Source organism: Streptomyces sp. NBC_01775 (assembly GCF_035917675.1).
Lineage (GTDB): Bacteria > Actinomycetota > Actinomycetes > Streptomycetales > Streptomycetaceae > Streptomyces.
The window spans coordinates 2,380,093-2,435,276 of sequence record NZ_CP109104.1; the positions used below are offsets into that span (position 1 = coordinate 2,380,093).

Below are 55,184 nucleotides of genomic sequence, written 5' to 3' on the forward strand. Positions count from 1 at the left end.
GCGGGCCAGCCGCTGGCGGAGGCCTTCGCCGTCGCCGCGGGGAACCCCCAGGTGCTGGCCGTCGGCGTCAACTGCTGCGCCGCCGACGAGGTCGGCCCCGCGCTGGAGACCGCCGCACGGGCGTGCCCGGGTACGCCGCTCGTCGCCTACCCCAACAGCGGCGAGGGCTGGGACGCCCGCCGCGCCGCATGGACGGGCGCGCGCACCTTCGCCCCCTCCCTCGCGCGCGAATGGACCGCCCGTGGGGCGCGGCTGGTGGGCGGCTGCTGCCGGGTGGGGCCGGGCGCCATCGCCGCGCTGGGTGAGACGCTGGGCCGCGCCGGGTGAGACGCTGGGAAGGGCCCAGCCGTAGGTGATTCTCCACCCGGGCGCATCCGGGACCGCGTTCCGCACGCGGGGCCCGGGCCGCTCCGTCAGGATGTGCGCATGGGATTCCACGTCGACTCCGAGACCGGGCGGCTGCGGCGCGTCATCGTGCACCGGCCGGGGCTCGAACTGAAGAGACTCACCCCCACCAACAAGGACGACCTCCTCTTCGACGACGTGCTGTGGGTGCGGCGGGCGCGGCACGAGCACGACGCGTTCGCCGACACACTGCGCGAACTCGGCGTCGAGGTGCACCTGTTCGCCGACCTGCTGGCCGGGGCACTGGACATCCCCACGGCCCGCTCACTCGTCCTCGACCGGGTCTTCGACGAGAAGGAGTACGGCCCCCTCGCTACGGACCATCTGCGGGCCTCCTTCGACCAGTTGCCCACCGTCGAGCTGACCGAGGCGCTGATCGGGGGGATGACCAAGCGGGAGTTCCTGGAGCGCTGCGCCGAGCCGGCCTCGGTGCGCTTCCATGTGATGGATCTGGACGACTTCCTGCTGGCTCCGCTGCCGAACCACATCTTCACCCGCGACACCTCCGCGTGGGTCTACGACGGGGTCTCGATCAACGCGATGCGCTGGCCGGCGCGGCAGCGCGAGACCGTGCACTTCGAGGCGATCTACCGCCACCACCCGCTGTTCGCGGGCCCCGAGCCGGGCACGGGCTTTCACACCTGGTCGGAGGGGCAGTCGGCCTATCCGTCCACCATCGAGGGCGGCGACGTACTCGTCATCGGGAACGGCGCCGTGCTGATCGGGATGAGCGAGCGGACGACTCCGCAGGCCGTGGAGATGCTGGCGCGCGGGCTGTTCGCACAGGGCTCGGCCCGCACGATCGTGGCGCTGGACATGCCCAAGCGCCGGGCCTTCATGCACCTGGACACGGTCATGACGATGGTCGACCAGGAGACGTTCACGCAGTACGAGGGCCTCGGCATGCTGCGCTCGTACACCATCGAGCCGGGCTCGGCCGCGACCGAGCTGAAGGTCACCGACCACGCGCCCGACCACATGCACCGCGCCATCGCCGCCGCGCTGGGCCTGGACCGGATCAGGGTGCTGACCCCGACCCAGGACGTGCACGCGGCCGAGCGCGAGCAGTGGGACGACGGCTGCAACGTCCTGGCGGTCGAGCCGGGGGTGGTGCTGGCGTACGAGCGGAACGTGACGACCAACACCCATCTGCGCAAGCAGGGCATCGAGGTGCTGGAGATCCCGGGCAGCGAGCTGGGGCGCGGGCGCGGCGGCCCGCGCTGCATGAGCTGCCCGGTCGAGCGGGACGCGGCAGCGGGCGTGGCCGAGGGTGCGTTTTGAAAGTGCTGGTCACAGCCCCTCGCTGACTGCTGCGACCAGCACGGTCGCCTCGTAGCGGACGGCGGGTTTGTCGTATCTCGTGGCGACGGCGCGGTGGCGCTTGAGGCGATTGATTCCGCACTACACCGCGTGGCGCTCTTTGTCGTCGGCCGTGCCGAACTTCGGCGGCCGGCCACCGCGGGAACCGCGCTTCTTGCGGTTGGCGATCTGGTCGCAGAGCTTCGGCTACCCGCTGTCGATCCCCGGGCCCCTCGTCGTCGGCGCCCTCTGTCAACACAACGGCGGCTGGCAGGTGCCGCTCCTGGCCATCATGGTGCTGACGCTCGCGCAGGTCGGGCCCGGCCTGGCGGCGCTCACCGCGGCGCAGTGACCCGCGTCACTCGGAATCCGTCTTGACCTCAACCGCACTTGAAGTTTCAGGCTTGCCGCGCAGTACCTGCTCGCCTGACGTCCCGGTGCGGTCCGTCACCGGGGGAGAACACCCCTCACAAGGAGTTCGAGTTGACTGACAGCAACATCATTCTGGTCATCGGCGCGACCGGGAATCAGGGCGGTGCCACCGCACGCGAGTTGGTCTCCCGCGGCCACACGGTTCACGCGCTGGTACGCGACCCCGGCAAGGCCGAGGCCCGTCAGTTCGAGGACCTGGGCGTGGTACTCGTCAAGGGCGACATGGACGACGAGGAGTCGCTGCGCCGGGCCATGGAGGGCGTGCACGGCGTGTTCAGCGTGCAGCCGCTCGGGTGGGACCCGGAGGCGCTCACCGCGGAGGTGCGGCAGGGCAAGGCCGTGGCGGACGCCGCCCGGGCGGCCGGGGTGGCCCACCTGGTGTACAGCTCCGTGGGCGGCGCCGAACGGAACACCGGGATCGACCACTTCGAAACCAAGGCCGAGATCGAGCGGCACATCCTCGGCCTCGGACTGCCGGCCACCGTCCTACGCCCGGTGTTCTTCATGAACAACCTGCTGCACTACGCCGAGGCCGAGGGCGAGCGGCTGCTGGCGCTCCCCGCGAAGCCGGAGAAGCCGATTCAGCTGATCGCCAGTGACGACATCGGATTCTTCGCCGCGACCGTCTTCGACGAGCCGGACACCTATCTCGGCAGGCAGATCGAACTGGCCGGTGACGAGATCACCTTCCCGGAGATCGCGAAGATCTACGAGCGGGTCACCGGGGTCCCGACCCGCTTCGAGCCGCAGCCCATCGAGGACCGCATGTTCGAATGGTTCGCGGAGGACGGCTACCAGGCGGACATCCTGGCCCTGCGGAAGGTGCACCCCGGCCTGCTGACCTTCGAGGAGTACCTGACCCGGCGGCTGTCCCCCGCGGGCCAGGCCTGAGAGGAACCAACCAGTGCGAGCAGCAGCGACGTCCTCCTTCGGGCCTCCGGAGACGCTCCGGCTGAACGAGGTGGCGGAACCGCTCGTGGGCACCGGCCAGGTCCGGGTCCAGGTCCGGGTCGCGGGCGTGCAGCCCGTCGACTGCAAGGTGCGCGCGGGTGCGACGCCGTTCGCCCGGTCCGTGACGTTCCCGCTGATCCCCGGCAACGAGTTCGCCGGAGTGGTCGACAGCGTCGGTGAGGGCGTCACGGAGTTCTCCGCGGGGGACGAGGTGCTGGGCTTCGGCCTGTTCGGCTGCTACGCGGAGTACGTTGTCGTTCCCGCCGACCAGATCGTGTCCAGGCCGCCGAGCATGCCGTGGGAGGTCGCGGGCGGTTTCCCCGGCAACGGCCAGGGTGCACACATGGCGCTGCGCGAGATGAGGGTCTGCCCCGGGGACACGGTGCTGATCAACGCCGCGGCAGGAGCACTCGGGACCTTCGCGGTCCAGCTGGCTCGGGCGTGGGGCGCAGAGAAGGTGATCGGCACCGCCAGTGAGGCCAACCACGACTATCTGCGCGCGCTCGGCGCCGTTCCCGTCACGTATGGCGAGGGACTCGCCCAGCGGATCCGCGCCCTGGTCCCCGAAGGGGTGGACGCCGCCCTCGACGCGGCGGGCGAGGAAGCGCTGCGCGCCTCGGTGGAGGTGACCAAGGACAAGGGCCGGGTCGTCACCATGGTGTCCTTCGCGGCGGCCCAGGAGCTGGGACTGCGGGACTGGAGCGCCACGCGCTCAGCTGCCCGGCTCACGGAGCTGGTGAAGCTGTACGAGGAGGGAGCGCTGACCCTCCACATCCGCGCTGCCTATCCGCTGGAACGGGCCGCCGAAGCGCACCGCGATGTCGGCAGTGGCCACGGCCGGGGCAAGGTGGTGATCACGGTCGGCTGACCGGCCGGCCCGCGGAGGTGTGGGGGGGAGAGCTGAGGTCCGCTCTCCCCCCCACACCTGCGTGCCGTTTCCGCCGGACCGCGGATCGGGGACCGCGGGAGGACCGGGCATCGAGTGGGCTTCCAGCCGGATTGCCGTCGCAGCCTGACCAGCGAGGGCGTCACTCCGAGGCGTAGTACAGCCGGAGGAACTCGTCCATCGCCGCGTCGACGCCGACGCGGTCACCGGTGGCGAGCAGGTCGAGCAGCAGACCGCGGACGGTGGCGAGCCCCAGTCTCGCGCGGTTCCGGGCCACGACAGGGTCTGCCCCCGCGGCGACCTCGGCGGCCACGAGCGGTTCCAGCCAGTCCGACACGAGCCCTTCCAAAATCGGGACAGCCTCGGGGCGGCCCCGCAGCGCGCGCCCGTATATCTCGAAGAAGAGCCGCTCCTGGCCGGCCAGCCGAGGGTCCGTCAGCTGCTGCCAGAGGAGCCGCGCGACATCGGCGGGCGAGAGACCGGGTGTCAGGCGGAGCCGGGACAGCAGATCGCGCTGGCGCCGCTCCGACGCCCGAACGATCTCGACGAGCAGCTGTTCCTTGGAGCCGAAGTAGTGGATCAGCATGCGATGACTGACATCGATCGCGGCGCCAAGGCGGCGCAGGCTCAGGTCCGCGATGCCGTATGCCGCGACGTGGTCGACGGCCGCGTCCACCAGTTGAGCGCGCCGGTCCCCGTCCGCGCCGTGCGCGGCCTCGCCCTCGGGATGCATGTCGTCCGTATCCACCACGCCGCGAGTGTACCAATCGGTACATGATCTATGTACCGTGTGGTACATGAAACCTGTCACCGTTTCGATCGACGTTCCGCACACGCCCGAGCAGGTCTATGACTTCCTCGATGTCATGGCTCACCACGAGCGGTTCACGAACCACTATCTGACCGACTGGCGCTACAGCGGCCCCGGCCGCGGCACAGGATCGTGCGCCACGGTCACCGCCGCGCTGGGTGGCACGAAGACCGACGTCACCATCGAGGTCGTCGAGGCCGACGCGCCGCGGCGCATCGTCGAACGGAACGTCAGCGCGGCCGGCCGACGCCTGGCCCACGGCACTTACACCATCGAACCCCTGCCGACCGGTGGGAGCCGCGTCTCCTTCACGTACGCCTGGGTGCTCGCCCCTCTCGCCGACCGCCTACTGGCGCCCGTCGTCCGGGCCACGATGCAGCGCGCCAACCACACGGTCATGCGCCGCCTGGCCACCGAGTTGACTCGCCACGTGTCCACTGCCGGATCCTGACGTCGATCCATGCGGGGTCTACTGCCCGGCCCAGGCCCCGAGGTCCCCGGCGTTGCTGCTCGCCCGCTATGACCTCAGCAAGGACGCGTCCACGGGGACGGTGGTGATCTTCGGCAATGTCCACCGGCACGGCGGCGAGTGCAAGTTCCGCGCCGTCGGCCCGTCAGGACTGCGAGGCATCGTTCCAGACCTCGAAGTCAGTGTTTCGTCAAGCCAGGTACAGCGCGGGGGAGACCCGCACAAAGCGATTGGGTAGCCAGTACTTCTGAAAACGTTCGGCTGGTCGTTCGCGGTCACCGCGCTCGGCCTGGTCGCCGCGGTGTTCTACGGCGGGTGGACCGGCTTCGGGATCGTGGCGATCCTGTCCATCCTCGAGATATCGGTTTCCTTCGACAACGCCGTGGTCAACGCCGGGATCCTGAAGAAGATGAATGCCTTCTGGCAGAAGATCTTCCTCACCGTCGGCATCCTGATCGCGGTCTTCGGCATGCGCCTGGTCTTCCCGGTCGTGATCGTCGCCATCAGCGCCAAGATCGGTCCGATCGAAGCGGTACGGCTCGCGCTCGACGACAAGGACAAGTACCAGCAGCTGGTGACCGACGCCCACCCGTCGATCGCCGCCTTCGGCGGCATGTTCCTGTTGATGATCTTCCTCGACTTCGTCTTCGAGGACCGGGAGATCAAGTGGCTCGGCCGGCTGGAGCGTCCGCTCGCCAAGCTGGGCAAGGTCGACATGCTCTCCGTCTGCATCGCGCTCATCGTGCTGCTCGTCTCCGCGATGGCCTTCGCCACCAACGCCCACCAGCACGGCGGCATCCATGTGGACAAGTCGGAGACCGTCCTGACCGCCGGCATCGCGGGCTTGATCACCTACCTGGTCGTCGGCGGTCTCTCCGGCTACTTCGAGAACAAGCTCGAGGAAGAGGAGGAACGCGAGCACGAGGCCGAGGAAGAGGCCAAGAGGAGCGGCAAGAAGGTTCCGGCGGTCGTGATGGCCGGCAAGGCCGCGTTCTTCATGTTCCTCTACCTGGAGGTCCTGGACGCGTCCTTCTCCTTCGACGGCGTCATCGGCGCCTTCGCGATCACCAACGACATCGTCCTGATGGCGCTCGGCCTCGCCATCGGCGCGATGTACGTCCGCTCGCTGACGGTCTACCTGGTCCGCCAGGGCACCCTCGAGACTACGTCTGCCTGGAGCACGGCGCGCACTACGCGATCGGCGCCCTCGCCGTGATCCTGCTCGTCACCATCCAGCACGAGATCCACGAGGTCATCACGGGTCTCGTCGGCGTCGCCCTGATCGCCTGGTCCTTCTCCTCCTCGGTCCGGCGCAACCGCAGGCTGGCGGCGGCCGAGGGAAAGGGCACGGGGTCCAACGAGAAGGCCGAGGTCTCCTCCGGCGTCTGAGCCAGCCGGATCGCCGGCGCGGGCCGCAGGGCAGACGGGGCTTGAAGACACTCCCTAGCGCCCCTCCGGCAAGCTGTGCCCGGTCACGACACCGGGACGGATCCTCGGAAGGGGCCGCCTCCCACGTGACGCACATCACCCGTCAGGGAAAACCGGAGCCGCCCCTCGCCCGTCTGTGGGGTGTGAGACGAGGAAACGGAGCGGCGGCGCCCGACGAGGAGCGACTCGTCCGCCGAGTGGCGAAGGGCGACCGCGCCGCGTTCGAGGAGCTGTACCGGCGCACGTCGCCATGGCTGGCCGTACGGCTGCGGCGGCGCTGTGCCGACGAGCAGATCGTCGCCGAGGTCATGCAGGACACCTACCTGGCGGTGTGGCGCGCCGCGGGCGCGTTCGCGGGCGCCTCGGTCGGCGGCTCGGCCGTGGGCTGGATGTGGACGATCGCGGCGCGCCGCCTCGTCGACGCCTTCCGCAGCCGCGCCCGGCACGCGCAGCCGCCCGTGGCCGCTCTCCCCGGGGCCACCGTCCCCGCGGCCGAGGACGAGGCCATGGCGGCGACGGTGGGCGGCGACGTCGGCGACGCGCTGGGGCGGCTCGCGCCGGAGCTGCGTGACGTCCTGCAAGCCATGGTGCTGGACGGGCTGACCGTCCGGGAGACGGCGGTTCTCTTCGGGCTGCCCGAAGGGACCGTCAAGACACGCGCCCGCCGGGCGCGCCTCGCGATGAGGGAGGCCCTGTCATGAGCGGGGAACACGCGCCCGACCGGCTGCTGGCCCGCTACGCGCGGGGGGACACCGGCGTCGCCGCCGACGAACTGTGGGCGCTGGAGGCCCACCTGGAGAGGTGCGCACCGTGCCGGGAGAAGCTGGCGACGGCGGTCGACACGGAAGCACCCGAGGTGCGCGCGCTGCTGGAGGGCGTCCGCACCGGCCTCGGACCGCTGCTGGACGGCCCGGCGCCGACGCCCCCGAGCTCCCGCCGGCGGGAGCGGCTGCGCGGCTGGGCGACGCCCGTGATGGTGCCGTGGCTGTGCACGACGGTCCTCGTCGTGCTCGCCGCCACGCTCCTGGACGTGCTCTCCGGCCCGTCCGAGGTGCCGCTCGTGCTCCTGTTCGCGCCCGTGCTGCCGGTCTTCGGCGTCGCCGCGGCGTGGACGCGCGGGCTCGATCCGGCGTGGGAGCTGACCGCGGCCACCCCGCGCGCGGGGCTGCCGCTGGTGCTGCGGCGCACGGCGGCCGTGTTGTGTGCGGTCATCCCTCCGCTGCTGCTCGCCGGGTGGCTGACCGGGACGGCCCTCGCCCAGTGGCTGCTGCCCTGTCTGGCCTTCACGACCGCGTCGCTGGCACTGGGCGGATTCATCGGGGTCACCCGTGCCGCCGTCGGGCTGGTCACGGCCTGGGCGGGCGTCATCGTCGCGCCGACCCTCGCCCTGGGCCGCCTGTCCTTCGCGCTGGGCCCCGACTGGCCGGCCGTCTGGGGCGCCGTGAGCGCCCTGGGAGCCGTCGTCGTGGTCGTGCGCAAAAGCGCCTTCACCCGCGTCGGCGCGCACCGCTGACCTGGTGCCCCACCGCTGAACCTGGCACCACACACCGCTGATCCGGCGGCACACACCCCTGACCTGGTGTGCGCACGCCGCTGAACCGATCCGAGGAGAGTCCAAGTGATCACCGCGACAAGCGCGGCCGACCTCGCCCCGACGACCTACGCCTTCGAGGTCGAAGCCCGGGACCTGCGGGTCCGGGCCGGGCGGACGACAGCCGTCGACGGAATGGACCTGTCCCTGGGCACCGGTGTGCACGGGTTGCTTGGGCCCAACGGCGCCGGGAAGACGACCCTCATCAGGGCGCTGGCCACCGTGCTGGCCCCCTCCGGCGGGACGCTCGAACTGCTCGGGACCCCCTCGGGCGCTTACGGTCCGCAGCGCGAGGTGCGCCGCAGGGTCGGCTACCTGCCGCAGGACTTCGGGTACTACCGGCGCTTCACCGTGCGGGAGTTCGTCGAGTACATGGCGTGGCTCAAGGAGGTGCCGCGCGCGGAGGTACCGGGCGCGGTGCAGCGCGCCGTCGAGCGGGTGGGGCTCGCGGACCGGGCCGACGACCGTCTCAAGACGCTGTCCGGCGGCATGGTGCGGCGGGCCGGGATCGCGCAGGCGATCGTCAACGACCCGCGCCTCGTCCTGCTCGACGAACCGACCGTCGGCCTCGACCCGGCGCAGCGCCTGCGCTTCCGTGAACTGCTCCAGGAGATGGGCACGGAGAGCTGCGTGGTCGTCTCCACGCACCTCGTCGAGGACGTCGCCGCCGCCTGCACGGACGTGATCTTGATGAACAGCGGGAAGCTGGTCTTCCAGGGCACCCCGGACAAGCTCGCCGCCGCGGGCCAGGGAGGGGCAGCCGGGGACAGCCCCATCGAGCGCGGCTACACCGCGCTGCTCTCGGGCGTCCCGGCGGAGCGGGGGACCTGGTGAACGGGCGCGTCCTCCGTATCGAACTGCGCCGCTCGGCGGCCCCGTGGGCGGCCCTGCTGACGCTGCTGGTGGGCCTGGCCTTCCTGCTGCTGCTGACCGGGCCCTGGGTCCATGGCAGCGTCGCGTGGACGCGGCAGTGGACCTCCGACGCCTGGTGGGAGCGCCATCTGATGTCCTTCCTGTGGCCGCTGGCGGTGGGCGCCGGGGCGCTGCACGGGCTGCGGGACCGCCGCTCGGGCACCCTCGAACTGCTGGCCACCACGCCCCGCCCCGCCCGGCACCGGGCGGGGGTCTCCGCCGGTGCCACGGCGCTGGGCCTCGTCCTGGCGTATCTGGCGCTGTTCGCCGTCGGCGCCGTACAGGTCGTCGCGGGCGGCGGCTGGACGCACGCCGGCTGGGTGCCGATCCTGGCGGTCGGCGCACTCGCCCTGCCCGCCGGCGCCGTGCTGGGCATCGGTGTGGGCCGCGCTCTCCCCTCCCCGCTGACGCCGCCCGCGCTGGTGGTGGCGACACTGGTGGGCTGCGTTCTCGCGGCGACGTCCGCCGAACCCGCCTCCAACGGTTCCGGCGTCCTGCCGCACCGGGTGGCGCTGCTCTTCCCGTCGCTGCCTCAGCTGCGGAGTGTCTTCGAGACCGTCGCGGGCCGGGCCAGTGCGGGCCAGGCCGTGTGGCTGACGGGGCTGGCCGTCACCGGGCTGTGGCTGGCCGCTGCCACGGCCCGGCGGGCCCGGCTGCTGGCCCTGGCGCCCGCCGCGTTGGCCGCCGCCGTCGCGCTTCCGCTGCTGCCGTCGGACGCGTCGCGCACCTACGTCGAGGACGCGAGCGCCGTCGAGCCGGTCTGCCAGGGGCAGGTGTGCGTGAGCCGGGTGCAGGAAAAGCAGCTCGACACCCTCGCGGGGCCGTCGCGGGAGGCCCTGCGGCTGCTCGCGGCGAAGCTGCCCGATCTGCCCGGACGGCCGGACAAGGTACGCGAGTACACGAAGACATGGCCGCCCGTCACAGCCGCGGAGCGCAAGCCGGACAGGCTGCAACTGGGCTACGACGACCGGTCGTTCGACGGCGTCAAGGGCAAGGAGCTGACGCGGTCACTGCTCGCGGGGGCCGGTACGCCCCCCTGCCCCGACGACCCGGACGGCGGGGAGGGAGCCTGGACCCGGGACGTGGCGGCGCGTACGGCCACGGCCGCCTGGTTCCTCGGCGAGGTGAAGCCGCTGCCCGGCAGCTTGAGGATCGACGCCAAGGCGCTGCCCGCGGCGCGAGACACCCTCCGGGAGCTGCGGGCGCTGCCCGAGACCGAGCAGCGCGAGCGGATCACGGCTTTCCGCAGCGCTTCCCGGAGCTGCGAGGGCGACCTGCTGAACACGCTGCGCGGCGGGGGTGAGCGATGAGGTGGCTGGCCCTGTACGCCCGCTCCCGTCAGGTGCCGGTCTCCGTCCTCGCGGCCCTGCTGGCGGCGGCGGCCGTGGGCGCGTGCGCTCTCGCGGCGGCCGACGGCGGACCGCTGGACCCCCGCTTCGGCGTGCTGCTGCCCGGCGTCGTGGTGGCCGGGACCGCGAGGGGTCTGACCGGCCAGGACCCGGAACTGGACCGTACGGCCACGCTGCGCTGGGCTCCCCGGCGGGCCGCGCACGTGCTGCTGATCGCCGCGCTGGGAACCGCTGTTCTCGCTGCCGCGCGCGCCGGGTCCCAAGGGCCCGTCGCCGTCGGGGCGGCGTTCCGGGACGCGACGGGCCTGGCCGGGCTCGCCGCGGTCGGCGCGGCGCTCGGCGAGGGGCGCTTCGCGTGGGCGCTGCCGCTGGCCTGGACGGCGGTGGCCCTGTCGGTGCCACCGGGTGACGGGACGCCGGCACAGGTGCTGGCGTGGATGCTCCAGCCGCCGTCGACCACGGCCGCGACGTGCACGTCCCTCGTCCTGGCCTGCGCGGGGACCGCGGCGTACGCGCTGGGCGTACGGCGCCGCTGACCGGTCCGCGGGAGGTGTTCGGGGCGGCGCTACGCTGCCGTACCGGGACCGGGGGCCATCACGGCACTGCCCGGCCGACGGCGGCGCCGCCCGGCCACTCCTTGCATAGTGATTCGCGGCTCCGTATACAATTCCAGGCCAGGACAGGAGCAGGAACCGTCCACGCAGCGAGCTAGGAGCCGACAGACATGGCAGCAGACCTGAAGGGCCGCCACTTTCTCAAGGAGCTGGACTTCACCCCCGAGGAGTTCCGCGGCCTGATCTCGCTCGCGGCCGAGCTGAAGGCCGAGAAGCGCGCGGGCACCGAGCGGCAGCGACTGGCGGGCCGCAACATCGCGCTGATCTTCGAGAAGTCCTCGACCCGCACCCGCTGCTCCTTCGAGGTGGCCGCCGCCGACCAGGGCGCCCACACCACCTACCTCGACCCCGCCGGCTCCCACATAGGACTCAAGGAGTCGGCCAAGGACACCGCGCGGGTGCTCGGGCGGATGTATGAGGGCATCCAGTACCGGGGCAGCGGCCAGGAGATCGCCGAGGAGCTGGCGGAGCACGCCGGGGTGCCGGTCTTCAACGGCCTGACCGACGAGTGGCACCCCACCCAGATGCTGGCCGACGTGCTGACCATGACCGAGCACGCGCCAGGCGGACCCGCGACGCCGCTGGAGGAGATCTCGTACGCCTACCTCGGCGACGCCCGCTACAACATGGGCAACTCCTACCTGGTCACCGGCGCGCTGCTGGGCATGGACGTGCGCATCGTCGCCCCCCGCTCGCTGTGGCCCGAGAAATGGATCATCGCCCGGGCGCACGAGCTGGCCGAGCGGACCGGCGCCCGGATCACGCTGACCGAGCAGGTCGAGGAGGGCGTGCGCGGCGCCGACTTCGTGGCGACCGACGTATGGGTCTCCATGGGCGAGCCCAAGGACGTGTGGGAGGAGCGCATCAAGCTGCTGCGCCCGTACGCGGTGACGATGGACGTGCTGCGCGCGACGGGCAAGCCGGACGTGCGCTTCCTGCACTGTCTGCCCGCCTTCCACGACCTGGGCACGATCGTGGGCCGGGAGATCTACGACGAGCACGGGCTGACCTCGCTGGAGGTCAGCGACGAGGTCTTCGAGTCGGCGCACTCGGTGGTCTTCGACGAGGCGGAGAACCGGCTGCACACCATCAAGGCCGTCCTGGTCGCGACACTGGGCTGAGGCCGAGCGGGTGCCGTGTGTGCATAGTCATACGCATATATGCGGATGCATGCATAAACGGCGGTACGATGGAGGAAGCCTCGAAGGGTCCGGGCGGCAGCAGCCCGGACCCTTTCTTTGCGCCCACCCCACACCCCCGCACCACCCTGGAATCCCTCCATGCCCCGCTCCGGCCTGCGCGTCAAGTCCCCCGATCTCCTGGTGGCCGAGTCCGGCGCCGACCGTGAGGGCCACGGCCTCCGGCGCACCATCGGTCCCTTCCAGCTCGTCTGCTTCGGCATCGGGGCGATCGTCGGCACCGGCATCTTCGTCGGCCTGTCCGACACCGTGGCCGAGGCGGGGCCCGCGGTCATCGTCTCGTTCATCCTGGCGACGCTGACCTGCGTGTTCACCGCCTTCTCCTTCGCGGAGCTGGGCGGCGCCATCCCCGTGTCCGGCAGCTCGTACTCCTACGCCTACGCCACCCTCGGCGAGCGCGCCGCCTTCCTCGTCGGCTGGTGCCTGCTGCTGGAGTACGGCGTCTCGGTCTCGGCGGTCTCCATCGGCTGGGGGCAGTACCTCAACGAACTGCTGGAGAACACCGTCGGCTGGCACATCCCGGCGGCCCTCGCCGACGCACCCGGCCACGGCGGCGTCGTCAACGTGCCGGCCGTGATCGTGATGCTGCTCGCCGCCGCCTTGCTGGTGCGGGGCGTACGGGAGAGCGCGCGGGCCACGGCTGCCATGGCCGTCATCAAGGTCGGCATCCTCGTGCTGTTCTGCGCGATCGCCTTCACCGCCTACGACGCGGGCAACCTCTCCCCCTTCGCGCCCGAGGGCATCGGCGGGATCGGCGCTGGCGCATCACTGGCGTTCTTCTCCTTCATCGGCTTCGACGCCATCTCGACCGCCGGCGAAGAGGTCAAGAACCCGCGCAAGAACATCCCCCTCGCCATCTTGATCACCATCGGCTGTGTCGCGCTGCTCTACTGCCTGGTGTCGGTCGCGGCACTGGGGTCGATGCCCTGGGAGCAGATCGGCGGCAAGCCCGCGGCGCTCTCGCTGATCGTCAACCACGCCACCGGATCCACCTTCGGCTCCTCCGTCATCGCCGTGGGCGCCGTGGTGGCCATCGCCTCGGTGGTGCTGGCCGTGATGTACGGGCAGACGCGGATCCTGATGTCGATGTCGCGGGACGGGCTGGTGCCACAGGTGTTCGAGCGCGTCTCGCCGAAGACCTCGACCCCGGTCGCGAACACCTGGATCGTCAGCCTCGTCTTCGCCGTACCGGCCGCCGTGGTGCCGCTGGACGTGGTGCTGGACATGACGGTGATCGGAACGCTGGCGGTCATGGCCGTGGTCAACATCTGCGTGATCGCCCTGCGCCGCTCCCGCCCAGGTCTCCAGCGCCGGTTCCGGGTGCCTCTCTACCCGGTGGCACCGCTGCTGGGCGTGGCCTTCAGCCTGTATCTGATGTACGGGCTGCCGCTGGTCACCTGGCTCCAGTTCGGGGTCTTCCTGGTGATCGGGGCGCTGGTGTACGCGCTCTACGGGCGCCGCCGCTCGCGGCTGGCAGCCGCCGGCGAGCACGCGCCGGAGCCGGTCACTCCTCGGGCCCGAGGGTGAACCAGACCGTCTTGCCCTCGCTGGTGGTCGTGCTGCCGCACGAGGCGCTGAGGCTGCGGATCAGCAGCAGCCCGCGTCCGTCCTCGGCCACGTTCTCCGGGCGGAGCGAGTCCGGGGCCCCGGCCGGCTGCCCGGAGTGCCCGGCCCCCTCGGAGTGCCCGGCTCCCCCGGGGTTCCCGGCTCCCCCGGCCGCCCCGTGATGCCCGGCTTCGGCTTCCCAGGCCTCCTCGTAACGCTCGGCCTCCCGGGCTCCCGCGTCCTCTTCGTGCGGCGGAGGCACCGGGGCCTCCTCGGGGGTCTCCGCCGGCAGGCCCGAGACGGGGCGCGGATCGCGGTCGCGGACCTCGACCAGCAGACCGTCACCCTTCTCGGCGACCGTCAGTGACACGGTGGCGTCGTCGGACGTGTGCTCGACGGCGTTGGTGACCAGCTCGCAGACCAGCAGTTCGGCGGTCTCCCGGTCGACGTGCGAGCGCAGCTCGTTCAGCGCGGTACGTACGACGGCACGTGCGATGGGCGCCGCAGGCGGTGAGTGCGGCAGCTCGATGTGCCAGGAAGTGTTATTCGCTGCGCGCGCTGCGTCCATGGCCGCTGTCCGTTCAGTGGTGGCTGTCCGTTCAGTGGTGAAAGGCGCTCTGGGTACCGGGGCCGGTCTCGCCCTTGGCCAGGCGGTCGACGCAGCTCTCGATGTCCCGGGCCAGCAGCGTCAGCTTGTCGTAGCCGATGCCGTGCCGCACGAGGACGCGCTGGATGACGGTTCCGTCCCGGTCGGCGGGCAGCGGGTAGGCGGGGACCTGCCAGCCGCGCCGCCCGAGCTGGTCGGTCAGCTCGTAGAGGGTGAACCCGGCGGCTCCCGGGTCCTTCAGCGTCCAGGAGACCGCCGGCAGCGCGCCCCGGCCGTCGTAGACCAGGCGGAACGGCTCCATTCGGACGACCCGCTCCCCCAGGGCCCGCGCCGAGAGCGCGGCGGCCTCGTAGATCTTGCGGTAGCCCTCGCGGCCGTAGCGCAGCAGGGAGTAGTACTGCGCGACGACCTGACCGCCGGGCCGGGAGAAGTTCAGGGCGAAGGTGGGCATGTCGCCGCCGAGGTAGTCGACCCGGAAGATCAGCTCCTCCGGCAGGTGCTCAGCGGTGCGCCACACCGCCCAGCCGACGCCCAATGGCGCCATTCCGTACTTGTGGCCCGAGGCGTTGATGGAGACGACACGCTCGACGGCGAAGTCCCAGACCAGGGAGGGCTGGAGAAAGGGCGCGACGAATCCGCCGCTGGCCGCGTCCACATGCACGGGAATGTCCAGCCCCGTGTCGCTGTGCAGCGCGTCGAGTTCCGCCGCGATTTCCTGCACCGGTTCGTAGTCACAGGTGAAGGTGACGCCGAGAATGGCGACGACCCCGATGGTGTTCTCGTCGACGTATTCCCGCAACTGGTGCGGGCGCAGCCCCGTCGCGCCCTCTTCCAGCGGGATCTGACGCAGTTCCACGTCGAAATAGCGGGCGAATTTCTCCCAGCACACCTGCACCGGTCCGCAGACGAGATTGGGGCGGCCTGCCGGTTTCCCAGCCGCCGCACGGGCCGCGCGCCAGCGGAACTTGAGCGCGAGCCCGCACAGCATGGCGGCCTCGCTGGAGCCCGTGGTGGAGCAGCCCATCGTGGCGGCACCCTCCGGGGAGTGCCACAGGTCGGCGAGGATGTGGACGCAGCGGGACTCGATCTCGGCCGTCTGCGGGTACTCGTCCTTGTCGACCAGATTCTTCGGCAGGCACTCGTCCATGAGGTCATGCACCTCGGCTTCCGCCCAGGTGGTGCAGAACGTGGCGAGGTTCTGCGCCGAGTTGCCGTCGAGGGCCAGTTCGTCGTGAATGAGGGCGCGCACGGCCCTGGGTGAAGACTGCTCCTCGGGGATGCGGTGTTTGGCGAGCCGCTTTTCGCTGATCGGCATGGAGTAGAAGTCGTCGAACTGCTCCGAGTGCGCGGCGGACACCGAATGTACGGCCATTTTCCGTCCTGTTCTGAGCGGAATTCTGCGGCGGTGCTGCCGTCACCCTAGGAGCCCTCGAGGGCCCGGCTTTCCAGGCGCGGGGCGCCGATCGGGTGAGGACGGCCGCACCACGCAGGGCCGCGCGCGCCGGCGTGACGTCCGCGTCCGTGCAGGGGGGCCGGGACGTCACGCCGGAGCTAGGGAGCGTTGCCCCCGGAGCCCTCGGAACCCTCGGAAGGGCTCTCGGGAAGCCCCTCGAGGGGATCCTCGGGAAGGCTCTCCATGGCGTCCGGACGGCCCCTGCGGGCCAGCTCCTCGCGGGTCAGCCGGTCCAGGTCCGCCATTCGGGCCTGGAACTCGGGGTCGTCCTCCCCCTCGTCCGCCGCTGAGTTCTCGCCGTCCTCGCCATCCTCGCCGTTCTCGCCCAGGAGCCCCCGGGCACGCAGCCGCTCGTCCTGGACGCCGGAGGGCGGCTCGGGGTCGAAGTCCGAGGGACGGGGCGGCTCGGGGCCGTCGGGGCCGATACGGATGAGACGCTCGACGCGTACGAGCCTCAGATGGCGCCCCGAGAAGCGCAGCTCCACGCCGCGCTCCTCGTCGAGCAGGTCGGCGGCCTCCTTGTAGGCGGCGCGGGTGGCCTCGTCCAGGCCGCGCATCGCCGGCTGGAGGACGCGCAGGCTCATGGTGAGCGCGTCACGGGCGGTCTGCGGGCTGGTGCCGTCACCGGTCTCGGGCCGCCAGGCGCCGTGCTCCTCCTCCGCGAACAAGAAGGCGGGCGGCAGCAGGACGCCGCCCGGGTGGGCGGCGGCGGCGCGCTTCGCGTCGGCACGGACGGCTTCGCCGTCGCCCTCCCTGTGGGCCAGCGCGAGCAGTTCGGTCTTGAAGAGGGCTTCGGAGAGCCCGGTGGGGACGGCCGTGTCGAGGACGAACCCTTCGGTACGGTCGGGCAGTTCGTGCGCGGCACCGGGGCGCGCCGGGTCGGGGTCCGAGGGGCGGGGCGGCTCGGGCCCGTCGGGGCCCATGCGGAGGAAGTTCTCGGCGCGCACGACGCGGTGGCGCTCACCGAGGACGGTCAGCTCGTCGAGGACCTCCCAGTCCAGGCGCTCGGCGGCACCCAGGAAGGCGTCCCGCGCCGTCTCGTCCCCCGCCTCGTCCGCCTGGTGGGCGCGCTGCCGGAAATGGGAGCCCATCCCGTCCCGCGCGCTTTGCGGGGTGGGCGAGCCGAAGTACCGGTGCAGCCGCCAGCCGCCCTGCTCCAGCTCCTGGGCCACGCCGAAGACGGGGCTGTATCCCACGAGCACGGGGTAGCGCCCCCGCGCCTGCCACGCTTCCTCGTCCGCCATCGCGGCGACCGGCTCCTCCGTGGGCGCCACCCTGATCGCCCGGTACGCCGGCACGTCGTCACTGTCGCCATGCATCCCGCAAGTATGCGCCCGACTACCGTGCGTTCGGGGGGAGTTGGGATTTCCCGCCCGCAGGAGGAGGGGGCGGACACATGTGCGCTCAGGGGGTGGCCCGCGCGGGGATGCGGCCTCGCGTGCGGGTGCGGGTGCGGCCTCGTACGTGGAGGCCGGTCTCGTGGTCGCGCGGACGGCGCCTCCGGGGGGCTCGGGTGGGGGCTCCGACACGCGGAGGGCCACCCACCCCGTCGACCCGCCCAGACACTTCCAACTCACAGCATCAGAACGCACGCTGGTGGTCCTCCAGCATGACGTTGAGACGTTCGCGGAGCAGCGTGCGGCCGAGATCGTCGTAAGCGCGGGCCCACAAGGGGTGGAGTGCCGGGAGGCGCTGTGCGTCCTCGTGGTAGGCGGCGGTGAGTCCCAGAAGAGCGCTCGCCGGACAGCCCGCATCGAGGATCCGGGAGGCGTCGGCCAGGATGGTGTCCGTCTCCCCGGTGAAGGAGGGGTACTCGTCGGCGAAGGCGTCGGCCGGTGCGAGAACGCCGATACCGGTGCCGGACGGGTCGGGTTCGTGGCGCCAGCCGGCCGGAGGCGCGAGATCGAGGGGGACCTCCACGTCACCGCCGGCGGGGTTGACCCCGTACTCCGGGGTGGGGTGGATGCCGAGTTCGGCGGACAGGTGTGCCACCTGGGAGCGGCGGTCCTCTCCTCCGCCGCGCAGGGCGAGGGAGAGCAGAAAGGCGAGGCCGTCCAGGGTGCTCCGGCCGATGACGCCCGGATCCTTGTGGCCGAAGGAGGCAACGGGATGGTCGGTGCGCCCGAGTTCCGGCGCGGGGACCACCCATCCGACGCAGGTGCCGTTGCCCAGGTCCGCGAAGGGCAGGAGTTCCGGTACGGACATGAACGGTATGTGGTGCCGACGGAACACTTCCCCCGCGTAGCAGTACTCCCACCCCTGGGGCGCGAGTGGTACCTCGCACAGGTCGAACGGGAAGGCGGGGCTGGTCTGCACGCGGAGAGCGTCGTACAGGCCCTCCTCGTACAGGTCCGTCGCGAGGAACCCCTCCTCCCAGGCGATGTCGATCACCTTGGCGAGTGCGGGTGGAGTGGGGAACGGGAACAGGTCGTCGATCCAGCGTGGTCGTGCCGTCATGGCGGAGAGTGTCGCAGCCACGTCCGACAGCCGGAGACGCCCGGAAACCACGTCGCTCGGCCCACCGCAGCGTGGTCGAACTGGAACGTGACGTCCGAGGCTGGATCAACGAGTGGAACAAGGCCCCCGAGCCGTCGCTGGACCAAGACAGCCGACGAGATCATTGAGAGCCGCACCGCCCACTGCCGACGAACCCACGACTCAGGACACTGGGCACTGCGGCCCCCGTAAGGGTCCCAAGGATCTGCGGTCCTATACTTCGGGGATGAACGACACCACGGTCGAGGAGGCCGTCACCATCAGGCGGGCGGTCGCCGGGGACGCCGGGCGTCTCACCGAGCTCGTCCAGGAATCCGGCGCCTACCGGGGCCGGTACGCGTCGATCATCAGCGGTTACGCGGTCACGCCGGACTATCTCGCCCGCCACGAGGTCCACGTCGCCGTCGGCCCGGACGGCGGGACGCTCGGCTTCTACGCCCTGGTGCTGGATCCGCCCGAGCTGGACCTCGCCTTCGTCGACGACGCGGCGCAGGGACTCGGCGTGGGGCGGCAGCTGATCGCGCACATGAAGGAGACGGCGGCCAAGGCGGGACTGCGCGAGGTCCGGGTCGTGGCGCATCCCCCGGCCGAGCCCTTCTACCTGCGCACGGGCGCCCGCCGCACGGGCACCGTCCCGCCCATGCCGCCCAAGGTCCCCTGGGCGCGTCCGGAACTGTGCTTCGAGGTGACCCCGAGGGTCCCGGCGGCCTGAATCTCCGCACTTCCGGGAAGAGCAGGGGAAGCCGGAGAGACCACAGAGGCGGAGGACGAGCATGCGCGTGAGGCTCCTGCGGGCCGTGGGCGTGGCGACAGCCGCGTACGGACTCGCCGTCACAGCCAGGCCCGAACTGCTGGCCCGGCCCTCCGGACTGGTGGACGAGGAGGGCCGGACAGCACCGGACACCCGTACGTCGCTGCGCCCGCTGGCCTGGCGCGATGCCGCGTCGGGGCTCGCCCTGGCACTCGCGCCCGAGGGCCCCGCGCTGCGGACGGCGGCGTGGCTGCGCCTGGCCGCCGACTTCGGGGACGCCGCCCTGCTCGCCGCGACCCTCCCCCGCCCCGCCCGGTCACGGGCCGTCGCCCTCTCCGTCGCCTGGGGCGCCGTGTCCGTCGCCGGACTGTACGGAAGCGGGCGGTGCGAGCGCGGGCCGCGCAGGGGGCTAAATAGCGACGGGCCGCAGCAGGCGTCGATGATGCGTCAGAGGTCGGTGTCGTGATGTCGGAGTCCTCTTCGCCGACGGGCTCCTGCGCTCGCGGGCGAGGACGTACGGGCCCGCCAGGGCGACGGCGGCCCCGTCCGGCGAGCGGTGCCGCTCCTCCTGGAGGTGCCGGGATGGCGGGTCGTGGGCGTAGGGCGGCAGGCCGGTCGGCACCGGTCCGAGCGCGGGCGGTACGGGGACGGTGAGCTGGCGGGCCGCACGGCGGCGCGCCGGGCACCAGGCCCGCCGTGCGGGCTCCCCCCCCCAGATGCCCAGGCAGGCCACCAGGTCGAGCACGAGGCACGCGCCGCTCCGGCCCCGAGCCCGCGTCACAGCTCCACCGGCGGACGCCGGGCCGCCACCAGTTCCAAAGCGGCGCACAACTGCGCCTCCAGTTGGACGGGCAGGTCGTCGGGGTCCACCTCGTAGCGCGCGTTCCCGGCGTGGGCGCCGGCCTGTTGGCGCAGGGTCCGCGCGTACCGGTCGCGGAGCTGGGCGGCCGAGTGGCAGCTCACGGCGAGGTCGGCCAGCACGCGGGCTCGGGCCTCCTTGTGCGTGGTCTTCCACACGGCGCGCAGGAACTCCGACCGGTGAGCGGCACCGGTGCCACCGTCCGAAAGCGCGCGGGCCAGCACGCGCAGAAGAGCACGGTGCGGGTCGTAGTGGCGCACCGTCCTGGCCGCCTCCTGCCGCCAGGCGGGGCCGGAGGCGGGGGTGCAGGCGCAGCGGCCGGTGATGACGACCCACGCATCAGCCTTGGGCTGCGGGTCCTCACGGCCGGAGACACGCGGGGCCTTCCCGCAGGCCGGGCACCGTCCGGTCTCGGCCCGCGCTTTCCGAACGATGCGGGCGACAGCCGGGTCAGGTGCCATTGCGGTCGCACCCCTCGCAGCGGGGGCAGGTGCACGGGGGGAAAACATCGGCCGCTCCAGCGGCTCGGGCGGGCCCCGCTCGTCCTCGACCACGATCCGTGTCCGGCTCCAGGTGCGGCCCTCGTCCCGGGAAACGCGGATCGTCATGCTGCTCACGGCGCCGCCCTCAACCCGGGCCCGGCGGTGACCCCGTCCCGAGAGGCCTGCGACTCGCGGATCTCGCGCGGGGCCGACGGGGCGGGTGTTCGCCATGTACGCGCTCGCTCGGGGTGCCCTCTTCGCGTTCTCCGTCGGCTGGGTCATCGCTGCGTCCTCGGTCGGCAGTTGGTGATGCCGCCACCGGGCGCACAGAACCCCCGGCAGCCTCATCAGTGATCGTCTACTCACTGAACGTAGCGACGCCGGGGGTTCGATTGCTATGACACTTTCCCCGGGGCCGGACGGGAAGTGCCAACAGGGTTTAGAGCATGGGGAGTTACAGTGCGACGCCGACCGCGTCGGCCAGGGACCGCATATCCGGGGTCAACGTACGCCGGTGCTCGACCACGTCACCCATCACATCCCGCGCGGACCGCTGCTCGACCAGCCATTCCGGCGCCTGCGTGCGGACCTCGGACAGCACCTCGACGGCCTCCCCGTACTGCCGCATCATCGTGTGCGCCCGCGCCACATCCAGACGGTGGCGGTGGAACTCGGTGCTCGTCGACTGCCCTGTCTCCTTCAGCTGGTCCGCGACCTTCAGCACTTCGTCCGGACGGTCGAGCACGATGCCGCGCTCAGCCTTCTTGTAGGCGACGGTCACGGGACCCCACGTCGCCAGACGGCTCTCGCCACGTGGAAGCTCGTGACCGGTCATCACCGCGACCGAGCGGGCAAGGCGCATGGCGTCCTCGGCCTCGCCCTTGCGATTGTCCCGGAGACTCGCGGCCGACACCTGAAGCAGCAGCCACCCCCAGGCGGCCAGGTCCTCCGGAGTCGCACGCGAGACCCGGGGTTCCATGTCATCGGCCCAGCGTGTAGCCATTTGCCTGGCCTCCTCCAGCCGTCCTTGCCGCACGAGGAGCCACGTCCACGTTGTCATGATCGATGCCGCCCGTAGCCTGTCCGCCGAGGCGTCCAGCGCGCGCGTCAGCGCGGTCTCCGCCGCATCGAACTGGCGGGCCTGAGTGAGCACGCTTCCGGCGATCTGGAGGATGTGGGCACGCAGCGAGCGCGCTTCGGTATCGCCTTCGAGGGCATCCGCGTCGCGGAGGAGTGGTGCCAGCAGCTCCGAAACGTCGTGGAGTTGGTTGGCGAAGTAGGCCGCGCGCAGGGCGGGCAGAGTGGCGAGAGCGCCAGCCAGGCTAGGTTCTTCTTCCGGCTGCACTGCCGGGTGCTCGATGGCCTCTTGGAGAGGGCGCCAGGGCGCGGCCACCGGTTTGACGGCAACGTCGTCGCGCTGGATCAGGCGGGACGTGGGCACGCGTAGGGCCCGGGCCAGGCGGTGCGCGCTCTCCAGTCGTGTGTCCCGGATCTCTCCCTGTTCAAGCTTGCGGATCAGCGAGAGGGAGATGCCGGATGCCGCCGCCAACTCGCGCTGACTCAGGCCGCGGCGTTTGCGAACATCACGCAGACGAGTACCGATGTGGGTGTCAGAGCGCTCGTGCATACCGGACTCCGTTCTGAACTCGACACTCAGAACGGTACGCCTCCCGGCTCCAGGGCGGCGACGACGCGGCGCCTACTCCCCTGGGAGCAGGCGCCGTTGACGTGCGCACATACGGGCGTTCGATCTTCTCCAAACCACGCCGACAACTCGCAAGCCCCGACCGACGGCCTCGCGGGCGCGCCCCCGGCGGACGAGGCCGGTACCGCACCGACGCCACCGTTGTGGTCCTGCTCGCCCACGGCTGACGAGCCGAGGCCGGCCAGCTGAGACAGGCATCCGACAGCCGCTCGGGCCCGGCGCCGCCGAGCGCCGGGCTCTCCCACGGGCCGCGCAGGGGCGACGCACGTCACGGAGCGGGCGCGGCACGGAGCGGGGCGCGTCACAGAGCGGCGCGCGTCGCGGACCGGGGGCGGTGGGGGCGGGTCAGCCGGCCGTAGCGCTCTGGCCGGCGCCGCCTCGGGCCGCCTTGAGGTTGGCCTTCTTCACCTTGTTTCCGCACGTCGCCATGGAGCACCAGCGCCGTCGGCCGCCGCGGCTGGTGTCCACGAAGAGCCCTCCGCAGGTGTGCTGCTCACAGCTCTTGATCACACCCTCACCAGGGCCGCCGAGGGTCGCGACGGCGTCCACGGCGACGACGGCGAGCGCGGCCCGCGCGGGGTCGCCGTCCGGGAGGTGCCAGCGCGCCTGCCCCCCGCTGAGGACGAGCCGCGCGCGGTGGCGCGCGGCCCAGCGGTTGAGCACTTCCTCGTCCGCCGCCTCCGGCACACCGCCGGAGGCGAGGGCGGTACCGGCCCGGTGGATGGCCTCGCGCAGGGTGCGCGCGTCCCGCAGGTGCGTCTCGGAGACCGGCATGTCCGCGCCGCCGAGCCCGTTGACGGTGAGCCATGCGCGCAGCTGTTCGGGGGTGGCGATCCGCTCCACCGGGTCGGCGCGCCGCTCCCCGAGGGTGGCGACGAAGCGGAACGCGAGGATCTCGTTGCCGAGCCGGAAGCCTTCAGCAGATGAACCGGTCATGGTGGTTCACCTTAGCCGCTCACCCCTGGGAAGGCCAGCGCTTGACGCGAGCCGATGCGAACCCTCTTAATAGGTTCCTGCGAACCGTTTCAAACGGTTCCGGATCTCTCGAGGGCGGGCCCACGCCCCGCCCCCACGCAGGTAAGGAGAACGCGCATGACCGAGACCACCACCGCACAGCCCCTGACCGGCTTCGGCACCGTGAGCGGAGCCCCAGGACTCCCGGACGGCTTCGCGGACGTCTTCGAGAGCACCCTCGTCCGCGTCGGCGATGTGGCCCTGCACACCGTGCAGGGCGGAGCCGGACAGCCCCTCCTCCTCGTCGGCGGCTGGCCGCAGAACTGGTACGTGTGGCGCCATGTCATGCCGCGCCTGGCGGAGCACTTCCGCGTCGTCGCGGTCGACCCACGCGGCGTCGGGCGGTCCGACAAGCCGCGCGGGGGATACGACACCGGCACCGTGGCGGCCGAACTCGTCGCCCTCATGCGGACGCTCGGCCACGAACGCTTCGCGCTGGCCGGGCACGACGTCGGCATGTGGATCGGCTACGCCCTCGCCGCCGACCACGGCGACGCGGTCGCACGCCTCGCCCTGCTCGACGCCACGATTCCCGGGCTCGCGCCCGACCTCCCCGTCTTCGGCCCCGAGGCGCAGAACGACGCGCTGTGGCACTTCTCCTTCAACCGCAAGCGCACCGTGAACGAACAGCTCGTGCGGGGCCGCGAGCACCTCTACTTCGGCGACCAGTTCCGCAACAAGGCCGCACAGCCACTGCCGGAGTCCGCGGTCGGCTTCTACATCGAAACCCTCGCGCGCGACCCCGAAGCGCTGCGTGCCAGCTTCGACTACTACCGGGCCACCGACGAGAACATCGCGCAGAACAACCGGCGCAAGGAGCAGCCGCTGGCCATGCCGGTCCTCGGCGTCGCGGGGGACCGAGGCCAGGGCACGCGCCTCGGCGCCCTCCTCGGCCCGGTCACCGAGCGGCTGGAGACCGCCGTCCTGCCCGAGTGCGGTCACTACGTTCCCGAAGAGCGCCCCGAGGCCCTCCTCGACCGGCTCCTCCCCTTCCTCAAGGCCGGGGATCGGACCTGGGGCGGTGGACCCTGCTGAGGCGGCGGCCCAGGAGGAGGTAGCCGAGAAGGGCGCCGGTGGCGTTGAGGATGACGTCGTCGATGTCGAAGGCGCGACCGGTCACCCAGAGGCCCTGGACCGTCTCCACCAGCAGCATCACCAGCGCGGCGCACAGGGTGACGCGGAGGACGCCACGGACCTGCGGCGCCAGCACCGGCAACAGCACGCCGAAGGGGACGCCGAGCACGATGTTCCCGCCGAGCTGCTGGGCGGCCTGGCGCAGCGCGGGCTGGTCCAGGTATCCGCGGATGGAGTCACCGGGGCGCAGATTGGTGTGGGTGAGGCGCTCGGCCGCCGCCGAGGGCTCCAGCGTCACCCGGGAGAGGAGGGCGGCGAACAGCACCAGCGCCGCGAAGGCCACCACCGTCGCCAGTACCCGGGCCACCAGCCGTCCGGGGCCAGGGCTCCGACGGGCCTCGGGGGCCGGGCGGCGCGGGCCCTTCTTGGCGGAGGACGCGGCGGGCGGGGTCCTTCCGGTGGAGCGGGCGGCCCCGGCGGGCTTGCGCCCCGTGTGCGGCCTGCTCCTCGCGGCCGGTCTCTTCTCCGTGGACGGAGCGTTCCCCGTGGCTGGACTTTTCCCCGCGGACGGCTTCTTCCCCGCGGACGGCTTCTTCTCCCTGGACGGCTTCTTCTCCGTGGACGGGCTCTTCCCCGCGGACGGGCTCTTCCCCGTGGCCCGCTTGGCGCCCGTGGCCCGCTTGGTGTCCGCGGCCCGCTTGGTGTCCACGGCCGGCCCGATCCCCATCGTTGACCTGATCCCCATCGTTGACCTCCAGCTCGGTGACGGGCGCGGTGCGCTCAGCGCGAGGCCCGCACGGCGCGTACGGTCCTGCCGCCTCGCGGGGCCAAGGCCGTGCGGAGATGACGGCTCAGCCGGCGGACCGGCCACAGGCGCCGGACCGGGCGCCGCTCAGAGCTTCGGCCCGCGCCCATGGTGCTCACTCCCCTTGCGAGGACGGATGGCTGAGAGGACGGCTGCGCATCTTCGCGGGACGGGGTGCCCCTCCTCGCGTCCCGCAACCCCACCGGTTTCCGGGATCGGCCCGCCCTTCACGGGACCTCCACGAACCGGTCATGGCATTCCCGACTGCGGCCGGTGTGCCCGGTGTTGTTAGGGTTCGCTCGTGAGTACGAAGATCGGGGCGCCTTTTCCTGCCTCCCACCGCCCCCGGCGTCCCGTCAGCGCGTCCCGCGCCCTCCTCGTATGCGCCACGCTCGGCGCACTCGGCGCGCTCGTGACGGGCTGCGCCACCTCCGATCCCTCGCCCAGGGACCCCGGCGACCGGCCCGGCAAGGTGCGCGCCCCCGACGCGGACACCCCCTTCGACTACCAGCTCGGCGGCGCCTATTCGCCGCCGCGCGGCGTCCGTGCCGTCTCGCGCGACCGGCGTGCGAAGCCCGCGCCCGGGCTCTACAACGTCTGTTACGTCAACGCTTTCCAGACCCAGCCCGGCAAGGCCATCGGCTGGTGGAAGCGGCACCACTCCGAGCTGCTCCTCAAGAAGGACGGCGAACTGGTCGTCGACCGGGACTGGGACGAGCCGCTGCTGGACATCTCGACCCCGGCCAGGCGCGAGGCGCTGATGAAGGTCGTCGGGCCGTGGATCGACGGCTGTGCGAAGGCGGGCTTCGACGCGGTCGAGCCGGACAACCTCGACTCCTACGAGCGCTCCGAAGGCGAGCTGACCACCAAGGACGCGGTCGCCTTCGCTCAACTGCTGGCCGAGCGCGCCCACGGGCGGCACCTGGCGATCGCCCAGAAGAACACGACGGACCTGCTCCCGCACCACTCCCGTATCGGCTTCGACTTCGCCGTCGTCGAGGAGTGCGCGCACTACAAGGAGTGCGGGGACTACGCGAAGGCGTACGACGGCAGGCTCTTCGACATCGAGTACGTGCGCGAGGACTTCACGGGCGCGTGCCGCCGCTACGGCGACGACCTGTCGGTGACGCTGCGCGACCGCGATGTGCTCCCGGCGGGCGAGCGGGGACACGTGGCCAAGCGCTGCTGAGCGCCCGGCGCAGGGCCGCCCCGCAAACCGGGACGCAGCCCGGACGCAAGCCCGGACACAGCCCCCGCCACAGCCGCGGGTGCAGCCCGACACGCGCCCTCACAGCCGCCGGGAGACCTCCTTCGCCGCCTGGCACACCGCCGGGGCGAAGCCCGGCAGTTGGTCGCGGGTGACGAGGAAGACCAGCGAGGACACGGAGACGGCGCCCATCGGGTAGCCCTCCGCGTCCAGCACGGGCGCGGCCAGGGAGCACACGGCCTCGTCCGCTTCCTCGTACTCGGCGGCGTAGCCGTTCTTGCGCACGAGGTCCAACTCGGCCTGGAGCCGGTCACGGTCGGTGATCGTGTGCGGGGTGCGCGCGGGAAGGCCCGCGCGGTCGAGGAGGTTCTCGGCCTCCGCCTCGGGCAGATGGGCGAGCAGCACCTTGCCGGCCGCGCTCGCGTGCAGCGGCAGCGGGGCGCCGACCTCGGTGGCGATGCGGTACGCGTGGCCGGGGTCGACCTTGTGGGTGTAGGTCGCGTGGTCGCCGCTGAGGACGGCCAGGTGCACGGCCTGGCCGAGCCGCTGCTGGAGGGCGCGCAGGACGGCGTCGATGCCGACCGTGTCGTCGGAGAAGACCTGGGCGGCCAGCGCGCGCAGTTGGAACCCCACCCCGTAGCGGCCCTCGCCGTCGGCGACCGCGTACCCCTCCTCGATCAAGGTGGCCAGGATGCGGTGGGTGCTGGCCTTGGACACTCCCGCGTACTCGGCGATCTCCTTCAGGCGGTGCGGGAGTTCGGGGCGAGCGACCGCCTGGAGCACGCGCAGCGCCTTGGCGACCGAATTCACCGACTTCTCGCGATCCATTGACCCTCCGTACGGCATCCGGTTAGTTTGCCAGCGATCCGCTCTCCGGAACGTCAATCTATCCTACGGAACGGTTGGCGCGACTCGGCAGACGCATCGTGCCCTTTTCCCCGCGCCCGCGAAAGGCGGTCGTGCATGTACGAACTCCTCCTGAGCGGCGGCCTGCTGGCAGATCCGGAGCGCGGCACCCTCCGGGCCGGGGACCTCGCCGTCCACGACGGAAGGATCGCGGCGACCGGCGCCCCCGGCTCCCTCACCGCCCGCGAAGTCCTCGACGTCGACGGCCTGTTGGTGGCCCCGGGCCTGATCGACCTGCACACCCACGTCTTCCCCGGCCGCACCGGGCTCGGGGTGACCGCCGATTCCGTCGGGGTCGAGCAGGGCGTCACCACCGTGGTGGACGCGGGCAGCTGCGGCAGCGACGCGTGGCCGCACTTCCGCGCCGAGGTGAGCGCACCGGCCCGCACGCGGGTGCTGAACTGGCTGAACGTCTCCCGGCACGGCCTGGTCCACGGGCACAGTGAACTCGCGGGCGGCGCACGGGACCTCGACACCGCCGCCACCGACGCGCTGTTGCGCGAGGAGCACTCCGCCGTGCGCGGGCTCAAGGTGCGCATGAGCCGCTCCGTGCTCGGTGACAGCGGGCTCGCCCCGCTGCGCACCGCCAAGGAGCTGGCCGGCGCGCACGGCCTGCCCGTCATGGTGCACGTCGGCAACGAACCGCCGGCCCTCGCCGAGGTGCTGGACCTGCTCGGCGAGGGGGACGTGGTCACCCACGCCTTCCACGGCAAGCCGGGCGGCCTCTTCGGCGCCGGGCCCGAGCCGCTGCCCCAGGCCTGGGCGGCACTGGAGCGCGGCGTTCGCCTCGATGTGGGGCACGGCAGCGCCAGCTTCTCCTTCCGCACCGCGCGCCGCGCCCTGGCCGCCGGGATCCGGCCGTTCACGTGCAGCACCGACCTGCACTGCCGCAACACGGACGGCCCCGTGCACTCGCTGACCGACACCCTCGGCAAGCTGCTCGCGCTCGGCATGCCCCTCATGGAGGTGCTGGCCTGCGCCACGGTGCGCGCCGCCGAAGTCCTCGGCCTCGCGGGCGAGCTGGGCACCCTGCGCCCCGGCTCGGCCGCCGACCTGAGCCTCTTGCGGCTGCGCGAGGGCGCTGTGACCTTCACCGACGCGGAGGGCGAGCGCTGCGAGGGCAGCCGCTCGCTGGTCCCGTACGCGGCCGTGCGCGCGGGCCGTCACCACCCCCCGACCTCCCGGGAGGCGGGGGTATGACCGACCTGACCGGGCGGCTCGCCGCGCTGACCGAGCGGCTGGCCGAGGCCGTCGCCGGCAGCTCGGCGCCCATGGAGGCCGCCGACCGCACCGAGCTCGCCGAGCTGCTGCCGCTGATCCAGCGGCACGCCGACGAGCAGGGGCTGCGTATGGACGACGAGCGGCTGCTGGCCGTCGCCGTGCACGCGCTGGCCTTCGTGCGGCGCGTACGGGACGGCGAACACCTGGAGCCGCTCGGCGCCCAGCTCTACGACGAGGTCCCGGCGGACCGCCGGGCCGCGGCCCGGCGGCTCGTCGACGCCTACTGCGCACCGCGCGGATTCGCCGCGCACGACAGCGAGGTCCTGCTGTTCGCGCTGCACTTCGAGGTCGCACACGCACACGCGCACAACAACGGGCCGGCGCGTACCGCACACACAGACACGAGAAGCGAGGGAGCGGAACAATGATCGTGAAGATCGTGATCGGGCACCGGCTGGGCAAGGGACAGGCCGTCGCCGACGGCGTACGCGCGGCGGGCGCCGAGCCCGTGCTGATACCCGGTCCCGGCGCCGACATGAAGGTCGGCGATGTGATGGCGGCGGAGAACGCGGCGCTCGGCATCTCCTTCTGCGGCAGCGGCGGCGCGGGCGCCGTGACGGCCAAGGCGAAGTACGGCCACGACATCGAGTTCGGCATGCGCACCCCGCAGGCCGGGGTCACCGCCGTCCAGCAGGGCCGCACCGTCCTCGGCTTCGGCTTCCTCGACACCGAGGAGCTGGGCTACGCGGTCACCGAGGCGCTGCTGAAGAAGCTGGGAGAGACCGCATGAAGCACACCCGGCACGTGCTGCGGCTCAGCGGCTCGGGGCCCAGCCGGCACAAGGCGTTCGCCGACGCCATGGCCAAGGTGCAGAAGACGGCGGGCGAGAAGACCACCGGCGTGTGCTTCCGCGTCGAACCGGTGGACCTGGAAGTGGTCGAGGCCGTCGAACACCGGTGGACGGAACGCTTCTTGGGGCTGCTGTTCGCCCGCAGCCGCTCCCGCTTCTCGCTCACCTTGAAGATCGAGGTGCGGGTGGCGTCGCTGGACCTGGACGCGCTCGAATTCTCCGTGCGCGAGGAGCGGCTCAGCCCGCTCCAGCACGCGCTCCACATGAGGTGAGGCGGCCATGAACGAGACCGTCACCATCTTGCTGGAGTCGATCGTCATCGGCGCGCTCATCGGCTTCGGGGCCTCGGCGGGCGTGGCCCGGATGTTCCACGCCCCCAAGGTGCAGGGCATGGGCGCCTTCCGCACCCTCGGCGAGCTGAACGCCTGCGAGAACGACCCGATCGCACACTTCTCCTTCGGCTTCGGCTTCTTCTTCAACGCCTGGGCCAGCACGGTCGGCGCGGGCGCGCTGACCGGCGACGTGGACCACCGCATCGTGCCGCACTGGGCGGCGGCGCTGTCGATGGCCAAGAACCGCAACCTGGCGGAGACGCTCCACAACCCGCGCCGCATGGCCTTCTGCGGCGCCGGGGTCGGCATCGTGCTGATCTCCGTGCTGAACACCACGGCCGCCTCGATCCCGCACTCCCTCCAGAAGGTCGCCGCCGACGTCCTGGGCCCCGCCTCCGAGTGGCTGATCAACCCCGTGATGCCGATCATCTTCTGGATGGCGGCCGTCGACGCCGGACGCCGTACCGGCGGCTGGGGCACGGTGCTGGGTGGCCTCGCGCACGTGGTGATGGGCAACGCCGTGCCGGGCATCGTGCTCGGCATCGTCGTCGGCAAGGGGCTGGACGACCTGGGCTGGACCCGGCTCACCAGGACGCTCGTGGGGGCCGTCACCGCGCTCTTCGTCGTCAGCGCCTTCCTGCGCGGCGTGGACCTCCAGCTCCTGGAACAGATGAAGGTCCACGCGCCGCACTGGCTGAGCCAGTTCCACGAGACCACCGGCACCACCCCCACGGACTGAGAGGCGGGGCAGACGCATGACACACGCGGAAACAAACGCCGCGGCAGCGGCTCCCGGCCCCGAACGGGCCTCGAAGACGAAGGTGCCGGGCGAGGGAAGCTTCTGGCTGTCCGAGTGGGCGTTCCCGGTCTTCGTCGCCACCCTGGCGGCCGGAATCTTCGCCGGAACACACCTCTATTACGTCTACCAGACCGGCGCCTTCAACGAGGTGGCCGTGGTCGCGCTCCTCAAGGCCGGTATGAACGGCGGCAGTTACGGGGCGGCAGCCGCCTTCGGCGCGGGCTTCCTCTTCGCCCGGATCATCGAGGGTCCGATGGTCGGCATCCTCGACATCGGCGGCTCCCTCCAGACCGGCGTCGGCATCGGCATCCCCGCGATGCTGCTGGCGGGCGGCGTCACGGCCCCGCTGGAGCACTTCTGGCTGGCCCTGCCGACCGGCGCCCTGATCGGCTTCGCCATCGGCTGCCTGATCCTGGGCATCCGCCGCGCCACCATCAACTCCCCCGAGAGCACCTCGACGTTCGGCGCCGACGTGATGATGGGCGCGGGCAACTCCGCGGGCCGCTACCTGGGCCCGCTCGTCATCATCGCCGCCGCCACCGCCTCCATCCCCGTCGGCCTCGGCTCCATCATCGGCGCGATCCTCTTCTACTGGTGGAAGAAGCCGCTGACCGGCGGCGCCATCCTCGGCGCGATGCTCTTCGGGGTCTTCTTCCCCATCGCCGGCAAGTGAGCGCCCTCCCCCTCATCGGCAGGTGAGCGCCACCCCCGGGTGCGCACCCCCTTCGCGAAAGGCACCATGAGCACTCTCTACGAAGAGCTGGGCCTACCCCCGGCCCTCAACGCCAACGGGAAGATGACCGCACTCGGCGGCAGCAGGCTCAGCGACGAGGTCGTGGCCGCCATGGGCGAGGCCGCGCGCAGCCACGTCGTCATGGACGACCTGCTGCGCGCCGCCGGACACGAACTGGCCGCAGCCGCCGGCACCCAGGACGCCTGCCCCACCACCGGCGCCGCCGCCGGTATCGCGCTGGCGGTCGCCGCACTGATCGCGGGCGAGGACCTGGCCCGTATCGAACGCCTGCCCGACCCCGGGGACCGGCCGCACGAGGTGATCCTGCAAAAGGGCCACGCCGTCCACTTCGGCGCGCCCGTACGGCAGATGATCGCGCTCGGCGGCGGCTCCCCCGTCGAGGTGGGCGCGGCGAACAAGGTGCGCCGCGAGCACGTCGCCCAGGCGATCGGGGAGCGCACGGCGGCGCTGCTGTACGTCCAGTCGCACCACGCTGTGCACAAGGGCATGCTGCCGCTGGCCGAGCTGGTGGCCCTCGGCCGCGAGCACGGCATCCCGGTGATCGTGGACGCGGCGGCCGAGGAGGACCTGCGGGCCTGGCCCGCCACCGGCGCCGACCTGGTGATCTACAGCGGCGGCAAGGCCATCGGCGGCCCCACCTCCGGCATGGTCTGCGGCTCCGCACCGCTGATCGCCGCCTGCCGCGCCCAGTACGCGGGCATCGGCAGGCCGATGAAGGTCGGCAAGGAGACGGTGCTGGGGCTGGTGCGCGCCGTTCGCCAGCACGCGGCGGCGAGCGGGTCCGCCACCGGGCACGACGGCCACCGCGACCGGATGACCCGCCTGGCCGCGCGCCTGGCGGCGCTTCCCGGTGTCACGGCGCGCGTCGTGCGCGACGAGGCGGGGCGCGACATCCACCGCGCCGAGCTGACCGTCGACCCCGCGGGCGCGGGCCGGGACGCGGCGCGCCTGGCGGCCGAGCTGTCCGCCGGCAGCCCGCCGGTCTTCCTGCGCGACCACCAGGCGAACACCGGCCGCCTGGCCGTCGATCCCAGGTCCCTGACCCGGGAGGAGGAGGAACTGGTGGTACGGCGCCTGACCGAACTGCTCGGCTCTCCCGCCTGATCCGCGTACCTCGCACCTGATATCTCGCAGCAACCCCCTTCCGCACCGACGCATTGGAGAACTCGCACGTGGCTACGGTGGAACGACGGCTCAAGGTCACCGAGGAGGCGGGGCTGCACGCCCGCCCGGCGGCGGCCTTCGCACAGGCGGCGGCAGGCGTGGCGGCGGAGGTGACCGTCGCTCGCGCCGACGCGGCCTCCCAGGAGGCGCACGTACCGGCCCGCAGCGTGCTGTCCGTGCTGACGCTCAACATCCGCTACGGCGACGAGATCGTGCTGCGCGCCACCGGGGACGACGCCGAAAGCGCCCTGGAAGCCCTCGCCCGGATAGCGGCCCCCGCGTGAGCGCCCGCGCCGAGAAGGCCCCGGCGCCGGACCCCGACCTCGGCGGCACCACCGGCCCTGACAGCACCACCGAGCTCGGCACCACCACCGACCTCGGCAGCACCGCGCACCTGACGCCCGGCGTACGGTCCACGCTCACCCGGCTGGAGGCGGCGCGGATCGTGCCGACCGTACGGGCCGCCGACGCCGACGCGGCCGACGAGCTGGCCCGGACCCTGCTGGCGGCGGGCATCAGCACCTTCGAGTTCACCGCGACCACCCCCGGCTGGGAGGAGCTGGTGGAGACGTGGTCGCACCGGGAGCCGACGGCGACGGTCGGGCTCGGCACCGTCACCTCGCCGGGCACGGCCGAGCGCGCGCTGGCGGCGGGCGCCGCGTTCCTCGTCAGCCCCTTCCAGGTGCCCGAGGTGCGCCCGGTCGCCGACCGGGCCGGCCGGCTGTTCGTGGAGGGCGGGCTGACGCCGACCGAGCTGCGGGCCTCGGCCCTGCGCGGGGTCGCCAAACTGTTCCCCGCGCACGTCGGCGGCCTGGCCTATCTGCGGTCGCTGCGCTCGGTGCTGCCGGGCGCCCGGATCATGGCGACCGGCGGAGTCACGCTGGAGAGCGCGGCGGAGTGGCTGGCGGCGGGCGCGTTCACCGTGAGCGTGGGCAGCGACCTGACGGGAGCCGACGACATCCCGGCCGCCGTCGAACGGCTGCGCGAGCAGCTCGCCAGGCGGTAGCGGGCGCCCACACCTACCCTGGTGGCATGGGCCGGCATCGTCACGCGCGGTCGGCGAGCGCCGACGATCTGCTGACGCAGCTCGGCCGGCTCACCGCCAGGGCCCGGGAGGAGATCGAGGTCCAGCGCGCCCGCGTCGAGCTGGCCGAGGCCCTCCAGCGCGGCATGCTGCCCTCCACCTTGCCCACCGCTGACGGACTCCGGGTCGCGGCGCGCTACTCCCCCGCGCGGGACGGGCTGGACATCGGCGGCGACTGGTACGACGGCTTCCGGCTCCCGGACGGGACCCTCGCCTTCAGCATCGGCGACGTACAGGGCCACGACGTGGAGGCCGCCGCCTACATGGGCCAGATCCGCATCGTCCTGCGCGCGGTGGCCGCCACCGGGACCGCCAACCCGGGCCACATCCTGCACACCGCCAACGAACTGCTGCTGGCCATGGACAACCCCCTCTTCGCGACCTGCGGTTTCCTGCGGTTCGACCCGGTGACCTGGCGGCTGGAGGCCGCCCGCGCCGGACACACCGGCTCGGTCTACGCGCGCGCCGACGGCACGAGCGGCATAGTGCAGGACGAGGGTGGTCTGCCGCTGGCCGTCCAGGGCGACGAGCCCTACCCCGTCACCCGCCACCGCCTCACCCAGCCCGGCGCCCTGGCACTGCTGACCGACGGTGTCGTCGAGGGGCCCACATTCGCGCTGGAGGAGGGCCTGGCAGAGGTGGAGCGGGTGCTGCGCGAGGGCGTGCACGAGGAGCCCGACACACTGGCCGACCGGGTCATGGAGGTGGCGGAGAAGACCGGGCACACCGACGACGCCGCCGTCCTGGTGCTCTGCTACGACGGCCCGGAGGCGTGTCACACCGCTGCCCGCCGGGCCGGCGTTGTCTGATGAACGTGTGGCACGCACCGAGAAACCGACGAGCGAGCACCCGTCCCCGGCCCGACGAGCCGCCGTCTACTGGCTGCGCGTCCTGCTGATCGCCGGGTGCTACTACGCGGGCGGACGCGTCGGGCTGCTGCGGCACGTGACGGTCGAGGGCGCGGTCGTCACCCCGTTCTGGCCCCCGACCGGCATCGCCGTGAGCTTCCTGCTGTACTTCGGCCCGCGCGTGTGGCCGGGGCTCGCGCTGGGAGCGCTGCTGGTGGTCACCGGGATGGGCCCCCTCGGTCCCACCACGGTGGGCTTCGTCGCGGGCAACACCATCTCGCCGCTCATCGCGTACGTCCTGCTGCGCCGCGCCGGGTTCCGCATCGAGCTGGACCGGCTCAGGGACGGGGTCAGCCTCGTCTTCCTGGGGGCCTTCCTGGGGATGCTGACGAGCGCGACGTTCGGCACGCTGATGACGGTCGTCAACGACAACATCGAGCTGACGCAGTTCTGGCCCGTCTGGTCGGCGTGGTGGGCGGGCGACGCGGTGGGCGTGCTCGTGATCACGCCGCTGCTGCTGGCCCTGCGGAAGGTGCGGCTGCCCGCCGGGTGGCGGCGCATGGCGGAGGCGGCCGTGCTGGTGGCCGTGACCACGGCGTTGGCGTTCCTCGCGACCAGGAGCCCGGTGAACCTGCTGTTCCTGGTCTTTCCGCTCCTGGTGTGGGCCTCGCTGCGCTTCCAGCTCGCGGGCGCCGCGCTGTGTACGGCCATCGTCTCGGTCGCCGCGACCTGGGCGGCCACGGACAGCGTCGGCGGCTTCGAACACCACACCCTCATCGAGGGCATGATCAGCCTCCAGGCCCTCAACGGCTCGGCCGCGCTGACCGCGCTGCTGCTGGCCGCCGTGACGGCGGAGAAGCACAACACCCAGCGCAAGATCGAGCAGGCATGCGAGGAGCTGGCCGAGATGGTCGACCGGCTCGCGCCCCGTGGCCACCGGCCCCGCTCCTTCCCCTCCGGGGAACGGACGGGGCCCTCCGGGGAACGGACGGGGCCCTCCGGGGGATGGACGGGACAGCGGGAGCGGTGACCTTCCGGGAGCCGGGGCCGGGGAGAGCGCCGGGACGTGGCGGGGGCGTGTGATGATCGCTCGCGGAGCTGTTGTCCGAGATCTGGAGAGACCATGTCCCGTATCGACGCGTCACTCGACCATCTCGTCTACGCGACTCCCGACCCGGCCGCCTCCGTCGAGGAGGTGCGCCGGGTGACCGGTGTGCGTCCCATGGCGGGCGGCAGGCACGAGGGGCTGGGTACCCGCAACCATCTGCTGGGGCTCGGCGGCGCCCGCTATCTGGAGATCATCGGCCCCGATCCGGAGCAGCCGGAGCCCGCACGGCCGCGCCCGTTCGGCATCGACGCGCTCACCGGGCCGGCCCTGGTCACCTGGGCGGTGCGCACCGGTGACCTCGACGCGCGCGTGGCCCGTGCCCGCGAGCTGGGCTACGACCCCGGGGACGCGGAGCCCATGTCACGCAGCACGCCGGAGGGTGAACTGCTGCGCTGGCGCCTGGCGTTCGCGGAGAAGGGCAACGGGATGCTGCCGTTCCTCATCGAGTGGGGCGAGACCCCGCATCCGGCCTCCCGCAAGCTGCTCGCGGTGACCCTGACGTCCTTCACCGGCACCCACCCCGAGCCCGCCTCCCTCACCCCGGGCCTTCAGGCGCTCGGCGTCCACCTCGACGTGGTGCCCGGCAGCACCCCGGGGCTGACGGCGACCCTCACGGGGCCGGAGGGCGACCTGACGATCTGACGGCACTCCCCCCGCCCCCGCCGAGGTGGGACGGCGATCGGTCCGGGGGCGGCTGATCAGTCCGGCGGGCGCGGCGCCTCCGCCCCGAAGTCGCCGAAGTCGCCGACCCCGTTCATCAGCAGGTCGAAGGCGCGGTCGATCACACCGACTTGGTCCGCGGCGACCACTCCGGCCGAGAGGACGCCATGCGGCTCCCCCGGCCGGTGCTGTTCGACCTGGCCGACTCGGCCAAGCTGCGCGCCGCCGCGGAAGGCTGGACCGACCGGGTCGACGTGCGCACCCTGCCCGGCCAGGACGGGCCGACCGCGCTGCTGGTGCGCCCGGACGGTTACGTCGCCTGGGCCGCCGAGGGCGAGACGGACGCCACCGACCTGGACGCGCTGCGCCACGCCCTGGGCAGCTGGTTCGGCGATCGCCTGGGGTAGGCGTGGGTCCGGCCGTCCGTGATTTTGGGTGACCGCTGTGGTCACGTACGGTTCCGTGATGTCTTTTGTCGCTATTGCTCTCGTCGTCGGAGTGGCGGGCGCCGTTGCCGGCTCGGTGTTCGGCAACGCACGCGGCGCCACTCATCGCGTCCTGCCCACCCTCATAGGGATATGGGCGGCAGCCGTGACGACCCTCACCTTCGCAACACGTCCCGGGGGAGGTGAGACGGTGAACCTCACGCTGCTGAACGTGGGCAACCGTGCGGACGTCGTCGACTTTCTCCTGAACACCGCGATGTTCGCCCCCGGGGGAATCCTGCTCGCCTGCCTGACCGTCCGGTGGTACCAGGCGGCATGCGTCGGGTTCCTCGGGTCGCTCACCATCGAGGTCACGCAGTACCTGACCGAGTCCGGACGCACAGCGGACATCAACGACCTGGTGTCCAACACCCTCGGCATACTCGTCGGCTTCGCCTGCGCTGCCGGTGTCAAGAGGACCCTCGCCCCCGCCGACCCGCCTGAACACCGGTACGTGACGGCGCACTGACCACAGCTTCGGCACCCTCCGTACGACCGGTGCCCCGGCCCGACAGTGCGCCTGATGAGGCCACCCCGGAGCCACGGTGCGACGCGAAGCTAGGGTGCCGTATGACTTCCCCCGCCTCCCCCGGCCCGCCGTCCGGTACCGCTCCCGGCGGTACGGCGGCGCCGGGGACCGCCGCGCCGGATGCCCGCACCTGGGCGGACGCGCTCGGGGAGTTGCGGCTCTGGCTGGCGGCCGTGGGGCCCAGACGGCACGAGGACTGGCTGACGGACGCACTCGACGTGATGGCCCGTCGCGGGCGCGATCCCCGGGGCTGGCGGAACGTCGACGCGCACGAGGGCTGTGCCGAACGTACGCGGCACGCGCCCGCCTTCCCCCTCGACCAGTTGGACGAGAACCACCTCAACCACCACCTGGAGCTGACCACCGCCGAGGGCGCCGTCCAGCTGATGACCGGGCAGGCCCTCGAATACGCCTTCCACCCCTTCAAGGCACCCGGTTACGGGATGCCCGACCACCAGGACCGGGTCAGCGCCGCGGCGGCCCACGTCCTGCGCCGCTTCGGCGACGACGCGGAGTACGCCACCAACGCCGAGGACCTCACCGGCGAACTCACCCCCGACTGGTCCCGCCGGAATTTCTCCGTCTCCTGCTTCGCCACAAGCAAGCAGGCCCGGGCGCACGGCTATCTCATGGACCTCGGCGTGCTGGCGGCCTCCCGGCACGAAGTAGGCGTCTTCTGGACGTATTTCATCGACTGAGCTTTTCCAGCGCTGCCGCTCCAGGGTGAGGACGGCCGGGGACAAGCGCCGGCGCGGGCTGACATCCGCCTGTTCCGGTCGGACATCAGCCCGCGCGGCGCCTTCCGTCTCGGTATGGACAAGCGGTCACGTACCGGACGGCAGCCCCCGCCATGCCCGTGCCAGCCGCTCGGCCATCGCGTGCTGGTCCCACAGCTGTGCTGGATGGTCGGGCATGGCCGCGTCGTAGAGCTCCAGGCGGGCGGCGGTGGGCAGACGCCACCACCGATGACGGGCGGCGTCCGCCTCGGTCACCTTCAGGCCCAGGGTCGCGCGAGTCCGGGGCGACAGGAGCATGCCGGTGATGAGGCCGCTGTCGTCGACTCCGGGCAGACCGGTCAGCAACAGGACCGCCGCGGCGTGGTCGAGATCCGCCGCTTCCGCGAGCCGGCCGGCGGCCCCAGGATCGAACGGCACCGGTTCACGTCGCTCCAGCTCGTCCGCCAGCAGGCGCAGCCGCTCGGCTGTGGCCCAGCCCCGGGCCACCGGCCGGCTGTCGACGAAACCGTCCGGCCGCGGCACGGCGCCACGCTGTAGGAACGCCTTGGTGGTGTAGTTGCGGTCGTTGTGCGACCGGGCCCAGTCGCCGAAGTGCATCGCGATGTCCAGCGGCAGCAGTTGGCCCTCCTCGGTGGACAGCGCGTCCGGGGACTCGTGGTCCAACAGGCCGCGCCGCAGCGCCGGGTCGGCCAGCGGTGAGGAGGCCCAGTACCTCAGCAGTGCGGTCAGTGCCGCGCGGTGCCTGGCGGGGGTCACGGCGCTGACCGCGCGGATGGCGAGGCCACCGATACGGCCGGCCAGTTCGGTCCAGTCGTACTGGCTCCGGTGGATTCCCCAGTGCGCCATCGCCGTCTCGCCATCGATCGAGCCGGCGAAGAACGCCGCGGCCAGCTCGATCTGCCGCACCATGCCCCCGTGGCCTTCGGCGTATTGGCTGACCAGCCCGTTCAGTGCCCCGTCCAGATCGGCTTCCGACACCTTCAGCGGTCGGGGTGTCGGTTGTTCGAGCACTCTCAGGAGCTTGTTCCGGTCCGGGATCCGGCCGGCGGCATCCTGGACGCACCCCACGATTCCGTCCAGGAGCAGCGGGTGGCTGACCTCGGGCAGCAAGGCCCCGAGGGCTTCCCGCAGCGCCGACTCGGAGGTGGCCGCCGCTGCCAGCAGCCCCCGCACGGTGTCCTCGGAGATCTCCCGCAGCGCGCGCGAGCCGGAAAGGTCACGGGGTGTCAGGAAGTGCCAGAACGCTTTCGGCGGCATGCGCCGCGTGCCCGCTGACATCGGATCGGGATCATCCATGGCGACCCGGCCCGGGTCCGTCATCCAGACCCGCCAGTGCGCCTCGCCGGTCCGGGGATCGCGGGCGGTGACGCTGTAGACGTGGTAGTGGTAGCCGCTCTCCAGCAGCAGCCGCCCTTCCGAGCCCGGAACGTCGAGCAGCCCCCAGGGGACCACGCCTCGGTACGCGGGCGGGACGGTGCCGTGCACGCCGTCGATCCGGTGGTAGTGGACCTCTCCCGTCCTGCGGTCGCGGGCGACCCTGAAGCCGAGATGGGTGCCGTCGGTACCCAGGGGCGAGGTGGCGGTGCCGCCGGCGACGGGGGCCAGCGACGAGTGCTCGACCAGCCAGTCCTCGTCCTCTCCCAGCAGGGACGGGTCCAGGAACGCCGGCAGGCCCGGCTCGCCGAGCTCCTCGGTGACCACGTCGATGGGGCGCACCTGGGATTCCGCCGCGACTCCCGTGTACCACCAGAAGGTCCGGCCGTCGTGGAACATATGGCCGTCGGGGGCCAGCCGCCGATCGCCCACCGCCAGGAGCCGGTGGCCCATGAAACGCCGGGCGCGGGGTCCCATGAAGGTGTAGCCGGATCGCGTCCGTTCGCCGTAGCGCCACCTCCAGGAGAGGTCGCGCTCCGAGAGGATGTCGTGGGGCGCGCCGGACCAGTACTGGGTCCGCGTGCCGTTGACGTCGTGGAACACCAGGAACTCTCCCTCGGAGAAGAACACCCTGACGTCGTAGTTGAACTGGCCGGCGCCCTTGGGCACCGTCAGCCGGTGTTCCGTGATCCGTCCGCCGGGCCCGACCGCGACGGCCTTGTGGCGGTCGTGCACGGTCAGGATGGGCCAGCTCGCCCGGCACCAGATGTCCCTCCCCAGCTCGCCGGCGGCCTCGTCCAGGGCGTCCCAGCCCAGTTCGTCGAGGATGCCCGCGCGGAGCGTCCTGGTCAGCGGGACCACCAGGTCGATGCCGGCGAGCCGGGCGAGCAGGTCCGGCACCTCCGCTACGGCCTGCCGGGTCAGCGTGCGATAGAGCCAGTCGAAGGCATCCAGTGCGCTTTGCAGGCCGCCGGAGGCGGCCCGGCGCATCCGGCTGTCGATGATCCCGCGCAGGAAGGGCCGAAGTGGCGCGATCGTCCACTCCGACCTCCACCGGTCGTCATGGCCCTTGTCCACGAGGATGGATCTGATCAGGGGATCGGCGAACCGGTCGTCGGCGGTCAGCGCCTCCAGATCGACGCGGTCGTCTTCCGACCAGTGCGCCAGCAGCAGGTTCGGATCGGGGTCCGCCACCGGGAGGCCCGCGGCCAGGCAGCCGCCGATGACCGCCGCGTCGACGCGGTACTCGTCGGCGGTCCCGCTGCCGGGACACAGCGGCTCCCCTCCCGGGCCTGTCCGCTCGGCCAGGCGCGGCAGCAGGTTCAGCAGCTCCCGAGGGGCCTTGGGGGCGCGCCTCCCGGGCCCGCGGTACCGGCGGAGCATCGCGGCAAGCCACTCGCCGGTCTCCTCGCCGAGCTCGTCGAAGGCGGCCACCTCGTCGAGGAGGGCGACCCACCAGGCGTCCATGTCCGAGTAGGGAAGTTCGGCCAGTTGCCACACCAGACGTCTTCTCAGCGTGGCCGATCCGGCGACGGCGGCGAGCCATGCCTTGCGCTGCGAGGTCCAGAAACCGTCCGACGCCCGCCACAGCGCCGGCGCGTCCACCAGGGCTTCCAGGACCTGCCCGTGTTCGTTCGCCACGTCGAGACCGGCGGCCTTGGCCAGTTTGGCGAGCTGCTTGAGCATGTCGGGCCAGGGCGGCAGACCGCCGAGGGTGCGGCGCACGGCCAGCTCACGCAGCTCCTGGTAGGCCCCGGCGGGGTCCCCGCCCTGGCTCATCAGGTCGGCGACGTAGTTCTTGATGTCCTTGACCGACAGGGCTCCGGCAAGAGCGAACTCCAGGAACACCGCGCGGCGCCGTGCGGGATCGACGACCGCGGCCTGACGCTCGGCCGCGCGGGCCCTGCCGAACATCAGCGCACCTTGTCGGTGGCGGCCGGCGGCGATGAACGCCCGGCCGACCTGTTCCCAGAAGGCGGGGAGGTGGTCGCCCGGAAGGGTGGGGGAGATCCCCTGGTAGATGTCGAGCGCGGGGCCGGGCTTGGGTTTGGCCAGCCGCTCGGCACGCTCCATCTCGGGGGCCGCGGCCAGCGCGACACCGGCGTTGGCGGGGTCGTTGACCACAGCCCACGCCGGGTAGCCCAGCTCTTTTCGGTGCCCCGCCGATACCGGTGCGCCGATATCGGGGACGGAGAACCCGGCGGCGGCCAGCACCCGGTCCTCGCCCGGCGCGACGGCGTCCCCGCTCAGCCGGACCATGGACCGGCCGCCGAGCATCGGGTGGTGGTAGCGGCGGGCGGTGACCGGCTCGCCGCCCGGGGTGCCGACGGGCGCCAGGCCCGCGTCCAGCGCGATCACGTCACTGCTCATCGATGTGCCTTCCCGCGTGGATCAGTTCGGCCATACGGACGCCTTCGGACCAGGCCACCGGGCCGACCTCGCCGAGCGGGAGGGGGCGCTCGGCCGCGTCGACCCACAACAGCCGCCCGGTCGTGGCGGGCAGGCCGGGATCGTCGGCGCCCAGCCAGTAACGGGCCTGAACACCGACGCCGTCGTCGACGATCCGCAACGCCGCGGAACCGCCGCGCATGACGAAACCGTTCTGAGCGGCGCGCGCCGTGGCGTGGCGCAGTTCCTCGAAGTAGCCGTCCGCGTAGTCGTCGATACTGGTGGCCTCGGGAGAGATATCGGTCGGCCGGTGGTGGATCTGACGGGCCAACTGCGGGACGCACTGCGCGGCGTCGCGGCTGTCCAGCACCTTCCGCCACTGGTCGATGTCGGACAGCAGGACCGGGTGCGGCAGTGCCACCGGGCTCACGGGCGGAGCGTGTGTGGCGCCGTCCAGGCCCGTCAGCCCGGTGCGCCCCTCCTCAGTGACCTCGGTCAGCAGACCCGTGTGCCCGTCGACGGTCACCACCAGATGCTCCAGGCTGGAGCGCCAGCCCGGGTCGGACCACACGCGGGCGAGCAGGGCGGCGGGGACCGGCACACCGGCGAGCAGCCAGGACTCCACGGTGGACCGGCACTCCGCCTCGTGTCGCAACAGCCGCTCGCGCAACTCGGACAGCTTCTCGCCCACCGGGCTGTCGCGCACGGCTCTGGGTACCGATCGCAGGATCTGGCCGTTGTTCTTACGACATCTGAGGGTGGTTCCGTCCAGAGCCAGTTCATGGCTGGGAGTGGCGGAAGTCCACAGGAGTGGAGTTGACATGCCGTGATCCTGACAGGGTCCTGTGACAATCAGCCCGGGAGACAACGGCCCCTCGCAGTCCACCACTTGGCCGGCGTCACCCCCTTGACCAGTGATGCGAACGGAGTCCTTCCCGGGCGGACGTCGTAGACGGTCACGGCATTCCTACGGCCGTGCTGTGCGGAGACGAGGTCCGCCCGCGAGTCAGCGAGACGGCCGGCCGAGCCGCTTGCCACGGCCTCGATATCGCGGTGCGGTCCGGCGCGGGCCGGGGTACGTTCGCGCGCATGTGTGACCAAGGTCTGGATCCGCCAACTCCCCTTTCCCTGCTGCTCGTCGAGATGGAGGTGCTCTGGGACCTCGACGCGCGCGGGCGGCTCACCGGTGAGGCGCCGCCGCTCGCGGTCGCGGAGAGCAGCGAGGGGTGCGCGGCGCTCGTCGGCGCGGAGGTGCCTGACGACCTCGCGGAGGAGTTGGGGCGGCTCGCCGCGCTGCCGTCCGCGCCTGGGCAGCCGCCCGTGGCGATCAGCCGGGGCGAGGCGCTGCTCGCCGGGGTGTGCGGGCCCACCGTGGCGTCGGCGGCGCCGAGTTATCTGGTCGAGCCGGGCACCGCGTACGCGAGCAGCGCCCGGATCGTCACCCACGCCGACCACGCGAGCGCCGGCGACAGCGGCGGGCTCCTGCGGGACGGCAATCCCGGCGACTGGCCCGAGTCCGAGTGGCGCGACCTTTTGGAGGGGCGGCTCGGGCCCTGGGCGATGGCGTACGAGGAGGGGCAGGTCGTGGCGGTCTGCCATACCCCGGTGGCCTCCGGACGCGGGGCCGAGGCGGGGGTGTGGACCCGGCCGGGCTTCCGGGGGCGGGGGCACGCCGCCGCGGTGACCGCGCACTGGGCGCGGTCCTTCCCGCCGGGGCGCCACCTCTTCTACAGCACCACCTCGGACAACCGCTCCTCGCAGCGGGTCGCCTCCCGGCTGGGTCTGCGCCCGCTGGGTCGGGTGTGGCGCCTCTCGCGGCCGGGAGAAGAGGGGGCACACGCCGAACGCCCCTGGCCGTACGGCCCACCGCCGCACCCGGACGGCCCACCGTCGGACGACCCGCCCGCGGACGACCCGCCCGCACCCGCTCCTGACGGGCCCGCCCCTGACGAGCAGGGCCCGAACGCACGCCGGTGATCCCCGCCGGCCCGGCCGCCTTCGCGGCCCGCAACGTGCTGTACCACTACGGCCAGGAGACTCCGGTCGCCGCGTCGCGCTCCCGCGACGCGGCGACCGAAGGCCGCGGATCGGCTGCGGTCAGCGCAGTTGCCGGAACGTCCCGGCTGCGGTGAACGCGTCGTTGATCGGTGTGATGAGCGAGGCGAGGCGACGGGCGCCCGCGTCGCCGATCGGCGCCCACAGCGCGGCGCAGTGCTCGTCGGTCTCGACCTCGATCTGCTCGCGCGCCGCGGTACCGGCATCGGTCACGGTGCCGTCGGCGTTGAGCCAGCCCGCCCTCGGGCAGGCTTGTCCGAAACATTGCCAACGCGCGCGGTGTGAGGCCCGGTACGGCTGGTGGATAGTGAGGGCGGGTGCCCGCGCTGACGGTTCACCTGTGACCTGGGGCGCAACCCGAGGCTCCCCCCTCGCCCCCAGGTCACTCTTGTCACGCCCGGAGGACTGTCTCCGCCCCGCCGGCGGGGGCGCGACGGGCTCAGCGCGTCAGACGGGAGAGCAGCGCCGGGTCGGCCGGATAGGGCCGCTCCTCGGGCAGCAGGCCGTGCGCCGTGGCCAGGTCGTCCTCGCGCACCGCCGCGTGTACCCGGCGGGCCAGCGGGGTCACATCAGTGATCGAGACGACCCACTCGTCGGCGTAACGGTGTGCGGCCTCGCCCGCGAGGCCGAGCTGGAGCGAGCGGTGGGGCAGCGCCTGGAGGCGGACGTCGCGCTCGGGGTCCCACTGCACGCGCGCGGGCGAGGTCCGCAACTGCCGCTTCCACTCGGCCTGGTCGGCGTGCAGCTCGGGCACGTAGTGGGACAGACAGGCGTGCCGAAGCGCCCACTCGAAGCCCTCGCGGGTGATCTCGACCGCGAGGACCGTCTCCTGGCCCTCCTTGGTGCCCCAGCCACAGCGGTACATCATCCAGAGGAAGGACGGCTTGATCCACGTCATCCGGTCCCGCTTCCAGGCGGCGGGGAACCGCCCGTCGCGGGCGGCGGGCAGCCCGATGGCGGGCGGATAGGCCTGGTAGACGGTGACCGTGGCCGCGGAGTGGACGGCACGGATCCGGTGCCGGGGCTCGGGCCCCGGCACCGCCCCGGCCTCGTGCTCGGGCCCGTGCTCGGGCCCGAGCACGGGCAAGGGCACGGAGGCGGATCCAGGTACCGGTCCAGGTACGGGTTCGGTTTCCGGTACGGGTTCAATGGTGTTCACGGCGACCAGCGTGGCGTCAGGCACCCCGCCGTGCCATCGAATTACCGCTCGCCCACCCCTCCCACGCGCCGCTCACGCGCCTCTCGCACGACGCTCCTCCGCACCCCACTCACAGCGATATCCACCCGCTGCTCTCGCCGCTCTCCAACCGGTGCAGCAGCAGCCCCTCGCGCAGGGCCCAGGGGCAGATCGTCACCGCCTTCAGGTCCAGCAGGTCCATGGCCGTGTGGGCGACGACCGCCCCCGCGAGGGACTGGGCGGCGCGGGGCGCGGAGATGCCCGGCAGCTTCGCGCGCTGTGCCGCCGTCCTCCTCGACAGCCGCTTCACCGCCGCGTCCAGGTCCTCGCGGGAGAGCACCCGCTGCACGAAGGGCCCCTTGCGGCCGGGCGCGGCACCGCACAGTCGCGCCAGCTGCTGGAAGGTGCGGGAGGTGGCGGCGGTGGTGACCGGCGACTCCCAGCGGATCCGCGCGCCCACGTCCCGCAACTGGTGCCGGGTCTCGCGCCGCACGCTCTTGAGCGCGTGCGCGGGTGGCGGGTCCTGGCCGCCGAAGTGGTCCCGGGTCATCCGGGCGGCGCCCAGCGGCGCCGAGGTGGCGAAGTCCGGGATGCCGGTGCGGCCGAACGCCACCTCCAGGGAGCCGCCTCCGATGTCGAGCATCGCCAGCGGCCCCGCTCGCCACCCCATCCAGCGCCGCGCCGCCAGGAACGTCAGCTCGGCCTCACGCCTCCCGTCCAGCACGCACAGCGGCACCCCGGACCTGGCACGCACGGTCTCCAGGATCTGCTCCCGGTTGGGCGCGTGCCGTACGACGGCGGTCGCCACCGCGTACAGCTCGGTCGCGCCCTGGCGCCGTGCCTCGGCCTGCGCCTCCGTCACCGCGTCGGCGAGCATGTCCACCGCTTCGCGCGGCAGCGTGCCCTCCTTGTCCACCCAGTGCGCCAGCCGCAGCCGCCACTTGGCGGTGTGCACCGGCAGCGGGGCCGCGCCGTCGCCGTCGGCCACCTCTAAGCGCACCGAATGCGAACCGACGTCGACCACGGCCCAGCGCGTCCCCATCCCGGCTCCCCCCGCCGCTCAGCGGGCCACGACGGAGTCGTCCTTGGCGCGGGCGCCCGGGAGCCGGTGGCGGGCTGCGACGAGCGCGGCGTCGATGTCGCGGGTTCCGGTGGAGACGCACAGCGTGTAGGCGATGTCGTCCAGCCGCTGGCGCGCCTCCGGCGAACCGTCCTCGGCGTGCAGTGCGTCGAGTGTCTCGTACTCGGCGACGAGGTCCAGCAGGACCGCGGGATGGGCCATGAGCATGGGGTGCTCCTCCTGATGTTTCGCGGTGCGCGGGTGCGCACTGTTTATGGGGGGGGCGAAGCTGTTCACGGGTGGGCGCTGGTCGACGGATGGGCGCTGTTCGACGGGTGGGCGGACTTCCGACCACACGGTGTCCCGGGCGCACCCCGTGACGGCGGTCCCGCGCGTTCGCGGTGTCCACGAACGCGCGGAGCCGCGGCGTCACGGGGGCGCGCGGAACCGCAGTGTCACGGTGTCGCGGAGTGCCGAGGAGCTCAGGTGTGCGGAGGTCCCTGGGCTGCTGTGTCCGAGGCGAGGGCCAGGTCTCCCGCCGGGCCCGCTCAGGCCGTGGCCGAAGCCGACGCGGGAGCGGTGGCAGTAGCTGTGGCTGTGGCCGATGACGCGGCCGTGACCCGGCGGCGGCCGGGCCGGATGCCCGCGTGCTGGCCGCGCGAGGGGTGCCTGCGGCCGTGGTCGTGCTCGACCTTCTGGCGCACCTCCTGGCAGCTGCGGGAGATCAGCCGGGAGACGTGCATCTGGGAGACGCCGAGTTCCTCACCGATCTTCGACTGGGTCATTCCGCAGAAGAACCGCAGGTACAGCACGCGGCGCTGCCGCTCGGGCAGCTCTTGCAGACAGGGCTTGACCGCCTCGCGGGCGACCACCGCGTCGTAGCGCGGCTCGCTGTGGCCGAGGACGTCGGCGAGAGCCATGCCGTCCTCGCTGCCGCCGAGGGCCGCGTCCAGGGACAGGGAGCTGAAGCTCTCCAGCGCCTCCAGGCCCGTCTTGACGTCCTCCTCGGACAGCCCGCTGTGCTCCGCTATCCGCTCCACGCTCGGAGAACGGCCGTCGATGCCGGTGTTCAGCTCCTTGACGGAGGCGCGGACCTTGTTGCGCAACTCCTGGATACGGCGCGGGACGTGGACGTCCCAGGTGTGGTCGCGGAAGTGACGCCGGATCTCCCCCACGATGGTCGGGACGGCGAACGGCACGAACGGCGTGCCGTGCGCGGGGTCGTAGCGGTCGACGGCCTTGACCAGACCCAGCGCCGCGACCTGCTCCAGATCCTCCAGCGTCTCACCACGGCTGCGGTACTTCGCCGCCAGCCGGTGTGCCATAGGCAGCCATGCCTCTACCAGGCGCTCACTCAGGGCCTGCCGCTCGGGGCCCTCGGGCAATGCGGCCAGCTTCTTGAAGTCGTCAACCGTGTCCGGGGCGTCTTCGTGGCTGTGGCGCGCCCGTTCGGCGCGGTATCGCACGGTGCTCATTCGGATCTCGCTCCTCCCGTTTCGCTGCTGCCTTAACAGTTCGCGGGAGAGGTGGCACGGAGCACACCCGGGGCGACCCATGCGGCCCACTCCCGCGGATGTGCCTGCACCTCCCAAGCACTTGGCGTCTCTTCTTCTCCGACACCGGAGGAAGCAAACCCCCGCACGGAAAATTCTTCGCGGGGAGGCCCTGCCGGAGCCCTGCGCGGAAGCCCTGCCCGGTAGCCCCCCGGTAGTCCCGCCCGGGGTGCTCCGGCCCCGCGGCCCGCGCCACACCCCACCCGTCGCCACATCCCGAACACACATTTCTCACATACCGAGAGCACGCCCCGTGCGAGCGCTGACGGCAAAGAGATCACCGGCCGGGCAGGGAAGTTGCTGGACCTGGTCGGCACGGCCGACGCCGGGCGGCGAGCCGACGGCGTACAGCGGGGCGTGAGGCAGTGACCTGGCCGGCGGACTCTCAGCTGTCGTGCGGGGGTTCGATCTTGCCGAGCCAGGTGGTCAGCAGCGTCTCCAGCGCCACTGCCTCCTCGGGGCTCAGCGAGTCCAGCAGCTTGCGCTCGTTGCGCATGTGCGCGGTGAAGGCCTGGTCGATCACGGTGCGGCCCGCTTCGGTCAGCGCGGTCACCCTGGCCCTGCCGTCCCCTGTGGCGCGGCGGCGGGTGACCAGACCCGCGCCCTCCAGCCGGTCGAGCCGCTTGGTCATGGCGCCGGTGGTGACCATGGTGTGCGCCGCCAGCTCGCCGGGGGCCCGCTCGTACGGGTCACCGGCGCGGCGTAGTGCCGCCAGCACGTCGAACTCGCCCTCGCTGAGGCCGTACCGGCCGTAGACCAGGCGGAGTTGCTCGGTGAGCAGTGCGCCCAGCCGGTGGAGGCGCCCGATCACTCCCTGCGGGGTGACATCGACATCCGGCCGCTCGCGGTGCCATTCGGCCTGGATGCGCGCCACTCGGTCGGGGAGTTGGCGTGAAGTCCGGTGTGGAAGCTGCTGCACCCTTCCATCATAGCTTCCGTGGAAGACATAATAGCTTCCATGGAAGCTACCTTCCGCTGGACGCTGGTCACGGCGATCGCCCCCGTGGCCTGGGGTACGAACTACTACGTCACCCGGGAATTCCTGCCCGCCCATCACCCGCTCTACGGTGCCGCGTTCAGGGCACTGCCCGCCGGGCTGGTCCTGCTCGCCCTGTGCCGGACGCTGCCGCGCGGCTCGTGGTGGTGGAAGGCGCTGGTGCTGGGCGTCCTCAACATGGGCGGCTTCTTCGCGCTGGTGTACGTCGCGGCCCAGCTCCTGCCCACCAGTCTGGCCTCGACGGTGATGGCGACCTCGCCGCTGGCCATGATGCTGATCGCCTGGCCGCTGCTGTCCGAACGGCCGCGTCCCACGCATCTGCTGGGGGCTGTGGCCGGGCTCGGCGGGGTCTGTCTGATGCTGCTCTCCGGCACGGCGCGGGTCGCCCCCGGCGGGGTGCTGGCCTCGGCCGCCGCCATGGCGATGTCCTCGCTCGGCTACGTCCTCGCCAAACGGTGGCGCTGCGAGGCGGGCGTGCTCGCCTCGACGTCCTGGCAACTGGTCGCCGGCGGGCTGTTGTTGCTGCCCCTGGCCGCCGTGGTGGAGGGGACGCCGCCCGCGCTGGACGCCCCGGCCGCGCTCGGCTTCGGCTACGTCACCGTGGTGGCGACGGCGCTGGCGTTCGCCGCCTGGTTCGCCGGGCTGCGGCACCTGCCCGCCTCGACGGTAGGTCTCGTCGGGCTGCTCAACCCCGTGACCGGGGTACTGCTGGGCACCGCGCTCGCCGGGGAGGCGCTCACTCTCCGCCAGTGCTGCGGCCTCGTTCTCACCCTTGCCGGCATCCTGCTGAGCAGACCCACTGCGCGGAAACCGCCGCCCGGGGTGCCGGGGGTATCCGCGGGCGCGTCACCGGCCAAGCCGGTGACGCGGCGAAGTACCCCGTAACGGCACACCCCTGTCAGCCCGCATACCTGTCAGCCCGCATACCGTCAGCCCGTAACAACGGCACGCCCCGCCGTCAGCCCGCCGCCTCCACGAGACCGGCGAAGCGGTGGGCCACCTCGCGCCAGACCGGGGTGGCCGCCGGGGCGTCGCGCTCCGCCTGGGCGTGCAGTTCGGCGGCGTCGAGGCCCTGCTCGGCCAGCCGGTACTGGTTCCAGGTGCGCAGCCGGGCGGGAGCCGTCTCCGGGTGGAACTGCACGCCCCAGGCCCGCTCCCCCACCCGGAACGCCTGGTAGGGGCAGCGCTCGCTCTCGGCCAGCCAGACCGCGTCCGGCGGCAGCTCGGTGACGGCGTCCACATGGCGCTCGATCGCCGTCACCCGGCGCGGCAGCCCCCGGAAGAGCGGGTCGGATTCGGCCTCCGGGCGCAGGGTCAACGGCGTGCTGCCGATCTCCGGGCTGCCGTGCCGGGCGGCGACCTTGCCACCGGCGACCTGCGCCAGGAGCTGTCCGCCCAGACAGATGCCGAACACCGGAGCGCCCTCGCGCAGTGCCTCGGCGACGAGGGCGCGGGTGGGGGCGAGCCACGGGGCCCGCGCGTCGTCGTCGGGCAGGTAGCCGCCGCCCAGCACCACGACGGCCTGGTGTTCCAGCCGCTCGGGCAGCTCGCCTCCGTCGAACGCGGGGACGACGTCGACGGTCAGCCCGCCCGCCGCGAGCCACCCGCCGAACCGCCCCGGCCCTCCACCGGCCGCGTTCTGCACCACCAGCACTCCCGACACCGGGCACCACCCTCTTCCGTCCTCTTCCGTTCCCGCTCCGCGCCCCCGCAGCGCGTCAACACGGCAGTAAAAATACGGCAGTTGACCGGCGTTGACTGCCCACGAGGCACACCCGAGGGCACCCGCGAGCGCCCGAGAAGCCGGGCGCCGGGTTGCCGTCCGAAGGCTTCAACGGGGCTCCGTGGGGATTCCGGGGCTTCTGATGCGGGTGTGACCCACGGAACAGACAGGTTCAGACAGGTTCGTCTACGGTGCGGACATGTCCGAACAGGCGCGTAAGCATCAGCGGGTGGCCCGGATCCTGGGCCGCGAGATCAGGGGCGGAGCGCTGCGCGCCGGAAGCCGGCTGCCGGGAGAGCACGCCCTGACCGAGCGGTTCTCGGTCAGCCGGTCCACGGTGCGGGAGGCACTGCGCACCCTCGCCGACGAGGGCCTCGTCCGCACCCACCCCGGCATCGGCTCCTTCGTCAGCTTCGACGGCGCCCCGCTGGACAACCGGCACGGCTGGAAGCAGGCCCTCACCGAACACGGGGTGGCGCCCGAGACGACGGTGCTGCGCCTGGAGACCGTGCGGGACGCCGCACTGGCGGCCGAACTCGGCACGGAAAGCGACGGGTTCCTCGCCGTCGACCGGATGCGCGCGCTCCCCGGCGGGGTGCGGCTCTCCCTGGAGCGCAGCCGGGTGCCCCTGCATCCGGGGCTGGCGGAGGTCCCCGGTACCGGCCTGGTCGACGGCTCGCTGACCGCGACCCTCGCCGCCGCCGGTCTCGTGGTGGCCTCCGGTCAGCAGCGCGCCACCGCCGTGCCCCTGAACGAGGCCGACGCCGAACGGCTGGGGCGCCCGGCCGGTACGTCGTTCCTCCAGGTGACCCGCGTGGGCCGCTCGCCCGTGGGCGCGGTCATCGAGCACGTGGTGAGCCTGCTGGATCCCGAACGGTTCGAACTGCGCGTCAGCTTCGGCGAATCCGGCCCGGACTGACGGCCCCGCTCCCGGCGCCCCCGTACAAGGGCAGCGCCTCCGCATAAGACGCGCCTCCGTACAAGAGAGCGCCTCCGTAGACGGCCTCCCGTACAAGACACGGCAGAACTTGGAACACAGCACATGAGCGATCCCCGCACCGACCGCGCCCTGGGCGCCCTCTACGGCCTGGCACTGGGCGACGCGCTCGGCATGCCGACCCAGATCATGTCGCGCGCCGCCATCACGGCACGGTTCGGGCAGGTCACCGGCTTCGAGACCGGCCCGCCCGACAACCCCGTGGCCGCCGGACTGCCCGCCGGCAGCGTCACCGACGACACCGACCAGGCCCTCATCGTCGGACAGCTCCTGACCGAGTCCGGCGGCCGGATCGACCCCGAGCGGTTCGCGAAGGCCCTGCTGGAGTGGGAGGCGGGAATGAAGGCCAAGGGCTCCCTCGACCTGCTCGGCCCCTCCACCAAGGCAGCCCTGGACGCGGTCACGCGCGGCGTGCCCGTCACCGAGACCGGCCGCACGGGGACGACCAACGGAGCGGCCATGCGCGTCGCGCCGGTCGGAGTGGCCTTCTCCGTACGCCCGTTGGACGCCTTCTTGGACCGGGTCGTCGAATCCTGCCAGGTCACCCACGACACCACGATCGGCATCGCGGGTGCCGCCGCCGTCGCAGCCGCGGTCAGCACCGCCGTCGACGGGGCCGGGCTCGACGCGGCCATGGACGCGGCCGAGACGGCGGCCCTGGCGGGCGCCGGGCGCGGCCACTGGGCGGCGGGCGCCGACATCGCGACCCGTATCCGCTGGGCCCGGGGCGCTGTCCTGGGGCTGGCCCAGGATGAGGCCGCGAACCTCATCAGCGACCTGATCGGCACCAGCGTCGCCAGCCAGGAGTCGGTGCCCGCGGCCTTCGCGGTGCTCGCGCTGGCCGGGGACGACCCGTGGCGGGCCTGCCTGCTCGCGGCCAACCTCGGCGGCGACTGCGACACGATCGGCGCCATCGCCGGCGCCGTCGCCGGAGCGGTCCACGGAGTGAGCGGCCTGCCCGCCGACGCCGTGAGCACGCTCCGCGAAGTCAACGACCTCGACGTGGAGCCCCTGGCCGAGCGTCTCCTCACCCTGCGACAGGCCGGCTGAGCCGGTCGCGGGAACCGCACCCCCGGCGGGGAGTCGGCAGAGTCCACTCCCCGTCCTTCGCCTCGTAAGGAGGTTTGGCCATGGCTGACTCGAAGAGGAGTGAGCTGGTCGGAGCCGTGGAGACCCGCGGCATCGAGCCCGTGCCCGACACGGAGCGGCACGGGCACGCCGGCCAGATGTTCTGGACGTGGTTCGCCGCCAACATCTCGCTGCTGGGCCTGCCGCTCGGCGCGACGCTGGTGGCCTTCCGCGGGCTGAACATCTGGCAGGCACTGCTGGTCGCGGTCATCGGCTCCTTCGGGTCCTTCGCGCTGGTGGGGGCGCTGAGCATCGCGGGCAAGCGGGGCGGGGCCCCGGCCCTGACCCTCTCGCGCGCGGTCTTCGGACGGCGCGGCAACACCGGGCCCACGCTGGTGACCTGGATCAGCCGGGTCGGGTGGGAGACGGTCAACACCACGACGGCCGCCTACGCGCTGCTCTCGCTGCTGGCCATCGTCTTCGGAACCCGCCAGAACACAGTGCTCACCCTGGTGTGCCTGCTGGTGTTCATCGTCTGCACCCTGCTCATCAGCGGGCTGGGCCACGCCACCATCATGTGGATCAACAAGTGGGCCACCTACGTCTTCGGCCTGCTGAACCTGCTGGTCATGGCGTTCCTCGTGGCCACTGTCGACTGGACCAAGGTGATGCACGCCCCGGCGGCGCCGCTGAGCGCGGTCATCGCGGGCGTCGGTGTGATCGCCGCGGGCACCGGCATCGGCTGGGCCAACGCCGGTGCGGACTACGCCCGATACCTGCCGCGCGACATACCCGGCGGCCGACTCGTGCTGGCCTCGGCGTGGGGCGCGGGCATCCCGCTGGTCCTGCTGATCTCGCTCGGCTCGCTGCTGTCGGCCGGCGACGCCTCGCTCGCGCAGGCCTCCGACCCGGTCGCGGCCATCGACGCGATGCTCCCGTCGTGGATGTCCATCCCGTACCTCATCGCCGCCTTCGGCGGGCTGCTGCTCTCCAACCACCTGTCGGTGTACTCGGCGGGCCTCACCCTGGTGACCCTCGGCGTGCGGACCAAGCGCACGGTCGCCGTCGCCATCGACATCGTGATCACCTTCGCGGGCGGCATCTACTTCATGCTGATCGCCAAGGACTTCTACGGCCCGTTCATGACCTTCCTCACCATCTTGGCGGTGCCCATCACCGCGTGGGTCGGGGTCTTCGCCATCGACATGACGCGCCGCCGCTTCTACGACCCCGGGGCGCTGATGGACCCCCGCCGCTCGGGCCGCTACTGGTACAACGGCGGCTTCGCGTGGTCGGCCTGCGTCTCCTGGTTCGCGGCGATCGTGGTGGGGCTGCTGCTCACCGAGGCGAAGACCAGCGACACGGACGTGTGGTTCTCGGGACCGTTCTCGCACAGCTGGCTCGGCGCCAACGGGCTGGGCTGGGCGGTGACCTTCGTGGTGGCCGCCGGCGCGTACCGGCTCCTGCTTCCGCTGGACCGCGCGGTCCGAGCGGAGGCCGGCGCCCCCGCGGACGACACCCCGCCCGCCGACCCGGCCGGGCCCGGCGACCCGGCCGAGGAGACGATGCCCGCATGAGCGCGAGACTGGTCCTGGCCGGCAGCGTCATCGTCGACATCGTGCTGCGCGTGCCCCACCTTCCCGAGCGCGGCGGCGACGTGCTCGCCTCGGCGGCCGGACAGACGGCGGGCGGCGGCTTCAACGTCCTGGCCGCGGCGCGCCGCCTGGGCCTGCCCGCCGTGTACGCGGGCGGCCACGGCACAGGGCCGTTCGGCGACCTCGTCCGTACGGCGCTGGCGGGCGAGGGCATCACCCCGCTGCTGCACGCGCGCACCGACCGGGACACCGGATACTGCGTCGCGCTGGTCGACGCCGACGGGGAGCGCACCTTTGTGACGGCCTCGGGCGCCGAGGGCGCGCTGATCGCGGAGGACGCCGGGGAGACGGCACGGCAGCTGCGCCCCGGAGACCTGGTCCAGCTGTCGGGGTACGGGCTGGCCTACCCCGAATCGGCGGACCGGCTCACCGACTTCGCGGCGAGCCTGCCGGAGGGCATCGTGCTCTGTCTGGACCCGGGCCCGCTCGTCGCCGACATCGCCCCGGACCGGCTGGAGCGGGTCCTGGCCCGGGTGAACTGGCTCAGCTGCAACCGGCGCGAGGCGCACCTGCTGGCCGGCGTGGCCGACGGCGCGGCGGCGGCCGAGGCCCTGGCCTCGCGGCTGCGGCCCGGGGCGGGCGCCGGGGCGGGCACCGGCGGCGTCGTGGTGCGCGGCGACGCGGACGGCTGCTGGGTGGCGGACGGCCGGGGCGCTGCCGTCGCCGTACCGGGGCGGCCCGTGGAGCTGGTGGACAGCAACGGCGCGGGCGACGCCCACGTCGGCGCGTTCCTCGCGCTCCTGGGCCACGGCGCGGAACCGCTGGAGGCCGCGCGGGGCGCCAACGTGGCGGCGTCCGTGGCGGTGACCCGCCACGGCCCCGCGACCGGCCCCACCCTGGCCGAACTGACCGCCGTCCTGGGCCCGTCCGACCCACTGTCGGCACTGCTGGCCGAGGCCGGGCCCTGACATGGCGCGGGCTGTTTCACATGCGGCTCCGCCGCGTGGGCGCGCCCAGCCTGGGGGCACCTCCCTGCTCGAAGAGCTAGGGGGAGCACCCGCACCCTGCAAAGCACGGGCAGGGGCAGTCCCTGCTCAGCACAGGAAAGAGGGCAACGGAAAGACGGCTATCCGGAACGTGGGCCAGGCTCCAGGATCTCGTCCAGCACCTCCGCGACCACGGCGAACGCCGCCGCCTGGACCGCGTCACCCCCGCGGCCGGAGGCTCGTTCCTCTTTCCCCCGGCCGCCGTGGCCCAGGCGCTCGGACTCGGACAGGGCCCAGTCGCGGGCCCTGCGCATGCGTTCCACAAGCTCGTCAGCGTCGATTCCCGTCATTCATGGACCGTAGCGCTCCGCATCCCCCTTTCGGGAGTAC

57 protein-coding genes and 3 pseudogenes (1 of these 60 running past the window's edge) are annotated in these 55,184 nt (G+C 72.4%); 40 read left to right on the plus strand and 20 right to left on the minus strand.

Annotated features, from left to right (window positions below):
* The 5 genes from mmuM to OHB04_RS10720 form a co-directional block, all read left to right on the plus strand.
* Positions 1-327 carry the 3' end of a homocysteine S-methyltransferase gene (gene mmuM, locus OHB04_RS10700; protein WP_326687435.1) on the plus strand. 618 nt of this gene lie to the left of the window's left edge, so 327 of the gene's 945 nt are visible here — the last part of the coding sequence; the start codon falls outside the window, past its left edge; its stop codon occupies positions 325-327.
* 99 nt (positions 328-426) lie between these two features.
* Positions 427-1,686, plus strand: a complete 1,260-nt coding sequence (locus tag OHB04_RS10705) for an arginine deiminase (protein WP_326807351.1) — start codon at positions 427-429, stop codon at positions 1,684-1,686.
* Between the two features lie 67 nt (positions 1,687-1,753).
* A complete protein-coding gene (locus OHB04_RS10710) occupies positions 1,754-2,056 on the plus strand; it encodes a hypothetical protein (RefSeq protein ID WP_326807352.1) in 303 nt (100 codons plus the stop codon).
* A 131-nt stretch (positions 2,057-2,187) separates the two neighbouring features.
* Complete coding sequence (locus OHB04_RS10715; RefSeq protein ID WP_326687438.1) at positions 2,188-3,027, plus strand: NmrA/HSCARG family protein; 840 nt, start codon at positions 2,188-2,190, stop codon at positions 3,025-3,027.
* Between the two features lie 13 nt (positions 3,028-3,040).
* Positions 3,041-3,955: an NADP-dependent oxidoreductase gene (locus tag OHB04_RS10720; protein WP_326807353.1), complete on the plus strand. Its 915-nt coding sequence runs from the start codon at positions 3,041-3,043 to the stop codon at positions 3,953-3,955.
* A 160-nt stretch (positions 3,956-4,115) separates the two neighbouring features.
* Here OHB04_RS10720 and OHB04_RS10725 read toward each other — a convergent pair whose 3' ends face one another.
* Positions 4,116-4,724: a TetR/AcrR family transcriptional regulator gene (locus tag OHB04_RS10725; protein ID WP_326807354.1), complete on the minus strand. Its 609-nt coding sequence runs from the start codon at positions 4,722-4,724 to the stop codon at positions 4,116-4,118.
* Between the two features lie 46 nt (positions 4,725-4,770).
* On the opposite strand from OHB04_RS10725, the gene OHB04_RS10730 reads away from it, so the two are divergent.
* From OHB04_RS10730 to OHB04_RS10775, 10 genes and pseudogenes are all read left to right on the plus strand, one after another.
* Positions 4,771-5,235, plus strand: a complete 465-nt coding sequence (locus OHB04_RS10730) for an SRPBCC family protein (RefSeq protein ID WP_326687441.1) — start codon at positions 4,771-4,773, stop codon at positions 5,233-5,235.
* A 58-nt stretch (positions 5,236-5,293) separates the two neighbouring features.
* A pseudogene (locus OHB04_RS10735) lies at positions 5,294-5,491 on the plus strand (TerD family protein); the annotation flags it as partial.
* A gap of 9 nt (positions 5,492-5,500) precedes the next feature.
* Positions 5,501-6,642 (plus strand): annotated as a pseudogene (locus tag OHB04_RS10740) (DUF475 domain-containing protein).
* Positions 6,643-6,878: 236 nt separating this feature from the next.
* Positions 6,879-7,382 (plus strand): RNA polymerase sigma factor, encoded by a 504-nt coding sequence (locus OHB04_RS10745; protein WP_405807566.1) that lies wholly within the window; start codon positions 6,879-6,881, stop codon positions 7,380-7,382.
* Positions 7,379-8,194: a zf-HC2 domain-containing protein gene (locus tag OHB04_RS10750; RefSeq protein ID WP_326807355.1), complete on the plus strand. Its 816-nt coding sequence runs from the start codon at positions 7,379-7,381 to the stop codon at positions 8,192-8,194. Before OHB04_RS10745 ends, OHB04_RS10750 begins: the two co-directional genes overlap by 4 nt.
* A 105-nt stretch (positions 8,195-8,299) precedes the next feature.
* Positions 8,300-9,106: an ABC transporter ATP-binding protein gene (locus tag OHB04_RS10755; protein WP_326687443.1), complete on the plus strand. Its 807-nt coding sequence runs from the start codon at positions 8,300-8,302 to the stop codon at positions 9,104-9,106.
* Positions 9,103-10,494 carry a phage holin family protein gene (locus tag OHB04_RS10760; RefSeq protein ID WP_326687444.1) on the plus strand — a complete coding sequence of 464 codons (1,392 nt, stop codon included), beginning with the start codon at positions 9,103-9,105 and terminating at the stop codon, positions 10,492-10,494. Before OHB04_RS10755 ends, OHB04_RS10760 begins: the two co-directional genes overlap by 4 nt.
* A complete protein-coding gene (locus tag OHB04_RS10765) occupies positions 10,491-11,069 on the plus strand; it encodes a hypothetical protein (RefSeq protein ID WP_326687445.1) in 579 nt (192 codons plus the stop codon). The genes OHB04_RS10760 and OHB04_RS10765 overlap by 4 nt, the downstream gene beginning before the upstream one ends.
* A 188-nt stretch (positions 11,070-11,257) precedes the next feature.
* Positions 11,258-12,268 carry an ornithine carbamoyltransferase gene (argF, locus tag OHB04_RS10770; RefSeq protein ID WP_326807356.1) on the plus strand — a complete coding sequence of 337 codons (1,011 nt, stop codon included), beginning with the start codon at positions 11,258-11,260 and terminating at the stop codon, positions 12,266-12,268.
* A gap of 159 nt (positions 12,269-12,427) precedes the next feature.
* Positions 12,428-13,873, plus strand: coding sequence for an amino acid permease (locus tag OHB04_RS10775; protein WP_326807357.1), 1,446 nt, complete (start codon positions 12,428-12,430; stop codon positions 13,871-13,873).
* Here the strand turns inward: OHB04_RS10775 and OHB04_RS10780 are convergent.
* The 4 genes from OHB04_RS10780 to OHB04_RS10795 form a co-directional block, all read right to left on the minus strand.
* Positions 13,851-14,459: an ATP-binding protein gene (locus tag OHB04_RS10780; RefSeq protein WP_326807358.1), complete on the minus strand. Its 609-nt coding sequence runs from the start codon at positions 14,457-14,459 to the stop codon at positions 13,851-13,853. The genes OHB04_RS10775 and OHB04_RS10780 overlap by 23 nt on opposite strands.
* A 31-nt stretch (positions 14,460-14,490) precedes the next feature.
* Positions 14,491-15,870 (minus strand): glutamate decarboxylase, encoded by a 1,380-nt coding sequence (locus tag OHB04_RS10785; RefSeq protein ID WP_326807359.1) that lies wholly within the window; start codon positions 15,868-15,870, stop codon positions 14,491-14,493.
* A 179-nt stretch (positions 15,871-16,049) separates the two neighbouring features.
* Positions 16,050-17,270 (minus strand): DUF5954 family protein, encoded by a 1,221-nt coding sequence (locus OHB04_RS10790; protein ID WP_326807360.1) that lies wholly within the window; start codon positions 17,268-17,270, stop codon positions 16,050-16,052.
* A gap of 262 nt (positions 17,271-17,532) precedes the next feature.
* Positions 17,533-18,408, minus strand: a complete 876-nt coding sequence (locus tag OHB04_RS10795) for a hypothetical protein (RefSeq protein WP_326807361.1) — start codon at positions 18,406-18,408, stop codon at positions 17,533-17,535.
* Between the two features lie 265 nt (positions 18,409-18,673).
* On the opposite strand from OHB04_RS10795, the gene OHB04_RS10800 reads away from it, so the two are divergent.
* Entirely contained in the window at positions 18,674-19,159 is a 486-nt protein-coding gene (locus tag OHB04_RS10800; protein WP_326807362.1) for a GNAT family N-acetyltransferase, read from the plus strand.
* 61 nt (positions 19,160-19,220) lie between these two features.
* Positions 19,221-19,664 carry a hypothetical protein gene (locus OHB04_RS10805; RefSeq protein ID WP_326687453.1) on the plus strand — a complete coding sequence of 148 codons (444 nt, stop codon included), beginning with the start codon at positions 19,221-19,223 and terminating at the stop codon, positions 19,662-19,664.
* A 311-nt stretch (positions 19,665-19,975) separates the two neighbouring features.
* Here the strand turns inward: OHB04_RS10805 and OHB04_RS10810 are convergent, their stop codons facing one another.
* From OHB04_RS10810 to OHB04_RS10820, 3 genes are all read right to left on the minus strand, one after another.
* On the minus strand, positions 19,976-20,518 hold the full coding sequence (locus OHB04_RS10810) for a hypothetical protein (RefSeq protein WP_326687454.1): 543 nt from the start codon (positions 20,516-20,518) through the stop codon (positions 19,976-19,978).
* A gap of 475 nt (positions 20,519-20,993) precedes the next feature.
* Positions 20,994-22,166, minus strand: a complete 1,173-nt coding sequence (locus OHB04_RS10815) for a helix-turn-helix domain-containing protein (RefSeq protein ID WP_326807363.1) — start codon at positions 22,164-22,166, stop codon at positions 20,994-20,996.
* A gap of 423 nt (positions 22,167-22,589) precedes the next feature.
* Positions 22,590-23,180 carry a CGNR zinc finger domain-containing protein gene (locus OHB04_RS10820; protein WP_326687457.1) on the minus strand — a complete coding sequence of 197 codons (591 nt, stop codon included), beginning with the start codon at positions 23,178-23,180 and terminating at the stop codon, positions 22,590-22,592.
* Between the two features lie 156 nt (positions 23,181-23,336).
* On the opposite strand from OHB04_RS10820, the gene OHB04_RS10825 reads away from it, so the two are divergent.
* Positions 23,337-24,293 carry an alpha/beta fold hydrolase gene (locus tag OHB04_RS10825; protein ID WP_326807364.1) on the plus strand — a complete coding sequence of 319 codons (957 nt, stop codon included), beginning with the start codon at positions 23,337-23,339 and terminating at the stop codon, positions 24,291-24,293.
* Here the strand turns inward: OHB04_RS10825 and OHB04_RS10830 are convergent.
* Positions 24,253-25,077, minus strand: a complete 825-nt coding sequence (locus OHB04_RS10830) for a VanZ family protein (protein ID WP_326807365.1) — start codon at positions 25,075-25,077, stop codon at positions 24,253-24,255. The genes OHB04_RS10825 and OHB04_RS10830 overlap by 41 nt on opposite strands.
* Positions 25,078-25,438: 361 nt before the next feature.
* Here OHB04_RS10830 and OHB04_RS10835 point away from each other — a divergent pair, with 361 nt between their 5' ends.
* Positions 25,439-26,326 (plus strand): endo alpha-1,4 polygalactosaminidase, encoded by an 888-nt coding sequence (locus OHB04_RS10835; protein ID WP_326687460.1) that lies wholly within the window; start codon positions 25,439-25,441, stop codon positions 26,324-26,326.
* A 99-nt stretch (positions 26,327-26,425) separates the two neighbouring features.
* Here the strand turns inward: OHB04_RS10835 and OHB04_RS10840 are convergent, their stop codons facing one another.
* On the minus strand, positions 26,426-27,172 hold the full coding sequence (locus OHB04_RS10840; RefSeq protein ID WP_326687461.1) for an IclR family transcriptional regulator: 747 nt from the start codon (positions 27,170-27,172) through the stop codon (positions 26,426-26,428).
* A gap of 135 nt (positions 27,173-27,307) precedes the next feature.
* Here OHB04_RS10840 and OHB04_RS10845 point away from each other — a divergent pair, with 135 nt between their 5' ends.
* The 15 genes from OHB04_RS10845 (at position 27,308) to OHB04_RS10915 (ending at position 37,782) form a co-directional block, all read left to right on the plus strand.
* Entirely contained in the window at positions 27,308-28,450 is a 1,143-nt protein-coding gene (locus OHB04_RS10845; RefSeq protein WP_326687462.1) for an amidohydrolase/deacetylase family metallohydrolase, read from the plus strand.
* Positions 28,447-28,899 carry a hypothetical protein gene (locus OHB04_RS10850; protein ID WP_326687463.1) on the plus strand — a complete coding sequence of 151 codons (453 nt, stop codon included), beginning with the start codon at positions 28,447-28,449 and terminating at the stop codon, positions 28,897-28,899. The genes OHB04_RS10845 and OHB04_RS10850 overlap by 4 nt, the downstream gene beginning before the upstream one ends.
* Complete coding sequence (locus OHB04_RS10855) at positions 28,896-29,261, plus strand: SFCGS family glycine-rich protein (protein WP_326687464.1); 366 nt, start codon at positions 28,896-28,898, stop codon at positions 29,259-29,261. Before OHB04_RS10850 ends, OHB04_RS10855 begins: the two co-directional genes overlap by 4 nt.
* A complete protein-coding gene (locus tag OHB04_RS10860) occupies positions 29,258-29,593 on the plus strand; it encodes a DUF4312 family protein (protein ID WP_326687465.1) in 336 nt (111 codons plus the stop codon). The genes OHB04_RS10855 and OHB04_RS10860 overlap by 4 nt, the downstream gene beginning before the upstream one ends.
* A gap of 7 nt (positions 29,594-29,600) precedes the next feature.
* Complete coding sequence (locus OHB04_RS10865; protein WP_326687466.1) at positions 29,601-30,392, plus strand: DUF4311 domain-containing protein; 792 nt, start codon at positions 29,601-29,603, stop codon at positions 30,390-30,392.
* 16 nt (positions 30,393-30,408) lie between these two features.
* Positions 30,409-31,125 (plus strand): DUF4310 family protein, encoded by a 717-nt coding sequence (locus OHB04_RS10870; protein WP_326807366.1) that lies wholly within the window; start codon positions 30,409-30,411, stop codon positions 31,123-31,125.
* A gap of 66 nt (positions 31,126-31,191) precedes the next feature.
* Positions 31,192-32,310, plus strand: coding sequence for a DgaE family pyridoxal phosphate-dependent ammonia lyase (locus OHB04_RS10875; protein ID WP_326807367.1), 1,119 nt, complete (start codon positions 31,192-31,194; stop codon positions 32,308-32,310).
* A 68-nt stretch (positions 32,311-32,378) separates the two neighbouring features.
* Positions 32,379-32,654 carry an HPr family phosphocarrier protein gene (locus tag OHB04_RS10880; protein ID WP_326807368.1) on the plus strand — a complete coding sequence of 92 codons (276 nt, stop codon included), beginning with the start codon at positions 32,379-32,381 and terminating at the stop codon, positions 32,652-32,654.
* Positions 32,651-33,376, plus strand: a complete 726-nt coding sequence (locus tag OHB04_RS10885; RefSeq protein WP_326807369.1) for a bifunctional 4-hydroxy-2-oxoglutarate aldolase/2-dehydro-3-deoxy-phosphogluconate aldolase — start codon at positions 32,651-32,653, stop codon at positions 33,374-33,376. Before OHB04_RS10880 ends, OHB04_RS10885 begins: the two co-directional genes overlap by 4 nt.
* Positions 33,377-33,402: 26 nt before the next feature.
* The gene (locus OHB04_RS10890; RefSeq protein WP_326687471.1) at positions 33,403-34,263 is read left to right on the plus strand and encodes a PP2C family protein-serine/threonine phosphatase; all 861 of its coding nucleotides are present in this window, start codon (positions 33,403-33,405) and stop codon (positions 34,261-34,263) included.
* Positions 34,264-34,270: 7 nt separating this feature from the next.
* Entirely contained in the window at positions 34,271-35,332 is a 1,062-nt protein-coding gene (locus tag OHB04_RS10895; RefSeq protein ID WP_326807370.1) for an MASE1 domain-containing protein, read from the plus strand.
* A 93-nt stretch (positions 35,333-35,425) separates the two neighbouring features.
* Positions 35,426-36,052, plus strand: coding sequence for a VOC family protein (locus OHB04_RS10900; protein WP_326687473.1), 627 nt, complete (start codon positions 35,426-35,428; stop codon positions 36,050-36,052).
* 185 nt (positions 36,053-36,237) lie between these two features.
* Positions 36,238-36,477, plus strand: coding sequence for an aromatic-ring hydroxylase C-terminal domain-containing protein (locus OHB04_RS10905; protein ID WP_326687474.1), 240 nt, complete (start codon positions 36,238-36,240; stop codon positions 36,475-36,477).
* A 58-nt stretch (positions 36,478-36,535) separates the two neighbouring features.
* The gene (locus OHB04_RS10910) at positions 36,536-37,024 is read left to right on the plus strand and encodes a VanZ family protein (RefSeq protein WP_326807371.1); all 489 of its coding nucleotides are present in this window, start codon (positions 36,536-36,538) and stop codon (positions 37,022-37,024) included.
* Positions 37,025-37,125: 101 nt separating this feature from the next.
* A complete protein-coding gene (locus OHB04_RS10915; protein WP_326687476.1) occupies positions 37,126-37,782 on the plus strand; it encodes a hypothetical protein in 657 nt (218 codons plus the stop codon).
* Between the two features lie 126 nt (positions 37,783-37,908).
* Here the strand turns inward: OHB04_RS10915 and OHB04_RS10920 are convergent, their stop codons facing one another.
* Positions 37,909-41,565 (minus strand): hypothetical protein, encoded by a 3,657-nt coding sequence (locus OHB04_RS10920; RefSeq protein WP_326807372.1) that lies wholly within the window; start codon positions 41,563-41,565, stop codon positions 37,909-37,911.
* Positions 41,555-42,406, minus strand: coding sequence for a DUF4132 domain-containing protein (locus tag OHB04_RS10925; protein WP_326807373.1), 852 nt, complete (start codon positions 42,404-42,406; stop codon positions 41,555-41,557). The genes OHB04_RS10920 and OHB04_RS10925 overlap by 11 nt, the downstream gene beginning before the upstream one ends.
* A 266-nt stretch (positions 42,407-42,672) precedes the next feature.
* On the opposite strand from OHB04_RS10925, the gene OHB04_RS10930 reads away from it, so the two are divergent.
* The gene (locus tag OHB04_RS10930) at positions 42,673-43,560 is read left to right on the plus strand and encodes a GNAT family N-acetyltransferase (RefSeq protein WP_326807374.1); all 888 of its coding nucleotides are present in this window, start codon (positions 42,673-42,675) and stop codon (positions 43,558-43,560) included.
* A 120-nt stretch (positions 43,561-43,680) separates the two neighbouring features.
* Here the strand turns inward: OHB04_RS10930 and OHB04_RS41800 are convergent, their stop codons facing one another.
* The 6 genes and pseudogenes from OHB04_RS41800 to OHB04_RS10960 form a co-directional block, all read right to left on the minus strand.
* Positions 43,681-44,019, minus strand: a complete 339-nt coding sequence (locus tag OHB04_RS41800; RefSeq protein WP_442815086.1) for a helix-turn-helix domain-containing protein — start codon at positions 44,017-44,019, stop codon at positions 43,681-43,683.
* 58 nt (positions 44,020-44,077) lie between these two features.
* Positions 44,078-44,677, minus strand: coding sequence for a DUF4291 domain-containing protein (locus OHB04_RS10940; RefSeq protein WP_326809428.1), 600 nt, complete (start codon positions 44,675-44,677; stop codon positions 44,078-44,080).
* 256 nt (positions 44,678-44,933) lie between these two features.
* Positions 44,934-45,857 (minus strand): annotated as a pseudogene (locus OHB04_RS10945) (Ppx/GppA phosphatase family protein); the annotation flags it as partial.
* A gap of 18 nt (positions 45,858-45,875) precedes the next feature.
* Entirely contained in the window at positions 45,876-46,103 is a 228-nt protein-coding gene (locus OHB04_RS10950) for a DUF5133 domain-containing protein (RefSeq protein WP_326687481.1), read from the minus strand.
* Positions 46,104-46,423: 320 nt separating this feature from the next.
* On the minus strand, positions 46,424-47,350 hold the full coding sequence (locus OHB04_RS10955) for a SigB/SigF/SigG family RNA polymerase sigma factor (protein ID WP_326687482.1): 927 nt from the start codon (positions 47,348-47,350) through the stop codon (positions 46,424-46,426).
* 463 nt (positions 47,351-47,813) lie between these two features.
* The gene (locus OHB04_RS10960; RefSeq protein ID WP_326687483.1) at positions 47,814-48,347 is read right to left on the minus strand and encodes a MarR family winged helix-turn-helix transcriptional regulator; all 534 of its coding nucleotides are present in this window, start codon (positions 48,345-48,347) and stop codon (positions 47,814-47,816) included.
* A 39-nt stretch (positions 48,348-48,386) separates the two neighbouring features.
* Here OHB04_RS10960 and OHB04_RS10965 point away from each other — a divergent pair, with 39 nt between their 5' ends.
* On the plus strand, positions 48,387-49,310 hold the full coding sequence (locus OHB04_RS10965) for an EamA family transporter (protein ID WP_326807375.1): 924 nt from the start codon (positions 48,387-48,389) through the stop codon (positions 49,308-49,310).
* 73 nt (positions 49,311-49,383) lie between these two features.
* On the opposite strand, the gene OHB04_RS10970 is transcribed toward OHB04_RS10965, so the two are convergent.
* Complete coding sequence (locus OHB04_RS10970; protein ID WP_326807376.1) at positions 49,384-50,088, minus strand: type 1 glutamine amidotransferase; 705 nt, start codon at positions 50,086-50,088, stop codon at positions 49,384-49,386.
* A gap of 259 nt (positions 50,089-50,347) precedes the next feature.
* Here OHB04_RS10970 and OHB04_RS10975 point away from each other — a divergent pair, with 259 nt between their 5' ends.
* The 4 genes from OHB04_RS10975 to OHB04_RS10990 all read left to right on the plus strand — a co-directional run bounded on the left by OHB04_RS10975 (position 50,348) and on the right by OHB04_RS10990 (position 54,776).
* On the plus strand, positions 50,348-51,067 hold the full coding sequence (locus OHB04_RS10975) for a GntR family transcriptional regulator (RefSeq protein ID WP_326807377.1): 720 nt from the start codon (positions 50,348-50,350) through the stop codon (positions 51,065-51,067).
* A gap of 123 nt (positions 51,068-51,190) precedes the next feature.
* On the plus strand, positions 51,191-52,195 hold the full coding sequence (locus tag OHB04_RS10980; RefSeq protein WP_326807378.1) for an ADP-ribosylglycohydrolase family protein: 1,005 nt from the start codon (positions 51,191-51,193) through the stop codon (positions 52,193-52,195).
* Positions 52,196-52,275: 80 nt separating this feature from the next.
* Positions 52,276-53,790 (plus strand): purine-cytosine permease family protein, encoded by a 1,515-nt coding sequence (locus OHB04_RS10985; protein WP_326807379.1) that lies wholly within the window; start codon positions 52,276-52,278, stop codon positions 53,788-53,790.
* Positions 53,787-54,776, plus strand: a complete 990-nt coding sequence (locus tag OHB04_RS10990; RefSeq protein ID WP_326807380.1) for a PfkB family carbohydrate kinase — start codon at positions 53,787-53,789, stop codon at positions 54,774-54,776. The genes OHB04_RS10985 and OHB04_RS10990 overlap by 4 nt, the downstream gene beginning before the upstream one ends.
* A 158-nt stretch (positions 54,777-54,934) precedes the next feature.
* On the opposite strand, the gene OHB04_RS10995 is transcribed toward OHB04_RS10990, so the two are convergent.
* Positions 54,935-55,144: a hypothetical protein gene (locus tag OHB04_RS10995; RefSeq protein WP_326687490.1), complete on the minus strand. Its 210-nt coding sequence runs from the start codon at positions 55,142-55,144 to the stop codon at positions 54,935-54,937.
* Positions 55,145-55,184: the final 40 nt, after the last annotated feature.

Coding starts and splice junctions, on each gene's coding strand:
- OHB04_RS10890 (WP_326687471.1), top strand. CDS start 33,403: ATGGGCCGGCATCGTCACGCGCGGTCGGCGAGCGCCGACGATCTGCTG.
- OHB04_RS10750 (WP_326807355.1), top strand. CDS start 7,379: ATGAGCGGGGAACACGCGCCCGACCGGCTGCTGGCCCGCTACGCGCGG.
- OHB04_RS10815 (WP_326807363.1), bottom strand. CDS start 22,166: ATGCACGAGCGCTCTGACACCCACATCGGTACTCGTCTGCGTGATGTT.
- OHB04_RS10915 (WP_326687476.1), top strand. CDS start 37,126: ATGACTTCCCCCGCCTCCCCCGGCCCGCCGTCCGGTACCGCTCCCGGC.
- OHB04_RS10765 (WP_326687445.1), top strand. CDS start 10,491: ATGAGGTGGCTGGCCCTGTACGCCCGCTCCCGTCAGGTGCCGGTCTCC.
- OHB04_RS10820 (WP_326687457.1), bottom strand. CDS start 23,180: ATGACCGGTTCATCTGCTGAAGGCTTCCGGCTCGGCAACGAGATCCTC.
- argF (WP_326807356.1), top strand. CDS start 11,258: ATGGCAGCAGACCTGAAGGGCCGCCACTTTCTCAAGGAGCTGGACTTC.
- OHB04_RS10920 (WP_326807372.1), bottom strand. CDS start 41,565: ATGAGCAGTGACGTGATCGCGCTGGACGCGGGCCTGGCGCCCGTCGGC.
- OHB04_RS10875 (WP_326807367.1), top strand. CDS start 31,192: ATGAGCACTCTCTACGAAGAGCTGGGCCTACCCCCGGCCCTCAACGCC.
- OHB04_RS10865 (WP_326687466.1), top strand. CDS start 29,601: ATGAACGAGACCGTCACCATCTTGCTGGAGTCGATCGTCATCGGCGCG.
- OHB04_RS10730 (WP_326687441.1), top strand. CDS start 4,771: ATGAAACCTGTCACCGTTTCGATCGACGTTCCGCACACGCCCGAGCAG.
- OHB04_RS10800 (WP_326807362.1), top strand. CDS start 18,674: ATGAACGACACCACGGTCGAGGAGGCCGTCACCATCAGGCGGGCGGTC.
- OHB04_RS10785 (WP_326807359.1), bottom strand. CDS start 15,870: ATGGCCGTACATTCGGTGTCCGCCGCGCACTCGGAGCAGTTCGACGAC.
- OHB04_RS10855 (WP_326687464.1), top strand. CDS start 28,896: ATGATCGTGAAGATCGTGATCGGGCACCGGCTGGGCAAGGGACAGGCC.
- OHB04_RS10980 (WP_326807378.1), top strand. CDS start 51,191: ATGAGCGATCCCCGCACCGACCGCGCCCTGGGCGCCCTCTACGGCCTG.
- OHB04_RS10825 (WP_326807364.1), top strand. CDS start 23,337: ATGACCGAGACCACCACCGCACAGCCCCTGACCGGCTTCGGCACCGTG.
- OHB04_RS10705 (WP_326807351.1), top strand. CDS start 427: ATGGGATTCCACGTCGACTCCGAGACCGGGCGGCTGCGGCGCGTCATC.
- OHB04_RS10870 (WP_326807366.1), top strand. CDS start 30,409: ATGACACACGCGGAAACAAACGCCGCGGCAGCGGCTCCCGGCCCCGAA.
- OHB04_RS10995 (WP_326687490.1), bottom strand. CDS start 55,144: ATGACGGGAATCGACGCTGACGAGCTTGTGGAACGCATGCGCAGGGCC.
- OHB04_RS10845 (WP_326687462.1), top strand. CDS start 27,308: ATGTACGAACTCCTCCTGAGCGGCGGCCTGCTGGCAGATCCGGAGCGC.
- OHB04_RS10955 (WP_326687482.1), bottom strand. CDS start 47,350: ATGAGCACCGTGCGATACCGCGCCGAACGGGCGCGCCACAGCCACGAA.
- OHB04_RS10810 (WP_326687454.1), bottom strand. CDS start 20,518: ATGGCACCTGACCCGGCTGTCGCCCGCATCGTTCGGAAAGCGCGGGCC.
- OHB04_RS10965 (WP_326807375.1), top strand. CDS start 48,387: ATGGAAGCTACCTTCCGCTGGACGCTGGTCACGGCGATCGCCCCCGTG.
- OHB04_RS10925 (WP_326807373.1), bottom strand. CDS start 42,406: ATGTCAACTCCACTCCTGTGGACTTCCGCCACTCCCAGCCATGAACTG.
- OHB04_RS10805 (WP_326687453.1), top strand. CDS start 19,221: ATGCGCGTGAGGCTCCTGCGGGCCGTGGGCGTGGCGACAGCCGCGTAC.
- OHB04_RS10775 (WP_326807357.1), top strand. CDS start 12,428: ATGCCCCGCTCCGGCCTGCGCGTCAAGTCCCCCGATCTCCTGGTGGCC.
- OHB04_RS10830 (WP_326807365.1), bottom strand. CDS start 25,077: ATGGGGATCAGGTCAACGATGGGGATCGGGCCGGCCGTGGACACCAAG.
- OHB04_RS10975 (WP_326807377.1), top strand. CDS start 50,348: ATGTCCGAACAGGCGCGTAAGCATCAGCGGGTGGCCCGGATCCTGGGC.
- OHB04_RS10860 (WP_326687465.1), top strand. CDS start 29,258: ATGAAGCACACCCGGCACGTGCTGCGGCTCAGCGGCTCGGGGCCCAGC.
- OHB04_RS10950 (WP_326687481.1), bottom strand. CDS start 46,103: ATGCTCATGGCCCATCCCGCGGTCCTGCTGGACCTCGTCGCCGAGTAC.
- OHB04_RS10900 (WP_326687473.1), top strand. CDS start 35,426: ATGTCCCGTATCGACGCGTCACTCGACCATCTCGTCTACGCGACTCCC.
- OHB04_RS10795 (WP_326807361.1), bottom strand. CDS start 18,408: ATGACGGCACGACCACGCTGGATCGACGACCTGTTCCCGTTCCCCACT.
- OHB04_RS10910 (WP_326807371.1), top strand. CDS start 36,536: ATGTCTTTTGTCGCTATTGCTCTCGTCGTCGGAGTGGCGGGCGCCGTT.
- OHB04_RS10780 (WP_326807358.1), bottom strand. CDS start 14,459: ATGGACGCAGCGCGCGCAGCGAATAACACTTCCTGGCACATCGAGCTG.
- OHB04_RS10990 (WP_326807380.1), top strand. CDS start 53,787: ATGAGCGCGAGACTGGTCCTGGCCGGCAGCGTCATCGTCGACATCGTG.
- OHB04_RS10930 (WP_326807374.1), top strand. CDS start 42,673: ATGTGTGACCAAGGTCTGGATCCGCCAACTCCCCTTTCCCTGCTGCTC.
- OHB04_RS10790 (WP_326807360.1), bottom strand. CDS start 17,270: ATGCATGGCGACAGTGACGACGTGCCGGCGTACCGGGCGATCAGGGTG.
- OHB04_RS10850 (WP_326687463.1), top strand. CDS start 28,447: ATGACCGACCTGACCGGGCGGCTCGCCGCGCTGACCGAGCGGCTGGCC.
- OHB04_RS10840 (WP_326687461.1), bottom strand. CDS start 27,172: ATGGATCGCGAGAAGTCGGTGAATTCGGTCGCCAAGGCGCTGCGCGTG.
- OHB04_RS10985 (WP_326807379.1), top strand. CDS start 52,276: ATGGCTGACTCGAAGAGGAGTGAGCTGGTCGGAGCCGTGGAGACCCGC.
- OHB04_RS10905 (WP_326687474.1), top strand. CDS start 36,238: ATGCGGCTCCCCCGGCCGGTGCTGTTCGACCTGGCCGACTCGGCCAAG.